The organism is Pontibacter locisalis (assembly GCF_042684605.1).
Lineage (GTDB): Bacteria > Bacteroidota > Bacteroidia > Cytophagales > Hymenobacteraceae > Pontibacter > Pontibacter locisalis.
In genome coordinates this window covers 115,343-161,333 of sequence record NZ_JBHULU010000037.1, presented here as the reverse complement: position 1 = coordinate 161,333, position 45,991 = coordinate 115,343, and the positions used below count along the sequence as shown (strand labels likewise).

Here is a 45,991-nt window from a genome sequence, read left to right as displayed (position 1 = left end):
CCTTGTCCCAAGAGGCGGGTTAAAGGCTTCTGGCTGCCAACAGCGACTTTTACCACGCCGGGTATGTAAGAAAAGTCAGTTTAGCGATTATGTGAGGTATGAGCATCAGCTAAAGGCGCAGTGAATCAGTCATTTTAGAAAACTGAAACTGGAAGTTGTACCGTGGTATACTATTCACTCCATCTTCTAAAGTAGGAGTTAATACCAAAATCAAAGGGGAAGAATTATCGAACCAAAAAAGCCGCTCCATTTAACGTGGAGCGGCTTTTTTACTGTGGTAGACCGAAGGATGGAACTATCGAACCATTTCCACAGGGATTTGGTGGCTGTGGGGAAGTATTTTCAGGTAGGGGAGACATGTCAATATCCTTTACAACAACAGTTAACAGTCGCCTATTTAGCATAGTAACTGTCACCAGAAATAACGAAGAAGGGTTATAGTCAGGTTTGCGTCTTTCTAATTACTCCTATATTTGCTATTATCTAAGGGAGAACATACGTTACCTGTAGTTTATCCCTTCCACCTAATCTTACAGAATGAAATACCTGCTCAAAGGACAAGAGACTGAAAGGCTAAAGTTCCGGCTCCTGCAACAAGATGACTTTGACTCATGGATGAAGTTGTTTAGGGCAAAGAACGTGGCCATTTTCTTAGGGCTCGATCCAACTCTTTCTGAGTATGAGCTATGCAAGCTGTGGTTTGAGAGAGGCTCCCATAGGTATGAGAACGATTTGGGAGGCATGAACGTCCTGATCGAAAAGAGCACCGGCCTTGTTGTTGGACAGTGCGGGCTTTTGGTCCAAACTGTGGAGGATGTTGAGAGGCTGGAGGTCGGCTACTCCATCCTGCCTGAGTTCTGGGGCAGAGGGTTCGCATCTGAGGGTGCCGCAAAATGTAAAAACTACGCTTTTGAAAATGACCTGGCGGATTCGCTGATCTCAATTATTCATGTAGACAATATTGTCTCCGAGAGGGTAGCGCTGAAAAACGGAATGGCATTAGAAAAGAAACTCGACTCTTACAAAGGAAATCCTGTAAACATCTTCCGGATAGATAAGAAGAACTGGAACTGAAAAGCTTGATTGGCATCTCCAAGAGGTGAATGCGCCATTCCCTTAGCAGCGTGTGCACCTGCTGTACTGTCTCAGTGGGGAAGCCACCCTAAATTTAAGTCCCTTCTTTCCCGTTTCGGCTAGGAGTTACGCCTACCTTCCGACTCCTTCTCTCCAGCAACACTGTATCGCGCCACTCACCGTTCAGCTCGGCTATCCGCTCCCGGTGGCCGATCACCCGGAAACCGTGTTTCTTCTGCAGGTTTATGCTGGCCGTGTTTTCCGGGAAGGTGGAGGAATGCAGCGTCCAGATACCGTTGGCTTCGCTCTCCTCAATCAGCGCCTCCAGCAGCAGGCTGCCTACGCCCTTGCCTCGGCTGCCCGAGCCAATATAGATGCTTACCTCTGCTACGCCACGGTAGCAGTGCCTTGCCGAAACAGGGGAGAGGGCTGCCCAACCCAGCACACAGCCGTCTAAGGTTGCCACCAGACGGCTGTGGGGCAGGTGCCCCTTGTCCCACTCCTGCCAGGAAGGTACCTCCGTGTTGAAAGTGGCCTGCCCGGTGGCAAGGCCCTCGGCGTAGACTCTCAGAACTTCCCCGGAATGCCCGGTAAGCATCCTTGTCAACTGAATCTTCATAGGCTAGAGCAGGTAACTTCCTTTATGGCGTTTACCTGCTGTTTCTTGACGGGTAGCACAGTGGTCTACTTTTGCAGGGTGAGGGACTGCCTGTTTCTCACTCTCTCTATCTCGGCCTTCATGGCGGCGTAGTCAGCTCTGAACTTCTTGCTTTTCAACAGCTGTGCCACGAACTGCTCAGCGAGCACCCTTCCGGCCTCTGAGTCGCTTGGGTAGTGCACGCCCCGCACCTCGCGGGAGAAGGCCAGGTCGTAGGCGTTGCGCATGAACTGCTCTTTGTACTCGGGCAGCAGGCTGCTCAACAGGTAAGCGTGCACGTGGGAGGCAGAGGAGTGGCCGCTGGGGTAGGAGGCGTGCCCGGGGGCTTCCAGGTTCTTCAGGCGCGGCTCCAGCTGATAGGGCCTGGCCCGATTAAACTGTGCTTTCAAGGAGAAGAAGTAGAAGGTGGCGTCCTGAATCACGTTCTGCAGTACCTGGCTTGTGAAGGGGAGCTGCTCGGGATTGAACCACGGGCCCAGATCCCGGCCGACGAAAAAGAGGCTGTTCATGTTGCGGGTGTAGTCAGGATCCAAGGGGTTCGTAGAAAGCGGGTCATGGTACACGATGGCCAGAGTGTCCGTCAGGGCCTCATCACCGGCTGCCCGCCTCTCCTGCAGCTCCAGCAGGTAATCCAGCTCGCCCCTTGTTTGGTCGGAGCTGTTGGCCGGGAAGGTTTTTAACTTGAAGAAGGCCGCAGGCACGTCCACGTATACCGTGCGCATCTTCAGGTAAGCTCCTCTGCTGAAGTCCTTCTCCGGGAAGGTGATGGCTTCCATTTCACCGCCCCTAGCCGTGGCGTCTGCCGCGCTTAAGGTTTTATAGTGATCGGAGGCTGGAGAGATGGCTCTGAAGACTATGCTCTTCTCCTGGCTGCTTTGAGCAAAGGAAGTAAGAGCAGTGAGTAATGAAACAAGTAACAGGTAAACTGTTGTATGATTGCTCTTACGCAGCGATTGCTTCGTCTCTTTATGGCAGACGCAGCTTGTGTGCAGGTCCTGCTGGTTCAACGTGTGCTGTGTGTTGTGTTTATTCTTCTGGTCTTGCTGCCACTGAGCTATCTGGCGGGGAGTGGCATAGATGTACATCGGTTCCATTGTTTATTTGTTTTGGCTGTTACTATTCTTTTTACAACCTGATGACGAAGAGCAGATCCAAAAGACGCAGGATGGACCAAATATTTATCCTTCGGTGGAGGCCAGGTATATTTGGTTGAACTACAATGGTACTGTGGGTGGTGAAACCACAACTCTCGGTGAGTAGTTCTGAGGTTTCTTTAGTTACCAGATATGCTGGAATTTATGCTTATAAACTGAAAAGGATAAGGCCTGGGAGGAGTGAATATACCTGCCGTCGGTAAGAAGGGTTAACCCCTATAGTTGTTCATTGTCATAGAACACCTTGTTCTTTACAGGAGAGGAGAGGATGACGGAGGTGGTGGGCTCTCCATATTCCAAAAGCTTGTTGATGAGCCGCTCAAGGTGTAGGGGGTTCTTCATGGCGCATTTCATCACCAGGCATTCGTTGCCTGTTACGCGGTGGCACTCCAGCACCTGAGGCAGATCGGGCACAAGGGCAAGAAAGGCATTCAGCTTCCCGGAGTATACTTTCAGCGTGACAAAGGCGGTGAGCGGTAATCCAATCTCTGTCAGGTTTAGCTCTGCCCTGTAACGCTCGATCAGTCCCCGCTCTTCCATGCGGCTGATGCGCTCGGCCACGGCGGGGGCAGAGAGTCCCACATCACGCCCGATCTCAACATAACTCAGCCTGGCGTTCTGCTGAAGCAGCTTTAAAATAGACCAGTTTAGCTTATCCATTGCAATCTTAACAGTAGTGCCGTAATTTCCTTTCTTTACAAGGCCAAAGCTACAAAGATCAAAATATTCCAAGGAAAGTTCAAGCAGCCAGCGCCGTAATTTTGTTCAAACAATAAACTAAGAACATGAAGGCAAGAATCTTAGCATCCGAAACAGGCGGCACGCCGTTCCAGCGCCTGTTGGGCCACAACCCGTCCTTGCTCCAGGGCTGGACAGCCTTGGAGGAGTCTTTATACCAGCGAACAGCGCTTGGCGCAGAGCTGCTCGAGCAGGTACGCAGGGTACTGGCCCACGGTAACACATGCGCGTATTGCATGGCCAAGGGAAAACCAGGGCAGGAGGACCTAGACATGCGGGAGTCGCTGGCTACCGCCTTTGCCGAGTTGTTCCTGCTTGACCACCTGAGCATCAACGAAGGGCATTTTGAGGTACTGCGGGAGGCTTTCTCGGAGAAAGAAATACTCGAGCTCTGCGCCTTCATTTGCTTTACCACGGGCTCGCAGCGGCTGGGGGCAGTTTTGAATCTGACGCCAGAGGCATAGGACGCTTTGGTTTGATGAAGTATTTAGGATGAGCTATTTTTAATGCTAACATAAGGCAGTTTCATATGTTGAAGCCAATTATGATAGCCCAGAGGAGTGCCTGCTAATTTAAACTTGTAGTTCTGCGTCTTTCAATCCAGATCTGCGTCTTCTTGATAAGCAATCAAACGAAGGATCAAATGAGCGAAACTACACAGTCTTTTGTCTTTGGCATCACGCTGGCCATCTCTGTTGGGCCGATAGCCATGCTCATCATTAACAGGAGCATCAACTGCGGGTTGCTTACTGGTGTAGTCACCGGAACCGCTGCCGCTTTTGCTGATCTCACTTATGGCGTAATCTCTTTTGCGGCGGGTTCACTCATTTATGCGCTGCTGGCGGAGCACGAGTTTTGGCTCCGGACAGGTGCATCTGCAGTTCTGATCCTGTTCGGGGGCTGGATGCTTTGGGGTGCCACCAGGAATAGAAACCGCCACATTTCTTACCCCAGCTCTACCTGTAAGGGAGTGTTTGCTTCAACATATGCACTAACCATAGCGAATCCGTTAACAATTGTAGCTTTTTCAGGATTTGCAGCACAGCACGCTACCAAAGAACTTAGTTTAGTAATTGTTAGCTCAGTTACTCTGTTTGCAGGAAGCCTTGTCGTTCAGCTTGCCCTGGCCTACTTCGGGAGCACCTTAAGGCGTCACATCAGTAACCCTTCAGTTATCTTTTATCTGAATATGCTCAGTGGTCTTTCCATCATTGGCATGGGCCTGGCGAAAGTACTCTAGTCCCAGGCTCTACTGAACTACGTGGAAGGAGCAGCAGCTGCTTCAGAGTGCTCACAATCAACTGCATTCTTTATCCCTTTTGTACCAACTTCTGTGCTAGAAGTGGTCCATCAATTATTAATTTGGTATGCATAAGTAATTATTTAGCTGCTAATATAGGCTTAAAAGGTCCATACTTATGTTGTTGCTCAGGAAAACTATCTGTGTAAGGTCCAAAGGGGTTATCAAAGGGCTTCTTTGAAATATCTGGCCAGTCTTTGCTGATGTCTTTCTTTGGTCTTGGGTGCGTGTTTATGTAAGCAGCCACATCCCATGCTTGTTCATCAGTTAACTGAGGCTTGTCATACGTAGCTCCTAAAGGCATATTGGCTTTAACATACTTTGCAAAGTTTGAGATGCGATACAAACCGGCGCCGTCGTTGTAGCTGTGCTCTCCCCATAGCGGAGGGTATGTGTATTCGGAGCTATCTGCAGATTTAATACCCTGCCCATCTTCGCCGTGGCATACCTGGCATTTCTGTATATATACGGCCTTGCCTAATTCCGGACTAGCCGCACGGTCCAGCATCTCTATATCCATCAAACCGGAGCCCTTTACTTTTTCTCCCTTTTTTACATCTTTTCCAACCCATTGGATGTAAGCAACCATTGCCTGCATTTCTTTAGAGTCTTTATCAGGTGCGGTTCCGTTCAAGCTACGTTCAAAGCAATCGGCTACACGCCTCGTCACATCCTCTTCCACCCCTGACCGCGCCCGAACCTTAGGATAAGTAGAGGCAACTAACGAATAGTTATTCCCAAAGGGCTTGGTACCTGCATCCAGGTGGCAGTTCTGGCAATTCATTCCGTTTGATATATGCAATACACTTCCTTCAGGACCAAGGTATTGAGCTGTATTTTTAACCAGTTCGTTACCATATCTTATCTGATCACCTTCAGGTGTTGCAGGTAGCGATGCCAGATCCGGGGCCTTCCATATCTCATCGTCTTCAATAATCTTAGGAACTTCATCTGAGGCATCATTCTGAAATACCTGGCTCAAATCCGGTAAGTAAGTATTGGCCGATGTTAAATGGAAGATTACAACAATAATTAGCAGTAGAAATGTAGTAAGAGCACTTAAGCCTATTAAATTAGAAAGCTTGATTAGCAGTCTTCCAAACTCTTTGTCATGATCTCTTCTCATAATGGTAGTATACAATGAATAGCAATACAAGCTAAACTATACATATGACCATGTATGTGACTTTTGTCACACGATAAATAGATTTAGAAGTACGCTAAAGGTTGATCATAAAAAAGAGCAGGAAGTATAAACTCCCTGCTCTAACAAACACACTCAACTAAATGCTTATCTGAATTCGTAATCTACGTTTGGCAGCTGCGAAAGTACCGGTGACTCCAGGTCCAGCACTTTGGCTCTTCCGTCAATTTTAGGAGATACCGTGCCATTCTTCTTCAGGTACTCTTCCATCACATCGTGAACTGTATAATCCAGCACTTTCGGGTTTTTGGCGTTCGGCATGCGGCACAGCACATGGTCTGGCTCACCGGTTCTACGGCAGGCAGCCATGGTGTATTCCTTCTTCAGGTCGAGTGGCTTGCCACCCACCGTAATAGACTGCACACGCTCTCCTTTAGGTGCATTAGCTTTGAAGGTTAACTCCATACCTGAAAAACGGATTACCCAGCCGCCAAATCGCTCCAGCGGCTTCTCGGCAAACACGTTGTGCAGCTCCTGTTCCATCCAATCTTTTATCTGCTGGCCAGTAGCCTTGCCTGTTTTCACATTCTCGTTCACAGGCAGCATGTTCCAGATGTCGCTGTAGGTGATAGGCGCCCTGCCTGAGGCATCCGGTACGATCGGAGTACCAAAACGGAAACCGTTTGAAATGGCAATGTCAGCGCCGGTCTTCCAGCGAACCGCGTCGGTGATCATGTTGTCCAAGGCATTCTCCACCACCAGGTAACGGTAGAGTGGTTCCGTGGTATAGCCCAGCACTCTTTCCATCTGCTGCTTGTATGGAGCTATCTGCTCGTCAACTATTTTTTGCACGATTGGGTCTGCCGGATATTTCTTTGGGTCTACATCAATCAGCTCATAGTTCTGGTTTACTATTTTACCATCTTTCACCTGCAGGTCCAGGCGACCAACAAAGGAACCGAATCCGCCCGGCTCTACTACCTGTGCATACTTGCGCTTCAGCGGCTTTCTGATTCTCTCATGCGTATCGTTGCCCAACACAAAGTCCACGCCTTCAATTTCAGGTTGATCAGCCAGGTAAATCTGTTTGGAAATGCCTAGGTGCGTTACCAGGAACAGGATGTCGACGCCTTTTTCTTCTTTCAGCTCTTTGATAAGCGGTTGCAGGTTGTCCTCTAGCCCTTTAAAAATAAGGCCTTTACTGAAGACTGGGTTTTGGCGAACAGGCACTTCGGGGTCGTTGTAGGAGATAAAGCCCAGCTTTACACCTTTCATATCTTTAATGATGTACGGTGGGTAAAGCATGGCTGAAGTAGACTCATCGTAGATGTTAGCGCATACTACCGGCTTGCCATACGAGGCTAGTATACTGCGCATCTTCTGGCTGCCGAAAATTACTTCCCAGTTGCCCGGAATCAGGAAGTCATAGTCCATCGCTTTGATGACAGGAGCAATAGCATCACCTTCCGACATGGCGGCCACAGCGCTTCCCTGTATCAGGTCACCACCATCCACAATCACAGTGCCTTCAGGATTTTCTTCCTTTACCTGTTTGAAGAGGGTCTGGATGTTGGCCATACCGCCGCGCTCTTTAAACACAAATTCGCTGTTCTCGATAAACATCTCTTGATGTGGCATCAGCTGCCCATGGATGTCTGCAGTCTGTAAAATGGTGATGGTTTCAATGCCATCGTTGCTGGCTGTTGTTTCTCCCTGCTCCGTTGTCTGGCAGGAGGTCATCCACAGACCTGCAAGCGGAAGAGCAGTAAGTAGTGTCTTTTTAAATAGGTTAATCATTTTCATGTTGTTAAGGGTGGATAACGAGGTATTTCTTTGCCTGCAGCTGGTATAACCGGATATAACCGTTAGAAATCACGGCGGCAGCTGTTGGCAGGCTTTTCTTATCTATCTGGTGTCTGTCCAGCGCAATTTGGCAAACAGTCACGCTGAAGGCCCCATCTGACTTTTCCTGGATGAACTTTCCTAACTCCTGTTCTGCGGTAATGCTCTTTACCGCATTTCCGATGGCAATCACTTCGAAGTGCTGCACCGGTACTCCGGAGTTTTTAAGCTGCTGATAGGTCTCCCAGGCACCTTTTATATGTTTATCTTCTTTGGCTAAAAAGGCATAGGTTCTGTGGTGTTGTAAGTCAGCCCTTTCTGTAGCAGTAAGCGGGGGAAGACTTTGGGCAAAGCTTGTACTGCTCGTTAGCCACATAAGCAAAAGCACAAGGGGCGAAAGTGCGGATAGTTGATTCAACTTCATATCATTTGAATATAGTGGGACAATAGTATCGTATGGCGGAAAGCCTGCTGTTTAGCTTTATCTCGCAATAGCATCCTCTATGGAGGCGGATGGTTGTGTCATGCAGATACAAGGCATGCGCAGATCCTCTCGAGCAGGTATGTTTTCTGAATAAAGGAAGGAAACGACCTGCCATAGAGTTGACTCCCCGAAAGGAACGGGGCAGTAATCCAATAGGAAAAATCTAGCTATGCCGGGGCGGGTCAGGCTCCAAAAATTTACTGGGGGAGTAGTAGTTTATCTGATTGAACCCGGATTTCTGGTATGCCAGGTATAGGGGTATAAACACAAAGGTATTAGCGGCTGCCGTGCTAATCAGCTTTACAGAACAATGAATTTCAACAGCCCCATCTTTCTGCCCGTTTTTGGTATCTGGTGCTTTGTTTAGCAGTTGCTTTAAATAGATGGCTTTCTCAGCCGATGCCGCTAACTGCTTTTGAGCTTCTTTCCTCAGACAAACCTTCTTAATAGACACTCCCGCACGCTCTCCTGGCACGAAGCTGATGATGGTCAGCGTCGAAAGATGTAGGATTAACATCAAAAGGGCCCATATGTGCAGGTAGTGCTTCAAGTACAGGTTTTAAGTTTTATAACGCAGTGCTGCTGTGATATTTTACAAAACAAGCGAAAGCGCATGAGCTTCACTGTGACATTTGTCACATAGTTTCAGAATGCAATGTTTGTACTTGCAAGCTATAGCATGTTTAAAAGCTTAAACTGATACAATAACTATGAACTATGTAGTAAAACTAATTGCCTTCGTGCTGCTTTTTGGATTTAGCAGTTGTCAGCAGGAAACAGGTAGTACAAACGTAAACTTAAATGCAACTGAAGTAAAGCAGCTTGTTGAATCTGATCAGGAAGTGGTGGTGCTGGATGTACGTACACCCTCCGAATTTCAGGGTGGCCATCTGGAAGGCGCGGTGAACATAGACTATACTTCACCGGATTTTGAACAGGAAATAGCAAAACTGGATACAGCCGCCACCTACCTGCTATACTGTAAATCCGGGAACAGAAGTAGTCGTGCAACAGCAGTCATGAAGCGCCATAATTTCAATAACATTTACAACGCAACTGTAGGGTTTGACGCACTCAAATCAGCAGGGATACAAACAAACTAAACGGTGGAGATTACAAGTAAAAGATACACTCAGCTAGGCATTTTCTGGCTCATATTGTTGCTGATCGTAGCAACCGATCTGATCAGTGCACCGCTCGCTTTGTTCTCAGGTATCGTATTAGGCCTAGTTTTCGATAATCCTTATCCTACAAAGCTGAGCAAGGTGACCAAGTACGCGCTGCAAGCTTCGGTAGTAGGATTGGGTTTCGGCATTAACCTGTACCAGGTGGCGGAAACCGGCTTAACAGGCTTCTTCTATACGGCCATCTCGCTTATTGCCACCATGGTGGTAGGTTTACTATTGGCGAAGCTTTTTGGCGTGGAGAAAAAGCTCAATCACCTTATATCGGCGGGTACGGCTATTTGTGGAGGAAGCGCGATTGCAGCCGTTGCCCCGGCTATCAAAGCATCTGAAAAGGAAATCTCCGTAGCGCTGGGCGTTGTGTTCATACTAAATGCGCTGGCTTTGTTTGTTTTCCCATTCATTGGCAATCAGCTGCAATTATCGCAGGAGCAATTCGGTATTTGGGCCGCTATTGCCATACATGATACCAGTTCCGTCGTGGGGGCAGCCACGGAGTTCGGTGAAAAGGCACTCGAAATTGCCACTACGCTTAAACTCACGCGGGCGCTTTGGATACTCCCGATGGTCCTGATCACGGGCTTTCTGTTTAAGTCTGAAGGCAAAGCAAGCTTCCCAAAGTTCATACTCTTCTTCCTGGTCGCATCCCTGTTCAGCACATTTCTGAGTGGCCTGAGCGAAGTGTATAGCTGGCTGACCCTGCTGGCCCGAAAAGGCTTGATTGTCAGCTTGTTTTTAACAGGTGCAGGCATCAGCATGTCGCTGCTCAGAACCATCAGTATCAGGCCATTCCTGCAAGGAGTAGTACTTTGGCTGGTTGTGGCCACAGGTTCTCTGCTGGCTGTCTACTATGTAGTTTAACAGGTTAGCAGGATTATTTAATCCCGTCTATCTTAAAACACTAAACTCAAGGGCGACACAGCTAGTTAAACCTAGTTGAATAGCCTTACCTCCTCAACTATGGAAAAACAAATGAACCTCACCATTCTTCAGCTCAACGATACCCATGCCTACCTGGAGCCACACCAGGAGATGTTCTGGGAGGGTGGTATAACGAAATACCGTGGGGCAGGCGGCTTCGCTAAAATAGCAGGGTACTTAAAGCAACTCCGCCATGAAAAGCAGGATGCGGTGCTGGCACTGGATTGTGGCGACACGTTTCATGGCACCTATCCAGCTGTAGCTTCGAAAGGGGAAGTGATGGTACCTGTGCTGAACGAACTTGGCCTGGCAGCCATGACGGCCCATTGGGAATTTGCCTATGGGCCAGAGCAGTTTAAGAAGATCACAGCGCAGCTGAACTACCCTATGCTAGCCATCAACATCTACGATAAGCAAACCGAGGAGCTGGTATACAAGCCCTATGTGGTACAGGAGGTGAACGGGGTAAGAGTAGGCGTGATTGGGATAGCCTGTAACATCGTCGATAAGACCATGCCACCCCATTTCAGTGAAGGCATTTACTTTACACTGGGTAACAAAGAGCTTCCGGGCTACATTCAAAAGCTAAGGCAGGAAGAAAAGGTTGATTTAATTGTTCTGATTTCTCACCTCGGCTTCCCGCAAAACATGAAGCTGCTTTCCGAAGTGGAAGGTATAGATGTCTGTCTGAGTAGCCACACCCATTACCGAACCTCTAAAGCCATAAAACGAGGGCAGACGATTGTAATTGAGTCTGGCTGCCATGGTTCCTTCCTGGGGCGGCTGGATCTGATCATTGAGAAAGGCAGGATTACCAACTATAAACATGAGCTGGTAGAAGTCTCAGCCCAATTACCTGTTGATGGCAGGATGCAGGAGCTGGTTCAGCAAGCTGTTCAGCCTTACCAAAAAGAGCTAAGCAAGACAGTGGGGGAGACGGCTACGGTGCTGGACCGGAACAACATCCTGGAATCTACCATGGATAATTTCCTGCTGCAAAGTATGCTACACGCAACAGGAGCAGAGCTGGCTTTTTCGAATGGCTGGCGTTACGGAGCGCCTATTGTGCCTGGGTCTGTTACCCTGAACGACCTTTACAACATCATTCCCATGAATCCGCCTATACAAACGGTGGAACTGACAGGGCAGGAACTGCAAGACATGCTGGAAGAGAATCTGGAGAAAACGTTTTCGCCGGACCCCTACGCACAGCAAGGTGGCTTTGTAAAACGGTGTATGGGATTAAGGGCCTTTATAAAAATAGAAGCACCCAAGGGTACCCGTATCCAAAAGCTTTTTGTGAACGACGAAGAACTGGACTTACAGCGAACCTATAAGGCTTCTTTCGTGACGGTGCAGGGCGTGCCTTCAGCGTATGGTACCAACCGCGCCGACGCAGGTATAAAGGCTATCGAAGCTATGAAGCAATACCTGGATAATCACTCACCTGTCCGTGCTGACCTGCTTGGCACTTTCATGGCTGTATAAAACTCACCAATCAAACTATAATACTATGAAGTTAAGTATGCGATTCGGCATCCCATTTATGATGGCGCCACTTATACTTGCCGGCGCCTGTACAAATTCAAAACCGGCAGCAACTGCTGCAAGCGAAATGACAGGAAAAGAACAGAAATCGATCAGCATTTTGCACACCAATGACATGCACGGCTCTTACATGCCTTTCCTGACGACAACTGGTAATGCGACGGCACAAACAGGCGATGCTGGTCGTGACACGCTTGTCACATTCGATAAAGCAGCCAGGATAGGTGGCTTTGCTTACCTAGCCAGCGCTGTGAAAAAAGTGCGAAAGGAGAAAGGTGCAGATAATGTGTTGCTGGTTGATGGGGGCGATACCTTTAGTGACGACCAGCTGGGCAACCTGACCAAAGGAGAAGCCATGATCCGCTTCATGAATGCAATAAATTATGATTTGATGGCGCTCGGAAACCATGATTTTGATTATGGTTTGCAGCGCACGCGCGAACTGCAGCAAATGGCAACCTTCCCGATGCGGGCAGCCAATATCACGGATGACAACACACAGCAACCTATTTTCGGAGAACCTTATGTCATTAAAGAAAAGAATGGGGTAAAGGTGGCGATTCTGGCGCTTGGCTACCGCAACACACCTATAACCGGCAACCCGGAGAACGTGAAAGGACTCAGATTTAAGGTGGGGCAGGAAGTCGCGCAAACCTATGTGCCTGAGCTCCGAAAGAAAGCCGATATTGTGGTGGTGCTTTCGCATGAAGGGACGGCTGTGGATTACAAAATGGCCCGCGAAGTAGCAGGTATAGATTTGATTATAGGTGCACATAGCCACGACATACTCGAGCCAAGAAAGAAGATAGGGCAGACCTATGTGGTGCAGGCGATGTCAGACGCGGCGGTATTGGGCGAAACAGAACTGATAGTCAGGGACCAACAACTGGTTGATGTAATAACACATCATCATTGGCTCTGGAACGAGCCCTTGCAGCCTGATGCAGCCATGCAGGCTATGATAGACCAGCAGCGGAAACCACACCTAGATAAGCTGCAAGAGCACGTGGTGGAAAGCAAGGCAACGATCGGCAGACAGTATAAATCTGAAAGCCCGTTTGATAAGCTGGTAGGTAATCTGCTGCTTGAAGGATTCAAAGGGGATGTAGCCATCATGCCGGGAGTGGGTTATGGTATCTCTATCAAGACAGGTCCCGTGACAAGTGAAGATGTATACAAACTGTTGCCACACCCCTCCAGGATTGTGACCTTAACTATGACAGGGCAGCAACTAAAGCAGACACTGGAGCAAGCGGCCAAAAACCTAAAGCCGGCTAACAAACTGGAAGCGGTGGGTGGTCTTATTCAGATAGCTGGTATTCGCTACGAAATGGACCTTACCAAGCCAATCGGAGAACGAATCAGCAATATCCAACTAAATAACCAGCCTATAAATGATACTCAAAACTATAAGATTGTCACACACAACGGCTTACTCACCGGATTGCACAACTTCGATGAGATAGGCAAGGGGCAAAAAATCAACAGAACAGAGCAGCCATTAACCGACTTCATCATTCAGAAGTTAAAGGAATTGAAGGCAGTAGACATGCCAGCTAATATGGGCGAAGTGACTATAAAGCGTTAAGTATTATCTACTTCCCAAATAAAAGCCCCGTGGTAAAACTTTACCACGGGGCTTTTATTTAACCAGAAAGCTTAACCTGTTATACTTTCTCCAAGTGTTTTACTTCTTCCGATACACTTAATTTAACGCTTGAGCGATTATTCAGGAATGGTTGTAACTGCTGATCTACAAACGACTCCGGATATTGCTCTACATCATCAAAGCCTAGTGCAATATCCCTGCCATCTGAAGGCATATAAGCAGTACGAAACAGGTAATCCCAAACACTTAAGCTAATGCCATAGTTTGCCCCATAGCGACGCGGCATATGCTTGGCGTGGTGCCAGATGTGCATCTGGGGATTGTTAAACAAGTAGCGCAACGGACCTAACGGAACATGGATGTTGGCATGGTTAAAGTGCCCGATAGAAGTCGCAAAAATGTGCACTAGAAAGAAATCCTGAATACCAAAGCCTATCATGGCCAGGGGTAGGTACTCTATAGTTCTATAAACTATCGTCTCGCCCCAATGAAAGCGCAAGTGAGCTGCAAAGCCCATTTGTTGCACCGAATGATGAACCTTGTGAAAGCGCCACAGAAATTCGGAGCGGTGCAGCAGCCGGTGTATATTCCATTGTATAAAATCACGGACTACAAACAAAGTGAGCAGCTGCCCCCAAACAGGCCACGACTGCACTTCAAAAGCTACCAGGTTGGTAATGCCAAACAGCGACAGGAAATCATTGAATGCTTCTACACCTATGTTGGAAATGGCATTGAACCCGATAAGTGAAAACAGGAAGAAGTTGAAGAACATGTAAAAGCCATCCAGCCTGAAATCCTTTCGGAGTATAGCCTGTTGGGTACGCCAGGGTTTAACTATTTCTAAAAGCCAAAAGAAAAGCGATAAGCCAATCAGCCAGTAGAAATAGTTACCCCAACTCGGATTCAGAACTTCCTGCAAAAGGTAATTCCCATAATCCTTAAAAGAAGAGACGAAGATCTGCCAGTATTTTGCCAATAGCTATGCTTTTATAGTTTCTAAAACTTAATGTAACTCCAGCCTTCTTCCTGTTTGGTTACTATTTCACCTATGCCCATTGGTACGGTTGGTATATTTGGCAGAAGCTGACTCTTTTCTACTTTAGCTCTTTTCATCGTGTTCTCACAAGCAGCAAAAACTACTCCTTTGCCTTGTAGTTCTTTTATGGAATTGGCTTGGGTAGATTTTCCTGTAATCAATAGGTTGAGCGCTTTGCCGTGGACCACCACTTCGATCTGTGCATCTGGCCAGCCGCGTTTGATGTTATTTAACTGGCGCATCAAGCTTGCATGCATGGTGGTGTCAGCTACAGATAGATCGTAAACAATCTTGCGCTGCGACGGTGTTTCCGTTTTTTTAGCTTTCGACTTAGTTTGCGCCTGGGTCATGGAAATAGGCGCTACCAGCGTAGCCACCAGCACCATCATAATCAGTTTCAATTTCATAATTTGTTTGATTAAGTATGTGATTAGCTAAATCCTTATGTTTTGAAGTATAGCTTCAATAATTTAATTGGTTGTAAGCCATATGTATAGTTCACTTCTCGCAAACTATGCATATGGATAGATATTACTTTTTCACCATTCCCTGCAGGAACTCGACAACTTCCGGTGTGTTATAATCGGCCATACCTTCCTGCTTGGCTACGATCTTACCTTCCGGCGAAATGATAAATGTGGTAGGTATAGCATTCGAGTAAAACTCTTGCGGGAACTGGCTAGCCGGCAAGTACACCGGGAATGAATAGCCTTTCTTGTCGATGTACTTTTTTACCTTTTTCATACCATCTTCATCTACCGACAGCATCACAAAGGCAATTTTATCGGAGCCTACCTTGTCGTATAGCTTCTGGATGTTGGGCATTTCCGCTATACACGGCGGACACCAGGTAGCCCAGATGTTCAGGAATACTACTTTGCCTTTCAGGCTTTCAAATGCTACCTGCTTGCCTTGCAGGTCTACCATCTTAAAACCAGCTCCGGCCATTTCAGTATTGGCAACTACAGCGGCATCTACAACTGCTGTAGCATCAGGATTTTGTAATGTTTCCGGCACATCTGCGTTTTTAATGCCCGTAGCCAGTAATAAGCGCTGCACCTGGCCTATGGCCTCTGTATGCAAACCAGTTAAGTATAAAATTCCAAAAACGCCAAGCATCACGGCCCAACCCGGTATATCCTTTATAGAAAATTTCTTCTTATTCATGCTGTTGATTTGTTAATGAAGCTAAATTAGCTGAATCTTTTAAGGTGTTATGTGACTAAAGTTCCACAGTCGTATAGCCTTTTTGCTTAAGGTCAAACATGTAAGTAAGGCCGTTTGGCGTGATTTCTACTCCATCCACCAAATCGGCAGCAATTATGTTGAACTGCTTCAGTGACATTCCGCAAAGCATGTATGTAACGCCGGAAGCCCTGCCTTTCGCAATTTCTGCAGCCATACCACCGTCTTTTTTGAAGGCTTCAACCGACTTCCCGCAGGCCATTACCACAAACGAATCACGGTTATATTTGCTGTCTTTGGTGATCGTCTCAGCAGTATTTACGGCGGCTTTCAGGTGGTTTGGCTGGCTGATGAGTACGGCATAGTTCGTGTTTACAGCAGGTGCGGTTGTAACCTGATGTGTGGTATTCTGAGCGCTTGTCGTGGCGCAGGAACCAAGCAATACCATCAGCCCGATAGCTACTATAGTTACATAACCCTTATTTCGTGCCGGTATAGGAATGATTCTCTTTTTCTGTTCCAGGAGCGTGTCTATACTATAGTATACAGCGCCATTTATGATAAAGAAAATGAGCAGACCAAGCAGCGCCACATTTTTAAATAAAGGGCCATAGTCTCCGCTGCCTACCTGTACGGTCAGCGTGATCGGTATCAGGATAGCCAGTAATCCGACAGAAGCCAGTTTGGTTTTAAAACCAGCTAACAGCATAAAGCCACCTACAAGCAGACCAACACCTGATAGTAGAATAAGTGTTTCGGCTGGTGCTATCCAGGTGGCAAGGTGCGCAAACGGAGCTTTTTCTAGACGGGCAGCTGCACCGGTAGTTTTTAAGAAATGACTTACACCAGCCATAATAAAGATTAGACTGCCCAGGCTACGCAGCACCAGGAATGATATTTTTTGTTTTGGAGTAGATTCCATACGTTTTGATTTTTCTTAAAATAACTTGTTAGATAAAGTATAAGCATACCTATAGCAATCACCTATTGGGGAAGTTGTGGTATGGCAGCACCAACTGTAACTGTGAATAGACAAGCTGATGCATTTAAAATCTGGTGTATTTTAAGAAAGCCGGGGCGGCTCAGGGTCATACTCCAATACAGGAGCAAAATGCTTCCGGATGTGTGGAAGTATAAATTTGTATGGTGATACAAAAGAGATAAAATGCTCTGAAGGCAGCTCATTAACGATGGCATATACCTGTTGGCTGCAATCCCAGGCTACACCTGCTGTATTGTTCTGTTGATTAGAGTGTGTCTGGTGTTTCAGGCACTTCTTTTCACAAGACTGTTCGCCTAAATGCTTGCTGTATTTGCAGCCTTTTTTTAGGGCTGCCTGCTGGGCAAAGCTACGCATACTGCTGCTCTTCGGCATCGTGAAAAGCAGTAGCATAAGGCTTACAAATAACAGCAGGTAGTATTTCATATGTTTTTATGCGCTATAGTATCTTTTTAGTAAGCTTATAGCCAGAAACTATAGTTGATAATATGATTAGGTAGCTTTAACAAAAGTAGTGCTACATTCTTTACTGTGCCACAGCAGCTTTTTAGTACAGCACATCCTGTATTCTGAGAGTAGTCCGGCACCCACAGTAAGTATAGCGGTACCAAGTATAACAGCCTGCAACCCAAACAGGTCGCCGAATACACCGGCAGCTACTGCTCCGGCTACATAGCCGAAGTCGCGCCAGAACCGGAAGATGCCCAGGCTCTGCGGCCTTTGGCTTGGGTGCGTGTTCTCGGCCACCACCGCCAGAAAGTTGGGGTAGACAAGCGCAGTACCTGCACCAAGTATAATGAGCGCTGCCACCAGAACAGGGTAGGAGCCAGCAAACAAAAGCATTGCAATCGCAACACCCTGTATCATCATACCTATACTCAGCAGCTGCTTTTTACAGAGCATATCGCCCAGCTTCCCTGTTACCAATTGCCCCAGCCCCCACACAACGGGGTAAATGCCCGCCAGTAAACCTATCTCAGTTAGAGAGTAACCTTTTGTACTGAGCAGTACCGGCAGCAGGCCCCACAGTATACCATCGTTCAGGTTATTTACAAAGCCGTTCAGGGTAACAGAACCGAGATTAGCGTGGCGCCAGGTGGTATCTTTCCAAGTGTTGCGCAGCAGCGGGAGTGTAGTTGTAGCTGTTTCCGTTTGCACGTGTGCATGCGTGTCGCGCACCAGGAAATGGGTAAGCAGTAAACCAATGATAGAGAAAGCAATACCCGGAACAAAAGCCATGGTTACATCGCCGGTAGCAGAGGCAATATATCCAGCAAGGAAGGCAACCAGTCCCACAGCCAGAACTGCCCTGCGTTTTCCTGTAAGCCAAGTTTAGTATCAGTTGGTTGCGTCATGTTGCTATACTTTTAAGTGGTGGGTTAACATGCCTGAAAGCCACCGCTAAAACAGCAAATGGCCTTCAAAACATAGTCAACTTCTAGCCAAGTTATACTTAATGGGGCAGTTTGTCGCGGAGCACCCCGTACATGTAAGTGCCAGCCAGCGCACCGGCTATAGCCACAAATATGGCCCAGTAGCTAAAACCAATGTTCACGAACATCGGTCCCGGACATGCACCTGTCAGCGCCCATCCCAATCCGAAAATGGTGCCGCCTATTATATAGCGCGGAACAGACATTTCTTTGGGTGTGAACACGATCGGGTTGCCCTGAAAATCGCGCAGCTTGTACTTCTTGATCAGGAACACAGCGATCGCACCCAGCACTACGGCCGTGCCGATGATGCCATACATATGGAAGGCCTGGAAGCGAAACATCTCCTGGATACGGAACCAGGAAATGGCCTCCGACTTGCTCATCACGATACCGAACAATATGCCGGCCAATATAAATTTTATTCCTTTCACGTCGCTTTCAAATTATGGATTAGAAATTATACATTATGAATGATGCACGAGCAGTGTCTTCAGTCCTCTGGCGCTCATAATTCATACTTTGCTGCCCTTGTTAAAATATCAGCGGCAGCAGGATAAAGGTGCTGATCAGGCCACCGATGAAGAAGCCTATCACCGCGATAAGCGAAGGCAGCTGCAGGTTCGAGAGTCCGCTGATGGCGTGGCCTGAGGTACAGCCTCCGGCGTAGCGGGAGCCGAAACCGATGGCAAAGCCTCCCAGCAGCATCACCAGGAATCCCTTAATTGAAAAGATCGCCTCCAGGCTGAATAGTTCTTCCGGTTGCAGGTCGTCGGGAGCAGAGAAGCCCAGCTCCCGCAGGTCCTGAACAGTTGCCTGCGAAATCTGCAGGGGGGTGTCCCCGGCCAGAAACTCCGCCGAGATAAAGCCGCCCAGTACGGCGCCTACCAGGAACAGCAGGTTCCAGGTTTGGGAGCGCCAGTCAAAGTCAAAGAACTTGACGTTCTTGCCAGCCCCGCAGGCCGTGCAGATGGTGCGCAGGTTAGACGAAAAGCCAAACGACTTCCCGAAGAAGAGCAGCAGCACCATCACAAAGGCGATCAGGGCGCCCGACGTGTACCACGGCCACGGTTGCCTCAATAATTCTAACATCTCTTAGTAGTTTAGTTAATGGTAGCGAGCAGGGGAGGAGCCAAGTCGCGGGCTCCCCTGTTTGCCTGCTCATGTTTTGTAATTAAATTATCTTGGCCAGGCACCAACGCCTCCTGCCAGGTTATGCGCTTTGAAACCCTCTTTGCTCATCATGTCGCAGGCCGAGCCGCTGCGGTTGCCACTGCGGCAGAACACGAAGTACTCCTTGTCCTTGTCCATTGTTTTCAGCGCCTGCTGGAACTGAGCAGATGTCACGTCCAGGTTTTTGGCGCCTTTGATGGAGCCTGAGGCAAACTCGCCGGCTGTCCTTACGTCCAGCAGCTCCGCCTTGGGAGAGTTCTGGTATTTGGTTCTGAATGTGGTACCGTCCAGATCTTCATAGTTCTTGGGAGCGGATTTAAATATATTGAACATGGCTTTACTTGTCTTTTAAATTTTACTGTGATTTAATTGCAATACAAAGGTCGGAATTTGTGGGGCCTTCGTCAGTGACTTAGGTCACGCAGGGAAGAGAAGTTCTCTAAAACTCAAAGGCTGGCGCAGCATCACACCACGCCAGCACTTCAAGCGTCTTTAACTATAAGAAATTATTTCAGCGTGCTCGGGCAAACAAAAGCTGTTTTTGGTATACTGGTTTCAGCAATCGCCTTAAAGCCACCCTCCACGTTTACCACATACTCATAGCCCCTGGCTTTGAGTATAGAAGCTGCGATCATAGAGCGGTAACCACCAGCGCAATGCAGGTACATGATCTCTTCTTTCGGCAGCTCAGCCAAGTGCTCGTTCAGGTAATCCAATGGGGCGCTTTGTGCCGTCTCAACATGCTCTGCTTGGAACTCGCCTGGCTTGCGTACGTCTACCACTTTAATGGTATTGTCTTGCTCAAAGTCATTGGCAAACTCTTCTGCAGAGATAGAATTGATAGTGTCTACTTCTTTGCCAGCCTGCTTCCATGCATCCACTCCGCCTTTCAGGTAACCAATGGTATAGTCGTAGCCTACGCGTGCTAAACGGGTCACTACTTCTTCTTCACGGCCTTCGTCTGTTACCAGCAGGATCTGCTGCTTGATGTCCGGAATCAGCGTGCCTACCCACGGAGCAAAGTTACCGTCGATGCCGATGTTGACAGCGTTAGGTATAAAGCCGGCTGCAAATGTCTCTGGCTTACGTGTATCAAGTACCAGGGCGCCCGTTTCGTTGGCAGCTGCTTCAAAAGCTTCCGGTGTTAGGGCCTGCAGACCTTGCTCCAGCACACTATCAAAGTTATCGTAGCCTTCCTTGTTCATCTTCACGTTCAGCGGGAAATAGCTTGGAGGCGGTGTTAAGCCATCTGTCACTTCCTTGATGAACTCTTCTTTTGTCATATCGGCACGAAGGGCGTAGTTCGTGTTTTTCTGGTTACCCAGTGTATCGCTGGTCTCTTTGCTCATGTTCTTACCACAGGCGGATCCCGCCCCGTGTGCCGGGTATACTATGATGTCATCCGCCAACGTCACAATCTTGTTGCGCAGCGAGTCATACAGGTGGCCTGCCAGCTGGTCTTGCGTTAAGTCAGATTTTGCAGCCAGATCCGGACGTCCCACATCTCCGATAAATAACGTGTCGCCAGAGAACAGCGCATAGTCTTTACCATTCTCATCTAACAACAGATACGTGGTGGATTCCATCGTATGGCCGGGTGTGTGCAGTACTCTTATAGTTACATCACCCAATTTAAATTCTTCACCGTCTTTCGCAATGTAAGCGTCATATGTAGTCTTTGCATTTGGTCCGAAAACTATAGTGGCACCCGATGCCTTAGCTAGATCCACGTGCCCCGACACGAAGTCGGCGTGGAAGTGCGTCTCCAGCACATACTTGATAGTGGCATTGTCTTTCTCTGCTTTTTCCAGGTATGGTTTAACTTCGCGCAATGGGTCAATGATAGCTGCTTCGCCGTTGCTTTCGATGTAGTATGCGCCTTGTGCCAGGCAACCGGTATAGATCTGTTCTACTTTCATGGTAGCTGATTTTATGGTTATTAATTTTTTAGCTTTTAAGTCTTGCTGTCACCCCTCTTACCTTAATGACATCACAAATTTCGGAATAAGATTGGCCTGTGTCTGTGACTTATATCACGCTAAAAGGCTTATGCGAAAAATATTTCTTTGATGATGATGTAGATACCCATTACCAGCACAAACCAGCCAAAAGAAGTCTTCAGTTTATCAGCGTGGATCTTAGTAGATAAGTAGGTGCCAATGAAGATACCAGCGATGGAAATGGCTGAGAAAATACCCAGAAACAACCAATCAATCTCGTAGTTAAACACGTCTCCGATAAATCCAAACAGCGATTTTACAGCAATGATAAGCAAGGATGTACCCACAGCCATCTTCATGTCCAGTTTACTGAAAAGTACCAGCGCTGGGATGATCAGGAAGCCACCGCCTGCACCAACCAGTCCGGTAAGTGTACCCACCACCAGTCCTTCAGCCAGAATGCCGCCATAGTTGAACTTTGGTTTCGGGTGCACTTCTTTTGGATCTGTGTGTTCTACATCCAGTTCGGTGTCAATGTTCTCATCTACCACATCAGCTGGTTCTGCCGGTACTTCCTTTTTCTTTTTGATCATGGAGATGGAAGCAAACACCATCAGCCCGGCAAACAAGAGCATCAGGAGCACGCCTTTGGTTACTGCCAGATCACCAACTGTGAATAAATTTTCGGGTATAGCAGGCACCAGGTAACGCCGCGTCAGGTATACTGCCACGATGGAAGGCAAGCCAAATACGACAGCCGTTTTCATGCTGACCAAGCCTTTCTGGTAGAATTTATAAGAACCTACTAAACTAGTAAGGCCAACTATAAACAAAGAGTAAGCCGTTGAAATGACCGGACTCAGACCCAGCAAGTATACCAGAACCGGTACGGTAAGTATAGAACCGCCACCACCTATCAGGCCAAGTGATAAACCAATGAGTAAAGCAGCGATGTATCCAAGTATTTCCATTTTCTTTAAGAGTTTTAACTTAATGTCTGATACAAAAGTAGGGCAGCATTAATGGGAGTACAGTGACTGTTGTCACACATGTAAAGTTTGTTTAGAGTTTTAAAAGTAAAAGGCGGCCTGATAATTTATCAGGCCGCCTTTTACTTTTGGTTTACTACCTAAACTATATCCAGGTCATGTACTTCTATGTAATTTCGGTGTAGCGTGATGGCGCCGGTTTGCTCTAGTTTTTTCAGCAGCCTGGATATTACTTCGCGGGAGCTGCTGAGTTCATTGGCAATCTGTTGGTGCGATAGTTTTACTTCGTTTCCGCTTACTTTTACATGGCGTCGCAAGTAAAATATAAGACGCTCGTCCAAGGCTTTAAATGCGATGCTATCCAGGGTCTGCAGGAGCTCTTCAAAGCGTTGGCGATACGAAGCGATCACGAAGTTGTGCCAGGTTTTATACTTGGCCAGCCACAGCTCTGACAGGTGTGATGGGATCAGGATGATCTCGGATTCATCCATTGCTTTTACCATGATCTGGCTCTGTTCATCACGTGCGGTACACATCATGGAAAGGGCGCAGGCATTCCCCGGCTCCAGATAATACATCAAAAACTCATTACCATCTTCGTCTTCGCGATACACTTTCAGCAGACCTTTAGAAAGCAGCACAGTAGATTTAATATATTGGCCGGTACGCAAGGCTTCTTCACCCTCTTCAAGGTGCTTAATGGTGCTCTGCGCCAGTATCTCTTCCTGCAGGGGCTGCTCTAACTGTGAGAAGTTTTTCAGTAGTTCTTCTTTATTTACACTTTCCATATTTTATCCTTTACGTCTTTCCTATTTAATAGGTCCGGTAGTATCTTTTGTGTGTTGTTTAGTTTCTGACACGCTGCAGCCCGAAGGCCCGCAACAGCCTGTATTCATAAAAGCTTGCCCTAAAAGCAGAATGGCAAATGCACCAACCAATACATCGCTTGCCGCGATAGCCTGTACCAAAAGCGCTAAACCTAGCACCAGACGAATCCAGCGGGCCAGGTGCCACCCAGTCAATAGCTGATATTTCAAGGTCTTTATCATGTCTTTTCAGTTAAGCTAAACGTTGCATCCTGCTCATGTTCCATTGCATGTTCCGATTCCAGAGACGCCAGGTAACGCTCCGCATCCAGGGCTGCCATACAACCTGAGCCTGCTGCTGTCACCGCCTGGCGATACGTGAAGTCCTGCACATCGCCACAGGCAAAAATGCCATCTATATTTGTCTTGGATGTACCCGGTATGGTTCGGATATAGCCGTTCTCTTCCAGGTTCAGGTAATCAGCAAATATGTCGGAGTTTGGCTTATGGCCAATGGCTACAAAGAAACCTTTTACTGGTATCTCCCGCAATTCATTGGTGACTGTGTTCTTTACCCTGATGCCTTCCACAGCCTGATCACCCAGAATTTCGTCAGTTACGGTGTTCCAAAGGATTTCTATGTTTTTAGTTCTCTTCACCCGATCCTGCATAATGGTGGAAGCGCGCATTTCGTCGCGGCGAACAATCATGTATACTTTGTTCGTCAGGTTAGCCAGGTAAGTAGCTTCTTCTGCAGCCGTATCGCCGGCACCAACTATAGCTACATCCTGCCCACGATAGAAGAAGCCATCGCAAACCGCGCAGGCAGAAACGCCACTACCATTCAGGCGCGCTTCGGATTCCAGTCCCAGCCATTTGGCTGATGCCCCGGTAGAAATGATGACAGTATGTGCTTCTATTACTTTCTGGTCGTCTATAGTTACTTTGTGTGGTTTAGATGAGAAATCTACTGAAGTAGCAATACCATAACGCACATCGGTACCAAAACGCTCGGCCTGCTTTTTAAAGTCTTCCATCATCTGCGGACCATTGATGCCATCCGGGTAACCTGGGTAGTTCTCTACATCGTTGGTAATCGTTAACTGGCCACCTGGTTGAAGACCCTGATATAATACCGGGTTAAGTCCGGCTCTGGATGCATATATCGCAGCTGTGTAGCCTGCTGGACCAGAACCAATGATCAGAACTTTTACTTTTTCGGTTTCCATAAGAAATATATTTATGTCATAAGACCGACTCTTTCAGGTCTTAAGCAATTGTGGCAAATGTAATGTATGATAACAGCTTAACTATAAGAGCTGTTAGAACTATACAAAGGAAATATTTTAAGTTATAGTTGTATGTGATTTTAGTCACAAAAAAGTAAGGTGATACAATGTTGAAAGCTGTTGGCATTCTTGTAAAATAGCAACTGCCTGTACCAACATAGTACAGGCAGTTGCTTATAGTCTTTTACTTCTTAGCTATAAATCTTCTGGAAAAGATAGCACCTGCTACTGTTCCGTAAATCGTGCTGTTAAGTGGGCTGGAAGTAATCAGGCAGCTACCGTTACAACCATAAAAAGCATAAATCAGATAACCTATTATGGCCCCGATAGTCATGCTCAACACCAGCTTTGTGCCGGCATTAAGGGAAAGCTTATTCAGTTTCATAAGGCCAGTTACCAATGCCACCACTCAGGTTATAGAGTTTTGTAAATCCTTGTCCCGCCATATAGTTGCAAGCCTGGGCACTTCTGTTACCCGATCGGCAGTATAGCACATAGGGTTTGTCTTTATCCAGTGCATCCACCTTTTGTGGAAACTGAGCATCCATCAGGTCTATTACCTGTGCGCCTGGTATTTTACCCTGGCTTACTTCCATTGGGGTACGAACGTCCACCACAACGGCATCAGGCTGTTCTTCCTTTAGCTTTTTCAGCTCTTCTCCGGATATGTCTTTATAGTTCATGGTCGTTATAGTTAAAGTAAGCAGGAGACCCGTGTGGGCAGGGTCTCCTGTTTGTTTTTATTTATTTTTAAGTTCTGTAACAGCTTCGCTCATGTCCAGCACCTTCACCTCTGGCAGGGCGGATTCTACAATGCTGCTTCCCGCTGCGGAACGGTAACCGCCGGCACAATGCACTACCACAGGTTTATCAGTTGGAATCTCCTTCACGCGTTCGCGCAGTTCCGGCAGTGGAATGTTGATGGCCTTTTCAAAGAATTTACCCGACTTTACTTCTGAAGTGTTGCGGATGTCCACGATGGTATAGTCTTCTTTGTTGGCTTCAAAAGCTGATCTGTCAAAGCTATCGCTCGTTTCGCCGTCCTGCTTGTCGTATACAAAAGCCCCTTTTATCAGCAGCTCATACCCGATCTTGGAAGCTTTGGCAATTAGTTCGTTCAGTTGTTCGTCGCTTTCGCCTATCAGGTAATAGCTCTCGTTCGGGCTAACGATACTTCCCAGCCATGTTTCAAACTTACCACCGTTCTGAATGTTGATCGCACCTTTGTAGTGACCTTTCTTAAACACGCTTTCCGGTCGGGCATCAACTATAACAGCACCGGCTTCTGGCTTAAAGTTCTTCTCTAATTTTGCTACGCCTTCCACACTTGGTTTATAGTCTGGCGCGCCCTGTTTGTTCAGGCCTACATCGTAGCCAAAGTATTTTGGTACAAAAGGCTGATCTTCGGTCAGCACCTTTACGAACTCGTCTTCGCTCATCGGCTTCAGGGCGTAGTTACCCAGCTTTTCATCACCAATGGTGCTGCTGTTGGCATCACTCAGGCCTTTACCGCAAAGCGAGCCAGCACCGTGCGCCGGGTACACTACCACATCGTCGGCCAGCTTCATCAGTTTTTCGCGCGTACTTTTATACATCTGGCGAGCCAGTTCTTTGCGTTTGGCCGTAACGTTACCGGCACTCTCTCTCAAATCCGGACGACCTACATCACCTATAAACAAGGTATCTCCAGTGAACACGGCCTTGTCTTTTCCTTCATGCTCAAGCACAATGCTGATGCCGTCAGGGGAGTGGCCTGGTGTGTGCAGCGACTTCAGTTTAACTTCTCCCAACTGCAGTTCTGCACCTTCATCAAAAGCCTGGTGCGGATAATCGGCACCGACCATACTATGCATGTAAATAGTGGCGCCGGTTTTCTGGTGTATCTCCAGGTGCGAGCTCACAAAATCAGCATGTGGGTGCGTTTCGATAACAGCTGTAATCTTAGCGTTGTTCTCTTGGGCGTAATCATAGTATGGCTGCGGATCGCGGGCCGGGTCAATCAGTATTACTTCCTTTGAGCTTTCGCTCAGGATAGCATATGCATAGTGAGCTAAGCCCTTGTCTTCAAACTGTTTAATTTTCATAGATTTTTGCTGTTTTATAGTTGATTGAACTTTCTGATACAAAATTAAAGTATATGAAAGCCATGTTCAGTGATGTTTGTCACACAACTAATTGTACTGTATAAGCTTATGATTTGATATGCCTGGTAGGGTAAGCGCAATGCCCAAATTGTGAAGCTGATGCCCATGCAAAAAAGCTTAGAAGTTAAGCTGCGTTACAAAGTTTACATTGTGAAAGTTGGTAGTGTAGTACATTGCTTCGATTGGCAAGTCTGTACCAGGTGATGTTCTTCCCACATAGAGCAATCGAAAGTTCAGCCCTTTCAGCACTGGTTTTGCAGGGCTATAGTTTATGTCGGCTAACCAGCCAATGTAAGAGACGGCTCCATACTTGTTGTGCGTATAGTTTTCCCGACCCGGCATCCAGGTTTTGGAAGCAGCGGCTTCTATAGTTAGCCTGTCTGACCAGTGCTTTTTAACTTTCGCTACAAGTAGGTCTGATTTGCCTGTGCCTTCCATTCTACCCCTGGAGATTGTTGCGAAGAACTGCTCACGGCCCCATTCACGCGGAAACAGAAAGCGCCCGTCCCCATCAATATGCAGGTAATTAAGTGACATGTTCCAGCTATTTGGTTCATATGCTATTTGCCCACCTACCAGCCACTGTTGTTGGTCTGGGAAATAGGCATGCGATTCTTCCGGATTGCCCCCTTTACCAACCTGTACCTGGTATAGACCTTCTATACCAGCTTTTACTCGCGGTATAATTTCTATAGTTGTCCGGCCGTAGCTGGTATTAGATACATTCTCTATCCAGTAGTTCCATACTTCAGCAGTGATGCTATACTGAACCGCCCCTGTATTTACTTGTAAGCCTGTTACGGCAACACCTTTGGTTTCAGTATGGTGTGCATAATTTGAACGATTGCCCTGTGCATCAACACCTACAGGAAAAGTACCTATTGACTCACCCGCTTTAAACCACTCTACTGTACTTCTGGGTGAGAAATGATCAAACCAGGCAAGTGTCAGGCGTGCTTTGTCTTTTATTGGAAGCTGAATACTGATACCCTGAAAGGAGTAAGGCTTCATGCGGGTATCCTGCGGGTTCATCAGGGGAGAAGTGAAGCTAAAACGGCCAGCTTTCGCGTGCAGCCAATCTACTTTATACTCCAGGTATAGTTCATCCAGGCGGTCCAGGTCGGCTTTGTTTTCCGGGTCTTCCACATCAAAAAGCTCCAGCTCCAGCTTAGGGTGTTTACCTGTTACAGGATCCTGATGTTCCATGCCGGATGAGATCAGGTTATAGGTAAACAACCCGGCAAACCCCACTCTGAAGCCATGGAGCGGAGCTGTTTTATAGGCTATCTCTGCACCGATGGCATTGGCATAGTTATCAGATAGATCGCGGTGGTTCCAGGTAGCCATAAAGTAATTCCGTACATGCCCATGCACAGTGCCTTTTGTAAAAAGCTCCTGCACGCTGTTTACCTGTACAGTGTCCGGTTGGTGTGCCTCGTGATGTTTTTGGGCAGAAGCCGTACCCCAGCCAATACTGGCAGCCAGCATAGCCACCAGGGTAAATCTATTACGCATTTTGTTTGTTGTAAAAAATATGTGCAGCCTGAGCTGCACATAGAAGAAAGGATTTTAGTTAAGATGATAGGTCATCAAAGGGCGAATACAGTGGTTCACCAGTGTTTCAGCGACACTGCCATAAAACAGGTGGCTGATGCCTTTTCTGCCATGCGTACCGATCAGCACCAGGTCCATTTCGGATACTTCGTTAAAGCTGCGCACACCGGCCGGTACTTTATAGTTGTGATGCAGGTGCAGATCATAGTTCTGTAAATTCAGCTGCTCCGCAAAATCCTGCATGTTGTGTTTCATTTGCTGGATTTTAGTTTTATCTTCTTTGTCTACGATCTGCAACAGGTGAAGCTTTGCGTTAAATAGCTGCTGTAGTATTTTTATAGTGGCTACACTTTGCTCTGGTTGCTTTTCAGCTTCAAAGTCTGCCACCCACAATAAGTTTTGAATAGGGGTGATGGCTGCATCTTTGTGTATGGTGATAACCGGGATGTTGGTGTACCTGACCACATGCTGCGCTTCTGAGCCTGATACTTTTTCGAGCCATCCATCAGCGCCGTCTGTACCCATGATCACCAGATCAATGCTTTTAGTGTTGGCATAGGTAGCGAGGGTTGTGGTTAAACCGCCAAATAGCACTTCACTGGTAAAGCTGAAATCAACGTGCTGTTTCAGCTCTGCAAATTTTTGTCCAGCCAGCTGCTGCTTTTGCTTTAGTTCGCCTTTGTTCAGCGTTTCCGATGCATCAACAGAGCCAGCCCATTCAGCGGAATTTACTTCTATCACATGCACCAGGTGTGTATTGATGGGCGTCTTATCCATCAGGAAAGCCAGGAATTCAATTGCTCTGTAAGATACCGGAGTAAAGTCTACCGGCACCATGACGTTCAATTTATCTTTCATTTGAGTAGTGGCTGTCAGCCTTTGTGTTATTGTTTTTTTATATTCTCTTAATTTTCTACCTTCTTTTGAGCTACCATTCTGGTCACAAAGCCAGCACCGCTGTGATAGGCTCCTTCATTCAGCTGTATGTCTACTTCATCGAGTTGTTGAATCTTTAGTAGGTTGAAATCATCCTGCAGCATTTCGGCCTTATAAAGCATAACCTTATCTTTTGGTCCGCCGGAACTATAGCTCAGCTGGTTTGGGTGGAAAGCTTCCAGTATAACAGTGCCACCAGGTTTTAGCCACCTGATGACCTTCTGATGCAGTTGCAGGCGCAGCGCAGGCGGGAAATGGGCATAGATCAGTGCCACCGCATCTACGCTCTCAGGTTCACAGTCAAAGTTCATCGCATCTGTTACCTGATAGTTTATAATTACACCACGCTGTTCTGCCAGTGCCATGGCTTTTTTATAACCTGCTTCGCTGAAATCAAATGCTGCAACTTGCCAGCCTTTCAGGGCTGCATACACTGCATTCCTTCCTTCCCCTTCGGCAGGCAGCAACAACTTTCCGGGCTGCAGGTGCTGTAGATGCTCCCTGAAAAATACATTAGGCTCAGCGCCGTATATCATTTGTTCCTGGCTGTAGCGGTCGTTCCAAAAGTCTTTCATAGTCATACTTTTTAAGTTTGTTGATACAAAGATGGGGTATGGCTTGCTCCGGTTCAGTGACATTGGTTACAAACCATTTATATTTGAATCACTAGCTAGCAGACAAAAAGAAAGCTGCACTTTTCAGCACAGCCTTCTTTTAGTTATTAGTTGATTTTGGCGCTATAGTTTGTCGATCGCGGTTTTGAGCTTCTGGCTTACTTCTTCTGCCAAGGAAGAAAGGTTCGGGTTGTCTACGGCAGCCATTGTTTCCATCGGGTTGATAGCGGTTACTTCCACTTCGCCATTTTCGTGTTCCTGCAGCAACACATTGCAAGGCAGCATAACGCCGATATTAGGCTCCTGCTGTATAGCCTGGTGCGCCAGTTTCGGGTTGCAGGCACCCAGTATCTTATAGTTCCTGAAGTCTACCTGCAGCTTCTCTTTAAACTTCTCTTTCAGATCTATCTCACTGATCACGCCGAAGCCTTCCTGTTGCAGTGCTTCTTTTACTTTGGTGGTAGCATCGTCAAAAGAGCCAATTATTTTCTTACTTACGTGGTAACTCATAGCTTAATTTGGTTTAGTGGCTTGGATTTGCGTTTAGTACTCTAATGTGTCTATATCGGCCACATCATAAGCCGGACAATGCCCTACAGAGCTTGTAAGCACAAATATGGTTGCCAAACCGCCTAAGGCAATGGCTGCAGGTCCTTTTACTGTTTTGGTGGCAATGAGGGCTGCCGCGCCCGCTGCCAGTGCCGATCGTACAATACGATCAGTTGTTCCCATGTTCTTTGTCATAGCTTTCTAAGTTTAGTGGTTCTGATTATCAACTATAGGTAGTTAACGCAAGCCTTTTGAGAGTGTTCTAAGCTAGCTAAATCAATGCTATGATGTTAAATGCCAACGTTCTATGCTTTGAGAAGGGGGTAAGTGAGTTGAATCACAAATTTTACCCCGCGTAGTACAGTAACTTGCTAAATTTAACATCGCCTTTGCCGAGCTGCTGAAGATTGCACCAACCGTCGGCAGCGTAGACAGCCTGCCAAGTGAAGAAGAAGAGCTGGAGTTTGTAAAAGCTTTCCGCGAATTGATGCGCCTGAAAAACGTGCTCACCACCTTCGCCGACTTCAGCTTTGCTAACCTGGCCATGTCTGAGCAAAGCTTCGAAGACTACAAGAGCAAGTACCTGGACCTGTACGACAAGGTAAAGACAGACACCGCCAAAGAGAAAGAATCTATACTCGATGACGTGGACTTCGAGCTGGAGCTGATACACCGCGACGAGATCAACGTGGCCTACATCCTGAAGCTACTTGCCAGGTTCAACACCGCCAGTCCGGAAGATCAGGAACGTCAGAAAAAAGCCATCCTTGATACGCTTACCGGCGAAGCCACCCTTCGTAGCAAACGCGAGCTGATTCGCAAGTTCATAGAAGAGAACCTGCCGCACATAGAAGACATAGACGACATTACAGAAGCCTTTGAAAACTTCTGGGCTAAAGAGCAAATGGCTGCTTTTGAGAAGATGAGCAAAGAAGAACAACTGGACCCGGTAAAGCTGCAAGCTGTGATGGGTAACTACCTGTTTACCGAACGCACACCTTTAAGAGATGAAGTGCTGGACATGCTACCCGCCAAGCCAAAACTACTCGAGCGCAAGCCCATTGCCGAGCGGATCACAGCCAAAATGTTGAGCTTTGTAGAAACGTTTATCAGTGGGATGGGAGCGAGGTTGTAGGGGGCGCAACCTACTTATAAACACGTGCCGGACTATACCCGGTGGCAGCTAGCAGGTAAGTAAGCGTGCTCAGTATAGTCCTACTTGGAGAGGCGAAGAAAGGAGGGATAATGAGAAAAGTCGTTGAATTTGTTTTACTAAAGTCGGTTTTGGTATATTTCAGTGAAGCGGGTTTGTTAGTACATCCTGTGTTAGGCGTGCGCCAATTAGACCCGGAAACAGGCCTACAACGGCCGTGAAAGTCACTTGTTTTCCGGCCCGTACTTTTGGTGCGGAAGACATAGCAGTTTTGCGGCCCCGGAAAGCCGCTTTTTCCGGTGTGTTTTGCGCCCGCCCACGGATGCCGGAAAAACGCCGTAGAACCTGCACGCAACAACGCGTAACAGCGGGTAACTATTTGTTCCGGCGGAAAAGCAAACGTGATCCTGCTCCGTTGCAAGCCATGTAATTCCGGGTCCGCGCCACCTGTTTTTCCGCATGCCGGAATTTACCGTTTCTGCGGTCCGGCGAGAGGCGTTTTCACGGTCCGTTTTCCGGCCTTTTTTCCGCTGGCTTGTCCGGTGAGGTTTCCGGCCCTTTTCATCGCGTTCAAAACCTTGCACTTTTCCGATATGTTAGCATTTGTGGTCGTATAGGCTGTGTTACGAAAAAACAACCCCTTCGCCTTGCGCGCGGCGGACGCGCGCAAAAGCCGTGAATTGATAGGTTTGCCGCGCAAATTTTTAGACTGTAACTATTTGATAACATCGTTCTTAGCTAACTTTATTCCGGGCTTGTTTTACCGGTCCGTGGAGCAATTCTTTGCGCGTGCAATTTCTGCCTTTTCCGGCCTCTTTCACCGCACCTGTCCTTCACTCTTTTTTCCGGCGCTTTCTAAGCGCCGGAAACAGCGCTTTTCTCGCCCGCCTGCACGTTGTTTCCGGCCTAGTCGACTGTGGGTGTAATGCCACGAGCGATAAGTTATTATGTTGTTTTATCCTGGCCGGACTGAGTCCGCCGCGCGGCCCCCGGCACTACAGGTGTATTTTAGTCCGCACTACTCCGTTTTCCGGCTTTTTTTGCCAGTCCGGCTTTTTGGCAAAGGCTATATAGTTGCGCCCGCCCGCGCATGTGCGCCCACGTGTGCGAGGCAGCTGTTTTTTCCGCTCTACTTTCCGGAGGTTTGTTGTGCCACCCTCGCTATCGCCACTACTTTCCAGCTTTGCGTCCATCTTTTTCCAGGTGCGGCAATAAAAATTACAAAAACGTTGTATAGTTATTATTAAATATTACCTTTGGGTAATATTATGCAGAAGATGCACACAGAACACATCACACAACCCGCGGACGGGGCTACGGCCCAGCCGGCGGAAATGACGGAGGAAGGGGCGGAGTCAACAACTGAGCCCTTCGGCCTTGGCCTGGACGCGCAGGATTTGCAGCAGCTGCCGCGGCTTTACCAGAAGCTGCGCGAGCCGCTGTTTTCTTTGAGGCAGGCCGGCATTGCCTCCAAGCTCTACGTGGACTGGAAGAAGGCCGGACTGGCCCCCGCCACCGAGGAGCAGGGCTGGACCCGGCTCAGTTTTCTGGAGTACCTCTGGCTGCGCATGGCCCGCGAGCTGCGCGAGTTGGGGTTGCCGCTGGCAAGGGCAAAGGCGCTGCGCGAGTACCTCTTCCACGAGTTCCGCCTTACGCCGGAGGTTTTCACGCCGCAACTGCTGGAGAGGGTGGAGGCTGAGCTCCGAAAAACGGCCATGCCCCTGGCGCAGGTGGCAGAAGTATTGGCGCTGGCAAAAAGCGGTCAGCTGGATGAGCTGCTCGGGCAGTTCGGCGTCAGCTTCACTCTGCTCGAGGCGATGGTCTACGGCGCCCTTTACCGCAAGCAGGAGGCCGGCCTGCTGCTGTTTGCCTCGGGCGAGCAGGTGCCCTGGCTCGATGAGATGCTGGGCATGGGGCCGGAAGGCCAGCGGCTGCTAGAAAGAACCCACGTGTTCCTCTCCGTCACCGAGCACCTGGCGGAGTTCATCCTCGATGAGGAGAAGGCCGACTACATCCCGCGCCTCTCGCTGCTTTCGGAGGAGGAGCTGCAGGTGGTAAGGGCCGTGCGCAACAAAAGCTTCCGGCAGGTAACCGTCACGTTCGGTGAAAAGCGGCAGATCACCTTGCGCACCACCTCAGATGGTATGCTGGATGAGGCCTTGTCGAAAGAGCTGATTGAAACGCTGGCACTTAAGAACTACCAGTCGGTGGAGCTCGAAAACCGTGGCGGTTCTAAGCTGAGGTTTACCAAGGAGCACCGCCGCAGGATTTAGTGCCGAGGGCTTACAGGCTTTTGACACACGTTACGCTTTAGCTTACTCCTGCCGGACGCTGATCCGTCGGGGGAAAGGGTAGCGGTAGCCCCGCACCCAACCAATAAGCCCGCCCTTGTACCGGTGGCCCCGGACTTGTGGCACTGGCAAACTCTAAAAGTGAAAACGCTAACAAAAAAACAACAAAGGAAAAACAAACAGCTACAACAAAGACAAACCAGTAAAAACAAACCAGTACAGCCTGAGGGCAAAGCAAGTGCTGCTCCTGCAGTAGAACTGGAAGAAGCGCCGGGAGAGCTCAGCGGCTATGAAAGCTGCTACAGGCAGCTGACTGAAGAAGCAGAGACCGTGGAGCGCCACGCGCGGGAGCTTCGGCAAACGCCGGGGCTGGAGCACTTAACCGACAAAGAAGCCCAGGCACAGGTGGACTTCATGCTGCGCTTCTCGGCCTGGGTGTTCAACCAGCACCTGGCGGAGCAGCAGGCAGCTTCAACCATGGCTGATGAAGAAAGCTTAGATGAAATAATGCCTGAGCCACCAAAAGTTTCTAAAGTACCGAAGCCGAAATACCAGAGTAACAAAAAAGTAACAGAATCCCTTTCCCGTTAATCCAGATAGAACATGAAAAAGCAAACCAAAGCAGCGGTGCTTGATGTATCAGAAGCTGCACCTAAAACAAAGAAGTCAGCTAAAGCAACGAAGGTAACGACTGCAAAATCTTCTTCGAAAGCTAAAGCCAAGGCTGCTACAACTAAGCCTGCGCCAGCTAAAAAGCCTGCTTCACTTAGAGTTGCTTCAGGGAAAGGGAATGAGCTGAGCATCTTTGCCCGGCCCCTGCAGAAAGGCAGCAAGAAAGCTGCCCCACGTGGCAAGGTAGCCATCATCTACACCCGCGTCTCTACCAAGGAGCAGGCCGAGACCAACCAAAGCCTCTCCACTCAGATGGAGCGCTGCCAGGCCTATGCCGATCGCCACGGCTACCAGGTGGTGGGCACCTTCGGGGGCACCTATGAGAGCGCCAAGTCCGACGAAAGGAAGGAATTCCAGAAGATGCTCGAGTTTGTGAAGAAAAGTAAGCTCCGGGTAGGCTATATCATTGTCTATTCCCACGACCGCTTTTCCCGTACCGGCTCTTCGGCCATTGGCATCGTGGATGAATTAGGTCGTATGGGTATCTCGGTGGTGGCCGTGACCCAGCCGGTCGATACACAGACAGCCGCTGGCAAACTGCAGCAGGGCATTCAGTTCCTCTTCTCGCAGTTCGACAACGACCAGCGACGTGAAAAATGTATGACCGGTATGGAAGCCCGTGTGCGGCGAGGTCTATGGGTGGGTAAAGTACCGATGGGCTATGACAAAGTGATTGTGGGTAAGGACGTGGTCTTAAAGCCTAACAAAACCGGTAAACTCATCCGCCTGGCCTTCCAACTCAAAGCAGAGCAGGGACTGAGCAACACCGACATCATCAAGCGCCTGAAAGCACAGGGATTGGTGTTATATAATCAAACCATCACCAAGCTCTTTAAAAACCCTTTCTATTGCGGTCTGATCTCGCATGGCCTGCTCGAGGACGGGGAGGTGGTGGAAGGCCAGCACGAGCCGCTGGTCACGCGCCAGATGTTTCTGAAGGTGAACGGGCTGCAGGCCCAGAACGCGCACGGCTATACGCAGGTCAAAGAAGACGAGGAACTGCCGTTAAGGCATCACATCAAGTGCGGCTCGTGTAGAAAGCCCCTCACCGGCTATGAGATGAAGAAAAAGCAGATCCACTACTACAAGTGCAACACCATCGGCTGTAAGCTCAATCGTAATGCAGGCAAAATGCATAACCTCTACGAGGGCTTTTTGTCGGAATTGGAGGTGGACCCGAGGTATCTGCCCAAGCTGGCTGAGATCATGGAGGAGACCTACCACAAGCTAAGCGAGGAAAGCAGGGGCGAGGAGAAGCGCCTGCAGACCCAGCACACGGAGCTGAAAAAGAAACTGGATACGCTGGAGCGAAGGTATGCCTTCGGTGAGATCGAGAAAGAACTCTTTACCAAATTCAGCGCAGAGCTGAAGGCAGAGCTGTTGGAAATCGAGCGAAATCTGGAAAAGTGCGCACCAGCCTTATCGAACCCAAAAGAGTTCATGAAAATGGGTCTGGAAAAAGCGGTAACTATCTCATCTTCATGGTCTAAAGCAAATGTGCAGTCAAGAAAACAGCTGCAAGCGATGATGTTTCCAGAGGGGGTGTATTATGACCGGGAAATGGAGGGTTATCGAACCCAAAGGGTGAACGGCTTTTTCGCCCTTTCCAGCGAGATAAGCAACTATTTAGCTGAAAAAGAAAAAGGGAAAAGCGAACAAAATACTCACTTTTCCCTTTCAGTAGCCCGTAGGGGAATCGAACCCCTGTTACCAGAATGAAAATCTGGCGTCCTAACCCCTAGACGAACGGGCCGTTCTGTCTAATTGTGGTGCAAATATAACGGGTGTTTTTTTATCCGCAATAGGCAGAGAGAAATTTATTTAATTACTTTTTGCTTGAGGCCTTTGGTTTAGCAGTTTTAGCAGTCTTTTTACTTTTAGCAGGCGCTTTCTTAGCAGTGGTCTTTTTTTCCGGCTTTGATTCAGCATCGGTTTTCTTCTTGAATCCTCCGCGGCCCTTTTTCTCCGGCGTTGCTTCTGCTAAGTCTAAACACTCTTGCAGCGTTAAATCATTCGGCTCTTTTCCTTTAGGTATTTTTACATTTTTCTTTCCAACTACTATATAAGGACCATAGCGGCCATTTAGCACCTGTACATCAGGATTCTCATCAAAAGTTTTAATGGTCTTTTCTGCATCTGCTTTCCTCTTTGCTTCTATGAGTTCTACAGCTTCCTGGGCGGTTACCTGTAGTGGGTCTATTGACTTTGGCAGAGAATAAAACTTGCTGTTGTGTCTTATATAAGGACCGAAGCGGCCGATAGCTGCAGTCATCTCTTTGTCTTCGTAAGTTCCAACAATGCGGGGGAGCTTGAATAGCTCCAGAGCATCCTCCAATGTGATCGTCTCTAAAAACTGGCCTTTGCGAAGACTGGCATAAGTAGGTTTTTCTCCTGTTTCAGGGTTTTCTTCTCCTAATTGCACGTATGGACCGAAACGACCAAGTTTTGCAAAAATAGTTTTACCGGTAGCGGGATCCGTGCCTACTTCCCGTGTAGCAGAAACATCAGCTCTGGATATGTTTTCACTTGATTCAATGCGCTGATGGAACTTCTGGTAGAATTGATCCAGCATTTTTTCCCACCCTTTCTGGCCTTGCGCGATTTCATCAAATTCAGCCTCAACGCGGGCAGTAAAAGAGTAATCAATCACATTGGGAAAATGCTCTACCAGAAAATCATTTACAACCATGGCCATGTCAGTAGGGAAAAGCTTTGCTTTTTCAGCCCCTGTGATTTCTGTTTTATTTTGAGATGAAATCTGGCTATCCTTTAATGTTAGGACCTGGTAATTGCGCTCTTTACCCTCTCTGCTGTCTTTTTCAACGTAACCGCGCTTTTGTATAGTAGAAATAGTTGGAGCATAGGTAGATGGTCTGCCAATACCCATTTCTTCCAGTTTTTTTACCAGGCTGGCTTCTGTATAGCGGGCAGCAGGGCGGGTAAAACGTTGGGTGGCCAGCATCTGGCGCAGATCAAGATTTTGGCCAATGCTTAAAGGTGGCAACATTCCTTTTACATCCTCATCAGATTCATCTTCATCCACTGATTCAATGTAGACCTTCAGGAAGCCTTCAAACTTTATCACCTCACCGGAAGCTTGAAGCTTTTGGTCTGGCTGAGTGGAGATTCCAATAGTAGCTGTGGTCTTTTCGATCTCAGCGTCCGCCATCTGGGAGGCAATGGCACGTTTCCATATTAACTCATAGAGTCGCTGCTCATTCCGATCAGTGCTGGCTTCCATTACTGAGAAGTCAGTGGGACGTATGGCTTCGTGCGCTTCCTGAGCCGATGCTGATTTTGTTTTGAAATGACGAACCTTAACGAATTTTTCTCCAAATGAACGATTTATCTCTCTGGTAGCTCCCTGTATGGCTTCTTCTGATAAATTTAAAGAGTCGGTACGCATGTAGGATATTTTACCCGATTCATATAGGCGCTGAGCGACGGTCATGGTTTGGGCAACAGAGAAGTATAATTTACGGCTAGCCTCTTGTTGAAGGGTAGATGTTGTAAAAGGAGGAGCTGGACTACGTTTCAGTGGCTTCTTCTCCAGGTTCTCGATCTTATAGTCTGCTCCAACACACTTTTGTAAAAATGCCTGAGCCTCTTCTTCAGTTTTGAATTTCTTTGGTAACTCAGCCTCCAGTGTTTTTCCTTCAACATTGAAAGATGCCGTAATACGGAAAGAGGATTCTGCTTTGAAACGCTCTATTTCCCTTTCCCGCTCAACAACCAGCCGAACGGCAACAGATTGCACCCGGCCTGCTGAAAGTCCGGTTTTAATTTTTTTCCAAAGCACTGGAGACAACTCAAAGCCAACCAGCCTGTCCAGTATACGCCGCGCCTGCTGAGCATTGACCAGGTCCATGTCAATGCCTCTAGGTGAATTGATGGCATTGACGATGGCGTTCTTTGTAATCTCGCGGAAAACAATGCGACGGGTTTTAGAATCGTTCAGGTTCAGTGCCTCTGTGAGGTGCCATGAAATAGCTTCTCCTTCACGGTCATCATCTGATGCAAGCCAGACAGTTTCTGCTTCCTTTGCCAGTTTCCGTAGCTGTGATACAACCTCTTTTTTGTCGCTTGATACAACATAGGTTGGTTTAAAGCCATGCTCAATATCAATGGCATTATTACCTTTTGGCAGATCGCGTACGTGGCCGAAACTGGATTTCACCACATAATCTTTTCCTAAATATCCCTCGATTGTTTTGGCCTTGGCAGGCGACTCTACTATAATTAAGTTTTTTATCATGCGTATATTTAAAGGCAGGCTTAGCCGAAATTTGCCCAAAGTTCAACTATTTTTTTCAACATTTACAACCTCTTTCGTATAACATAGGTTTAACACCTGAATAATTTAAGGTTATTAAACAGCTTAAGCAGCCATTTAGCATCTATACGGGCACACTTTAGATTTATATGCAAAGAAGAATACTCATCTGCCGGCACGCAGAAACAAACGAACCTCATCCTTTCCAATCTGACTTTGAACGAGAGTTAACCATTAAGGGTACAAAACAGGCGCGGGAAACAGGCTCCTGGCTGCGGGAAAAATTCACTAAAGTTGATTGTATCCTTGCAAGCCCAGCCAAAAGAGCACAGGCTACTGTGCGTATAATTGCTGGGCGATTATACTTCCCCGAAGATGAGATAAAATATGATCCCGATCTTTATAATGCCAGGGAGCAGCAGCTGCTTCAATGCCTCAGCACACTTCCTGCTGAGGCTAATACTGTCTTACTTGTGGGGCACAACCCAGGTATCACACGGCTTGCAAGGGAGCTTACTGATAAATTGGTCGCTTACCTGGAGCCAGCGGATGTAGTTGCTGTGGAAATTGAGCTTCCGGAGTGGAATGATATTCATTACACAACCGGCACATTATCAATTAATAAAATGCAGCAGGCATAGCAGGTCCTGCCGGCTCCTACATATATGAATTTTTTATCATAAGTTAATTTCTTTAGCTTTATATCCTTCAAAGCATTCTTTTGGTTTTAAAGATCGCATTTTAGCATCTCCTGTATGAAGACAACAACTGTTGCTGTCATTAACCAGAAAGGCGGCACTGGTAAAACAACCACTACCATTAATTTGGGAAGCGCCCTAAGCAAGCAAGGCAAAAAAGTGTTACTTGTCGACCTTGATCCCCAAAGCAACTTATCTTACTCTTTAGCTGTTGCCAATCCAGAGGCAACTCTGGCTGATGTTTTCCTCGGCAACAGGAAACTAGTTGAAATTATTGTTGAAAAAGATGGGCTTTGGATAGCTCCGGGTTCAAATGAGCTAGTAGATATTGAAATATCACTGGTTTCGGAGAAAGAGCGGGAAACTTTTTTAAAAACTATACTTGCCGAAGCAAAGGGCTTTGATATCATTCTGATTGATTGTCCTCCGTCCCTGTCTGTTCTTACCCTTAATGCACTAACGGCTGCTCAGGAAGTTCTTATTCCCTTACAAATGGAAGTACTTACGCTACAGGGGCTTGATCAGATAACCAATACGGTGGCACGTGTGCGAAAAGCTTTCAATCCTAAACTAAAAATAAAAGGTATCGTAGTGGTCATGTTTGATGTTCGCAGAAAACTGAGCCAGGAGGTGCTGGAATACCTGCATGAAAATGTGAAAGAGAAAATATTTAAGAGCCAGATTCGCCTGAATGTAAAGTTGGCAGAAGCCCCATCTTTTGGTAAAAGTATTTTGGACTATGATACATCCTCTAACGGAGCCAAAGATTATAAAGCGCTGGCCGAAGAATTTCTGAAGAGCTAAAACACATGTACCGCGTAGGTAAACATTAAATATAAAAGTGTAAATTGCATTAATGCTGTGCAATTTTTTTAGATAGCATTTTCTTTATTAAAAGACACCCTTTCCAATCAAATAGAAGTCATGGCCTTAGGTAAAAATTTGAAGTTGAGCAAAGACAAGCTCATAAGTGAAGTAGAAGCAAATCCTAACAAACCTGCTGCCACAAAAGCCAAGGATGAAAATAAGGCTCCTGTTGCTCAGGTGAAAGAGAACAATGCAAAGTCTGGTGGCGCAACTACCGCTGCCACTGCTGATAAAAAAGCGACTCCACCTGCTACCTTGAATGCAAAGGGACCAGACAGAAGCAGGGGTGGGAAAAAGCAAGTGCTTCCAAGTGATCCGGAATATATCAGCGAGCAGCTAAACAAGGTGCTGTATGCCCTGGATGCCTTTAAAAAGGGCGATATATCGGTTCGACTCACGAAACAAAATGATGACATCTTTGCTGAAATAGCCGAAGCCTATAACTCCATGGTGGAGATGATTGGTGGTGTAGGTGGAGAGGTGTCACGTATCTCTAAAGTTGCCGGTGTTGAAGGTAACCTTAAAGCCAGGGCTTCTGCAGAGAGCGCATCCGGTTTCTGGAAAGACATGATCAATAATATCAATGGTCTTGTTGATTCGATTGCGGTTCCGGTATTGGAAGTGGGGAAAGTACTTAAGAACATTTCGCGGGGTAACCTGGATGAAACCTTCCAAATTCCTGTGTCAGGTGACTTTAAAGTGATGGCGGAGACCATCAACCGTACCATCGATAACCTGAATCTTTTCGCTGGTGAGGTAACCCGCGTGGCGCTAGAGGTGGGTACAGAGGGTAAACTGGGCGGACAGGCATCAGTACCAAACGTAGCTGGTATCTGGAAAGACCTTACCGATAATGTAAATACCATGGCCTCGAACCTAACGGCACAGGTGCGGGACATTGCCAACGTGGCAACAGCCGTGGCCAAGGGCGACCTGACGCAGAAAGTGTCTGTTGATGTGAAGGGTGAGATCGCTCAGCTAAAGGATAACGTGAACCAGATGGTGGACTCGCTCAACATCTTTGCTGACGAGGTAACCCGTGTGGCGCGCGAGGTAGGTACCGAAGGTAAACTGGGCGGCCAGGCTAAAGTGCCAAATATTGGTGGTGTTTGGAAAGATTTAACTGACAATGTGAACACCATGGCTTCGAACCTAACGAGCCAGGTGCGGGATATAGCGAATGTTGCAACTGCCGTGGCAAAGGGTGACCTGACGCAGAAGGTAACGGTAAATGTAAAAGGAGAGATTGCCGAGTTGAAAGACATCATCAACCAGATGGTGGACTCCCTAAACGTATTCGCAGGTGAGGTAACCCGCGTGGCGCGTGAAGTGGGTACGGAGGGTAAACTGGGTGGACAGGCCAATGTGCCTAGAGTAGAAGGTACCTGGAAAGAGTTGACGGACAACGTAAACTACATGGCCTCTAACCTGACCAGCCAGGTACGTGACATTGCCAACGTGGCGACAGCCGTGGCGAAGGGCGACCTGACACAGAAAGTAACGGTGGATGTGAAGGGTGAGATCGCTGAACTGAAGAGCATCCTAAACGACATGGTGGACCGCTTGAACGTGTTTGGCGCAGAAGTAACCCGCGTGGCGCGTGAAGTGGGAACCGAGGGTATACTAGGAGGTCAGGCAAATGTACCGAACGTAGCAGGTATCTGGAAAGACCTGACAGATAACGTGAACTACATGGCCTCTAACCTGACCAGCCAGGTGCGTGACATTGCCAACGTAGCGACAGCCGTGGCGAAGGGCGACCTGAGCCAGAAGGTGACGGTGGATGTGAAGGGCGAGATAGCGGAGCTGAAGGTGAACGTAAACCAGATGGTGGACTCGCTCAACATCTTTGCCGGTGAGGTTACCCGTGTGGCACGTGAAGTGGGCACGGAAGGTAAACTGGGCGGACAGGCCAATGTGCCAATGGTTGCCGGTGTATGGAAGGATCTGACGGACAATGTGAACACCATGGCGAGTAACCTGACGCAACAAGTGCGGGATATTGCGAATGTAGCAACCGCCGTGGCGAAAGGTGACCTGACGCAGAAAGTTACTGTAAATGTGCAAGGTGAGATTGCTGAGTTGAAGGAAAACATCAACCAGATGGTGGACTCGCTCAACATCTTTGCCGGTGAGGTTACCCGTGTGGCTCTTGAGGTGGGTACCGAAGGAAAACTGGGTGGACAGGCCAACGTGCCAATGGTTGCCGGTGTATGGAAGGATCTAACAGACAATGTAAATACCATGGCCTCAAACCTGACTGTTCAGGTGCGGGACATTGCCAACGTGGCAACAGCTGTTGCGAAGGGAGACCTGACGCAGAAAGTAACGGTTGATGTTAAAGGTGAGATCGCTGAACTGAAGGAGAACATCAATCGAATGGTGGATTCCCTGAACGTATTCGGTGATGAGGTGACCCGCGTGGCACGTGAAGTGGGCACGGAGGGTAAACTGGGCGGTCAGGCCAACGTGCCGAATGTAGGAGGAACCTGGAAAGAACTTACCGATAATGTAAATATCATGGCTTCTAACCTGACACTTCAGGTTAGGGATATTGCAAAAGTTGCTACCGCGGTGGCAAAAGGAGACTTAACACAGAAAGTAGCGGTAGAGGTTCGTGGGGAAATACTTGATCTGAAAGAGAACCTGAACCAGATGGTGGACTCCCTGAACGTATTTGCTGACGAAGTTACCCGAGTGGCACGTGAGGTGGGTACCGAAGGTAAACTAGGTGGTCAGGCAAATGTTCCAAAAGTTCGCGGAACCTGGAAGGAACTAACAGACAATGTGAACACCATGGCTAGTAATCTTACAAGCCAGGTGCGTGACATTGCAAAGGTTGCTACTGCCGTGGCGAAGGGTGATCTGACGCAGAAAGTGTCTGTGGATGTGAAGGGTGAGATAGCGGAGCTGAAGGAAAACATTAACCGAATGGTGGACTCGCTCAACATCTTTGCCGGTGAGGTTACCCGTGTGGCCCTTGAGGTGGGCACGGAGGGTAAACTGGGCGGTCAGGCCAACGTGCCTAACGTTGCCGGTATCTGGAAGGATTTAACAGACAATGTAAATACCATGGCCTCCAACCTGACAACTCAGGTAAGGGGAATAGTTAAAGTAGTTACAGCGGTATCAAAAGGAGACCTTACACAGAAGCTGACGCTCGAAGCTAGAGGCGAGGTAGCTGATCTTGCTGACACCATTAACACGATGGTTGTTGACCTGAACAGGCTGGCAGGTGAAGTTAGCCGTGTGGCAAGAGTAGCGGGTGTGGAAGGTAAACTTACTGAGCGAGCAACACTGCAAGGCGTTGGAGGAAGCTGGAAAGAATTAGTAGATACGCTGAACGACCTGCTGGAGTCTATTGTAACCCCGGTACTGGAGGTATCAAGAGTAGTGCGTGGCATTTCTGAAGGTGACCTTACACAGCGGGTAGAAACACAGACAGCAGGTGACATCCAGGACATGGCTACAGCCCTGAATCTGGCAGTTGAGAACCTGAATGCTTTACTCGGTGAGATCAATGACTCTTCATTAGTGGTAGGAAGCTCCTCGGAGGAAATGGCCGCTAAAGGACTGGAAATGAATAAGGTAACTCTTGATGTGGCCCTGGCAATGCAACAAATGGCAGAAGGTGCACAAAATCAGGCCCTTAAAACAGACCAAGCCTTTAAACTGATTGAAGAGATCATGAAAGCCACCAAAGAAACAGCCAATCGTGCTGAGGTGGTGAACAAATCTGCCAAAGTTGGTGAGGAGACCTCTCAGCATGGTTTGAAAACGGTGGCAGAAGTGGTGAAGAACATGGAGGAAATCTCTACCTCTGCATCCCTCACTTCTAAAACCATTGAAGTACTTAGCACACGTTCCCAGGAAATATCTAAGTCACTTGGTGTAATTACAGACATTGCAGCTCAGACTAACCTTCTGGCGCTGAATGCTGCCATTGAGGCGGCACGGGCCGGCGATGCAGGTCGTGGTTTTGCCGTGGTTGCCGAGGAAATCAGGAAGCTGGCAGAAGGATCACGTAAATCAGCAAGCGAAATTGCTACGCTCGTTGATGACGTTAAGAAAGATACGGCTTCTGCGGCAACGGCTATTTCAACAATGGAGGGAAGGGTATTGAAAGGAAAGAATGCTACCTTCGAAGCTTCTGGTGCCTTTAAGAACATTGCTGCTTCAAGTGGCGAGACGCTTAGAACTGCACAGGATATTCTTACGGCAACTGAGGTTCAGAAATCTTCAATCGGTGACGTAGTGAAATATGTGGAAGAAGTGGTAGCGATTGCAGAACAAACTGCATCTGGTACACAGCAAGTGGCCAGTACAGCAAAACAACTTTCGGCTTCCATGCAAGTGCTTACTTCTTCATCGCAGAACCTGAATGACATTGCAGCAGACCTGCAAATCAGTATTTCTGCCTTCAAACTGATTGATGGAAACCTGATTTTTAACGGCAACAAAAACCGTAGAATGTTAGCCATTCCTACCATTTCTAAATCAGAAAGAGCAACAACGGGTAATACAAGAATTGCCACCAGCTCAAAAAGTTCTAATGGATCTGCTAAAGCAGGAGAAATCAGCAAGAAGTAATGGTAAAGCAAGTGAAGAAGGATGGCGCAGCCGATAAGCCGGCTAACGGTACAACTACATCAGGGCAACAGGAGGTTGTAGGCGAATTGTTAAATGGTGAAACACCTGCAAACGGTGCTCCCATAAAAGAAGAGAAGGTTGTGCACCTGATTGTTTTTAAACTGGGCAGCGAACACTATGCTATAAAAATTGACCAGGTAAAAGAGGTAACAATTACTCCTGACATCACCAGGATGCCCCGTACACCTGACTTTGTAAAAGGTGTTGCTAATATACGTGGTGATATTATCGCTATTGTTGACCTGGAGAAGCGTTTTTCCATACGACCGGCACCCGTTACTGAAAATTTTAACTCTAACCTTACTTATACCTTAGTTATTGAAGCAAAGGATTATAGTATAGGAGTTGTAGTAAAGGAAATGCCACAGTCCTTAAACCTTGCTATGTCTAAAATAGATAAAGCACCTTCCTTTTTACAAGACACAAGTATAAAGGAGTCCTATATCGAAGGAATAGCAAAGGTTGATGGCCGGCTTATCATTGTTCTGGACATGTACCGGATCTTAACAAGTGATGAGATAAAGCAGCTTACAAACTGATAATTAATAAGGTATCATAAAGTACTTAGAAAAGTATGAAAAGAATATTGATTGTAGATGATTCTTTCTACATGCGCACCATGTTAAAAAACATGTTGACAGACGCTGGTTATGAGGTAGTGGGCGAAGCTCCTAATGGACAAACTGCTCTGGAACTGGCGAAGGAAACAAATCCTGACCTGATTACCCTGGATGTTATATTGCCAGATAATACCGGCCTGGATGTGCTGAAGGGCATTAAAAAAGATCAGCCGGATATGAAGGTAATCATAGTGAGTGCTGTAGGTCAGGAAGTCATTGTAAATGAAGCATTAGATTATGGTGCTCTTTCTTACATCGTAAAGCCTTTTTCGGAGGAAAAGGTGTTGGAAGCGGTAAGTAAGGCTCTGGAAGAGGAACCAAAAAGCTAGAGAACACAGAGGGGGCTTAGTCCAAATACTATGCAGCAGAGCAGGTTGCTCCTTTCACCCGGGCACCTGAGGGTTTACTATGAAGTCGAGAGAACAGGAGTACAAGGAGATATTTATAGCTGAGGCTTTAG

General features: G+C 47.6%; 50 protein-coding genes, 1 tRNA gene and 1 pseudogene (1 of these 52 only partly in view). 17 read left to right on the top strand and 35 right to left on the bottom strand.

The features are described from left to right. Window positions 1-537: 537 nt before the first annotated feature. Window positions 538-1,074 (top strand): GNAT family N-acetyltransferase, encoded by a 537-nt coding sequence (locus tag ACFSRY_RS19945; protein WP_377512403.1) that lies wholly within the window; start codon window positions 538-540, stop codon window positions 1,072-1,074. 94 nt (window positions 1,075-1,168) lie between these two features. On the opposite strand, the gene ACFSRY_RS19940 is transcribed toward ACFSRY_RS19945, so the two are convergent. The 3 genes from ACFSRY_RS19940 to ACFSRY_RS19930 form a co-directional block, all read right to left on the bottom strand. Next, complete coding sequence (locus tag ACFSRY_RS19940) at window positions 1,169-1,693, bottom strand: GNAT family N-acetyltransferase (protein ID WP_377512400.1); 525 nt, start codon at window positions 1,691-1,693, stop codon at window positions 1,169-1,171. A gap of 65 nt (window positions 1,694-1,758) precedes the next feature. Continuing rightward, complete coding sequence (locus ACFSRY_RS19935; RefSeq protein WP_377512397.1) at window positions 1,759-2,826, bottom strand: phosphatase PAP2 family protein; 1,068 nt, start codon at window positions 2,824-2,826, stop codon at window positions 1,759-1,761. A 276-nt stretch (window positions 2,827-3,102) separates the two neighbouring features. Then, complete coding sequence (locus tag ACFSRY_RS19930; RefSeq protein ID WP_377512394.1) at window positions 3,103-3,618, bottom strand: Lrp/AsnC family transcriptional regulator; 516 nt, start codon at window positions 3,616-3,618, stop codon at window positions 3,103-3,105. A 53-nt stretch (window positions 3,619-3,671) separates the two neighbouring features. Here ACFSRY_RS19930 and ACFSRY_RS19925 point away from each other — a divergent pair, with 53 nt between their 5' ends. Further along, window positions 3,672-4,088, top strand: coding sequence for a carboxymuconolactone decarboxylase family protein (locus tag ACFSRY_RS19925; protein WP_377512391.1), 417 nt, complete (start codon window positions 3,672-3,674; stop codon window positions 4,086-4,088). A 179-nt stretch (window positions 4,089-4,267) separates the two neighbouring features. Further along, entirely contained in the window at window positions 4,268-4,864 is a 597-nt protein-coding gene (locus ACFSRY_RS19920) for a LysE family translocator (protein ID WP_377512388.1), read from the top strand. Between the two features lie 139 nt (window positions 4,865-5,003). Here ACFSRY_RS19920 and ACFSRY_RS19915 read toward each other — a convergent pair whose 3' ends face one another. The 4 genes from ACFSRY_RS19915 to ACFSRY_RS19900 form a co-directional block, all read right to left on the bottom strand. Beyond that, complete coding sequence (locus tag ACFSRY_RS19915; RefSeq protein ID WP_377512385.1) at window positions 5,004-6,050, bottom strand: c-type cytochrome; 1,047 nt, start codon at window positions 6,048-6,050, stop codon at window positions 5,004-5,006. Window positions 6,051-6,215: 165 nt separating this feature from the next. Next, window positions 6,216-7,871 carry a bifunctional metallophosphatase/5'-nucleotidase gene (locus tag ACFSRY_RS19910; RefSeq protein ID WP_377512382.1) on the bottom strand — a complete coding sequence of 552 codons (1,656 nt, stop codon included), beginning with the start codon at window positions 7,869-7,871 and terminating at the stop codon, window positions 6,216-6,218. Between the two features lie 4 nt (window positions 7,872-7,875). Beyond that, window positions 7,876-8,334: a hypothetical protein gene (locus ACFSRY_RS19905; RefSeq protein ID WP_377512379.1), complete on the bottom strand. Its 459-nt coding sequence runs from the start codon at window positions 8,332-8,334 to the stop codon at window positions 7,876-7,878. 223 nt (window positions 8,335-8,557) lie between these two features. Further along, a complete protein-coding gene (locus ACFSRY_RS19900; RefSeq protein ID WP_377512376.1) occupies window positions 8,558-8,911 on the bottom strand; it encodes a hypothetical protein in 354 nt (117 codons plus the stop codon). 193 nt (window positions 8,912-9,104) lie between these two features. On the opposite strand from ACFSRY_RS19900, the gene ACFSRY_RS19895 reads away from it, so the two are divergent. The 4 genes from ACFSRY_RS19895 (at window position 9,105) to ACFSRY_RS19880 (ending at window position 13,635) form a co-directional block, all read left to right on the top strand. Further along, window positions 9,105-9,497 (top strand): rhodanese-like domain-containing protein, encoded by a 393-nt coding sequence (locus tag ACFSRY_RS19895; protein ID WP_377512373.1) that lies wholly within the window; start codon window positions 9,105-9,107, stop codon window positions 9,495-9,497. Window positions 9,498-9,500: 3 nt separating this feature from the next. Further along, on the top strand, window positions 9,501-10,439 hold the full coding sequence (locus ACFSRY_RS19890; RefSeq protein WP_377512370.1) for a YeiH family protein: 939 nt from the start codon (window positions 9,501-9,503) through the stop codon (window positions 10,437-10,439). Window positions 10,440-10,538: 99 nt separating this feature from the next. After that, complete coding sequence (locus tag ACFSRY_RS19885; RefSeq protein WP_377512367.1) at window positions 10,539-11,987, top strand: bifunctional metallophosphatase/5'-nucleotidase; 1,449 nt, start codon at window positions 10,539-10,541, stop codon at window positions 11,985-11,987. Between the two features lie 25 nt (window positions 11,988-12,012). After that, the gene (locus ACFSRY_RS19880; protein ID WP_377512364.1) at window positions 12,013-13,635 is read left to right on the top strand and encodes a bifunctional metallophosphatase/5'-nucleotidase; all 1,623 of its coding nucleotides are present in this window, start codon (window positions 12,013-12,015) and stop codon (window positions 13,633-13,635) included. Between the two features lie 79 nt (window positions 13,636-13,714). Here ACFSRY_RS19880 and ACFSRY_RS19875 read toward each other — a convergent pair whose 3' ends face one another. The 22 genes from ACFSRY_RS19875 to ACFSRY_RS19770 form a co-directional block, all read right to left on the bottom strand. Then, complete coding sequence (locus ACFSRY_RS19875) at window positions 13,715-14,635, bottom strand: sterol desaturase family protein (protein WP_377512361.1); 921 nt, start codon at window positions 14,633-14,635, stop codon at window positions 13,715-13,717. A 20-nt stretch (window positions 14,636-14,655) separates the two neighbouring features. Further along, on the bottom strand, window positions 14,656-15,102 hold the full coding sequence (locus ACFSRY_RS19870; protein ID WP_377512357.1) for a DsrE family protein: 447 nt from the start codon (window positions 15,100-15,102) through the stop codon (window positions 14,656-14,658). 124 nt (window positions 15,103-15,226) lie between these two features. Then, window positions 15,227-15,862, bottom strand: coding sequence for a TlpA family protein disulfide reductase (locus ACFSRY_RS19865; RefSeq protein WP_377512354.1), 636 nt, complete (start codon window positions 15,860-15,862; stop codon window positions 15,227-15,229). A 55-nt stretch (window positions 15,863-15,917) separates the two neighbouring features. Next, window positions 15,918-16,802, bottom strand: a complete 885-nt coding sequence (locus ACFSRY_RS19860) for a DoxX family membrane protein (protein ID WP_377512351.1) — start codon at window positions 16,800-16,802, stop codon at window positions 15,918-15,920. 141 nt (window positions 16,803-16,943) lie between these two features. Next, entirely contained in the window at window positions 16,944-17,306 is a 363-nt protein-coding gene (locus ACFSRY_RS19855) for a hypothetical protein (RefSeq protein WP_377512348.1), read from the bottom strand. 66 nt (window positions 17,307-17,372) lie between these two features. Continuing rightward, a complete protein-coding gene (locus tag ACFSRY_RS19850) occupies window positions 17,373-18,119 on the bottom strand; it encodes an MFS transporter (RefSeq protein WP_377512345.1) in 747 nt (248 codons plus the stop codon). A gap of 214 nt (window positions 18,120-18,333) precedes the next feature. Then, window positions 18,334-18,747 carry a YeeE/YedE family protein gene (locus tag ACFSRY_RS19845; protein ID WP_377503791.1) on the bottom strand — a complete coding sequence of 138 codons (414 nt, stop codon included), beginning with the start codon at window positions 18,745-18,747 and terminating at the stop codon, window positions 18,334-18,336. 100 nt (window positions 18,748-18,847) lie between these two features. Continuing rightward, window positions 18,848-19,405 (bottom strand): YeeE/YedE family protein, encoded by a 558-nt coding sequence (locus ACFSRY_RS19840; protein ID WP_377512342.1) that lies wholly within the window; start codon window positions 19,403-19,405, stop codon window positions 18,848-18,850. An 87-nt stretch (window positions 19,406-19,492) separates the two neighbouring features. Continuing rightward, window positions 19,493-19,819, bottom strand: coding sequence for a rhodanese-like domain-containing protein (locus ACFSRY_RS19835; protein WP_377512339.1), 327 nt, complete (start codon window positions 19,817-19,819; stop codon window positions 19,493-19,495). 173 nt (window positions 19,820-19,992) lie between these two features. After that, window positions 19,993-21,405, bottom strand: a complete 1,413-nt coding sequence (locus tag ACFSRY_RS19830; protein WP_377512336.1) for an MBL fold metallo-hydrolase — start codon at window positions 21,403-21,405, stop codon at window positions 19,993-19,995. 128 nt (window positions 21,406-21,533) lie between these two features. Then, entirely contained in the window at window positions 21,534-22,397 is an 864-nt protein-coding gene (locus ACFSRY_RS19825; RefSeq protein WP_377512333.1) for a sulfite exporter TauE/SafE family protein, read from the bottom strand. A 158-nt stretch (window positions 22,398-22,555) separates the two neighbouring features. Further along, complete coding sequence (locus tag ACFSRY_RS19820; RefSeq protein ID WP_377512330.1) at window positions 22,556-23,203, bottom strand: Crp/Fnr family transcriptional regulator; 648 nt, start codon at window positions 23,201-23,203, stop codon at window positions 22,556-22,558. Window positions 23,204-23,224: 21 nt separating this feature from the next. Further along, window positions 23,225-23,464 carry a hypothetical protein gene (locus tag ACFSRY_RS19815; protein WP_377512327.1) on the bottom strand — a complete coding sequence of 80 codons (240 nt, stop codon included), beginning with the start codon at window positions 23,462-23,464 and terminating at the stop codon, window positions 23,225-23,227. Then, window positions 23,461-24,450 carry a thioredoxin-disulfide reductase gene (gene trxB, locus ACFSRY_RS19810; protein WP_377512324.1) on the bottom strand — a complete coding sequence of 330 codons (990 nt, stop codon included), beginning with the start codon at window positions 24,448-24,450 and terminating at the stop codon, window positions 23,461-23,463. Before trxB ends, ACFSRY_RS19815 begins: the two co-directional genes overlap by 4 nt. 244 nt (window positions 24,451-24,694) lie before the next feature. Further along, the gene (locus tag ACFSRY_RS19805) at window positions 24,695-24,895 is read right to left on the bottom strand and encodes a hypothetical protein (RefSeq protein WP_377512321.1); all 201 of its coding nucleotides are present in this window, start codon (window positions 24,893-24,895) and stop codon (window positions 24,695-24,697) included. Then, the gene (locus tag ACFSRY_RS19800; protein ID WP_185196002.1) at window positions 24,882-25,193 is read right to left on the bottom strand and encodes a rhodanese-like domain-containing protein; all 312 of its coding nucleotides are present in this window, start codon (window positions 25,191-25,193) and stop codon (window positions 24,882-24,884) included. The genes ACFSRY_RS19805 and ACFSRY_RS19800 overlap by 14 nt, the downstream gene beginning before the upstream one ends. 57 nt (window positions 25,194-25,250) lie before the next feature. After that, entirely contained in the window at window positions 25,251-26,594 is a 1,344-nt protein-coding gene (locus ACFSRY_RS19795; protein WP_377512318.1) for an MBL fold metallo-hydrolase, read from the bottom strand. 177 nt (window positions 26,595-26,771) lie between these two features. Next, window positions 26,772-28,169, bottom strand: coding sequence for a porin (locus tag ACFSRY_RS19790; RefSeq protein ID WP_377512315.1), 1,398 nt, complete (start codon window positions 28,167-28,169; stop codon window positions 26,772-26,774). Between the two features lie 54 nt (window positions 28,170-28,223). Continuing rightward, window positions 28,224-29,066: a universal stress protein gene (locus tag ACFSRY_RS19785; protein ID WP_377512312.1), complete on the bottom strand. Its 843-nt coding sequence runs from the start codon at window positions 29,064-29,066 to the stop codon at window positions 28,224-28,226. Between the two features lie 47 nt (window positions 29,067-29,113). Beyond that, entirely contained in the window at window positions 29,114-29,725 is a 612-nt protein-coding gene (locus ACFSRY_RS19780; RefSeq protein ID WP_377512309.1) for a class I SAM-dependent methyltransferase, read from the bottom strand. Between the two features lie 156 nt (window positions 29,726-29,881). Beyond that, entirely contained in the window at window positions 29,882-30,268 is a 387-nt protein-coding gene (locus tag ACFSRY_RS19775; protein ID WP_377512306.1) for a DUF302 domain-containing protein, read from the bottom strand. Between the two features lie 33 nt (window positions 30,269-30,301). Beyond that, window positions 30,302-30,502: a YgaP family membrane protein gene (locus ACFSRY_RS19770; protein ID WP_377512304.1), complete on the bottom strand. Its 201-nt coding sequence runs from the start codon at window positions 30,500-30,502 to the stop codon at window positions 30,302-30,304. 187 nt (window positions 30,503-30,689) lie between these two features. Between ACFSRY_RS19770 and ACFSRY_RS19765 the strand changes: the two genes are divergently transcribed. Next, the gene (locus ACFSRY_RS19765) at window positions 30,690-31,442 is read left to right on the top strand and encodes a type I restriction endonuclease subunit R, EcoR124 family (protein WP_377512411.1); all 753 of its coding nucleotides are present in this window, start codon (window positions 30,690-30,692) and stop codon (window positions 31,440-31,442) included. 159 nt (window positions 31,443-31,601) lie between these two features. Here the strand turns inward: ACFSRY_RS19765 and ACFSRY_RS19760 are convergent, their stop codons facing one another. Both ACFSRY_RS19760 and ACFSRY_RS19755 read right to left on the bottom strand, forming a co-directional pair. Then, a complete protein-coding gene (locus ACFSRY_RS19760; RefSeq protein ID WP_377512301.1) occupies window positions 31,602-31,724 on the bottom strand; it encodes a hypothetical protein in 123 nt (40 codons plus the stop codon). 731 nt (window positions 31,725-32,455) lie between these two features. Further along, the gene (locus tag ACFSRY_RS19755) at window positions 32,456-32,653 is read right to left on the bottom strand and encodes a hypothetical protein (RefSeq protein WP_377512298.1); all 198 of its coding nucleotides are present in this window, start codon (window positions 32,651-32,653) and stop codon (window positions 32,456-32,458) included. A 75-nt stretch (window positions 32,654-32,728) separates the two neighbouring features. Between ACFSRY_RS19755 and ACFSRY_RS19750 the strand changes: the two genes are divergently transcribed. Next, window positions 32,729-33,733: a hypothetical protein gene (locus tag ACFSRY_RS19750; protein ID WP_377512295.1), complete on the top strand. Its 1,005-nt coding sequence runs from the start codon at window positions 32,729-32,731 to the stop codon at window positions 33,731-33,733. Window positions 33,734-33,892: 159 nt separating this feature from the next. Beyond that, window positions 33,893-34,342, top strand: coding sequence for a hypothetical protein (locus ACFSRY_RS19745; protein ID WP_377512291.1), 450 nt, complete (start codon window positions 33,893-33,895; stop codon window positions 34,340-34,342). Here ACFSRY_RS19745 and ACFSRY_RS19740 read toward each other — a convergent pair. Next, a complete protein-coding gene (locus ACFSRY_RS19740) occupies window positions 34,339-34,554 on the bottom strand; it encodes a hypothetical protein (RefSeq protein WP_377512288.1) in 216 nt (71 codons plus the stop codon). The two genes, ACFSRY_RS19745 and ACFSRY_RS19740, sit on opposite strands and share 4 nt — an antisense overlap. Between ACFSRY_RS19740 and ACFSRY_RS19735 the strand changes: the two are divergent. Beyond that, window positions 34,547-35,368, top strand: a pseudogene (locus ACFSRY_RS19735) (recombinase family protein); the annotation flags it as partial. The gene ACFSRY_RS19740 and the pseudogene ACFSRY_RS19735 overlap by 8 nt on opposite strands. 60 nt (window positions 35,369-35,428) lie before the next feature. Here the strand turns inward: ACFSRY_RS19735 and ACFSRY_RS19730 are convergent. The 3 genes from ACFSRY_RS19730 to topA form a co-directional block, all read right to left on the bottom strand. After that, window positions 35,429-35,560, bottom strand: coding sequence for a hypothetical protein (locus ACFSRY_RS19730; RefSeq protein ID WP_377512285.1), 132 nt, complete (start codon window positions 35,558-35,560; stop codon window positions 35,429-35,431). A 544-nt stretch (window positions 35,561-36,104) separates the two neighbouring features. Further along, window positions 36,105-36,176 (bottom strand) — tRNA-Glu (locus tag ACFSRY_RS19725). A 72-nt stretch (window positions 36,177-36,248) separates the two neighbouring features. Further along, window positions 36,249-38,678: a type I DNA topoisomerase gene (topA, locus tag ACFSRY_RS19720; RefSeq protein WP_377512282.1), complete on the bottom strand. Its 2,430-nt coding sequence runs from the start codon at window positions 38,676-38,678 to the stop codon at window positions 36,249-36,251. 167 nt (window positions 38,679-38,845) lie between these two features. Between topA and ACFSRY_RS19715 the strand changes: the two genes are divergently transcribed. The 6 genes from ACFSRY_RS19715 to ACFSRY_RS19690 form a co-directional block, all read left to right on the top strand. Continuing rightward, window positions 38,846-39,337, top strand: a complete 492-nt coding sequence (locus tag ACFSRY_RS19715) for a SixA phosphatase family protein (RefSeq protein ID WP_377512279.1) — start codon at window positions 38,846-38,848, stop codon at window positions 39,335-39,337. Window positions 39,338-39,451: 114 nt separating this feature from the next. After that, the gene (locus tag ACFSRY_RS19710) at window positions 39,452-40,198 is read left to right on the top strand and encodes a ParA family protein (protein ID WP_377512275.1); all 747 of its coding nucleotides are present in this window, start codon (window positions 39,452-39,454) and stop codon (window positions 40,196-40,198) included. Window positions 40,199-40,336: 138 nt separating this feature from the next. Further along, entirely contained in the window at window positions 40,337-44,851 is a 4,515-nt protein-coding gene (locus ACFSRY_RS19705) for a HAMP domain-containing protein (protein ID WP_377512271.1), read from the top strand. Continuing rightward, window positions 44,851-45,450: a chemotaxis protein CheW gene (locus ACFSRY_RS19700; protein WP_377512268.1), complete on the top strand. Its 600-nt coding sequence runs from the start codon at window positions 44,851-44,853 to the stop codon at window positions 45,448-45,450. Before ACFSRY_RS19705 ends, ACFSRY_RS19700 begins: the two co-directional genes overlap by 1 nt. 35 nt (window positions 45,451-45,485) lie before the next feature. Then, window positions 45,486-45,860 carry a response regulator gene (locus tag ACFSRY_RS19695; protein ID WP_377512266.1) on the top strand — a complete coding sequence of 125 codons (375 nt, stop codon included), beginning with the start codon at window positions 45,486-45,488 and terminating at the stop codon, window positions 45,858-45,860. 79 nt (window positions 45,861-45,939) lie between these two features. After that, window positions 45,940-45,991: the beginning of a chemotaxis protein CheA gene (locus ACFSRY_RS19690; protein WP_377512263.1), read on the top strand. Its footprint extends 1,583 nt past the window's final position; the window shows 52 of its 1,635 coding nt (coding positions 1-52); the start codon lies at window positions 45,940-45,942; the stop codon falls past the right edge of the window.

Excerpts from the sequence above, each read along its gene's own strand:
- ACFSRY_RS19815 (WP_377512327.1), bottom strand. The coding sequence starts at position 23,464 with ATGATAAAGACCTTGAAATATCAGCTATTGACTGGGTGGCACCTGGCC.
- ACFSRY_RS19900 (WP_377512376.1), bottom strand. The coding sequence starts at position 8,911 with ATGTTAATCCTACATCTTTCGACGCTGACCATCATCAGCTTCGTGCCA.
- ACFSRY_RS19750 (WP_377512295.1), top strand. The coding sequence starts at position 32,729 with ATGCAGAAGATGCACACAGAACACATCACACAACCCGCGGACGGGGCT.
- ACFSRY_RS19715 (WP_377512279.1), top strand. The coding sequence starts at position 38,846 with ATGCAAAGAAGAATACTCATCTGCCGGCACGCAGAAACAAACGAACCT.
- ACFSRY_RS19895 (WP_377512373.1), top strand. The coding sequence starts at position 9,105 with ATGAACTATGTAGTAAAACTAATTGCCTTCGTGCTGCTTTTTGGATTT.
- ACFSRY_RS19730 (WP_377512285.1), bottom strand. The coding sequence starts at position 35,560 with ATGCATTTTGCCTGCATTACGATTGAGCTTACAGCCGATGGTGTTGCA.
- ACFSRY_RS19830 (WP_377512336.1), bottom strand. The coding sequence starts at position 21,405 with ATGAAAGTAGAACAGATCTATACCGGTTGCCTGGCACAAGGCGCATAC.
- ACFSRY_RS19780 (WP_377512309.1), bottom strand. The coding sequence starts at position 29,725 with ATGACTATGAAAGACTTTTGGAACGACCGCTACAGCCAGGAACAAATG.
- ACFSRY_RS19790 (WP_377512315.1), bottom strand. The coding sequence starts at position 28,169 with ATGCGTAATAGATTTACCCTGGTGGCTATGCTGGCTGCCAGTATTGGC.
- ACFSRY_RS19915 (WP_377512385.1), bottom strand. The coding sequence starts at position 6,050 with ATGAGAAGAGATCATGACAAAGAGTTTGGAAGACTGCTAATCAAGCTT.
- ACFSRY_RS19775 (WP_377512306.1), bottom strand. The coding sequence starts at position 30,268 with ATGAGTTACCACGTAAGTAAGAAAATAATTGGCTCTTTTGACGATGCT.
- ACFSRY_RS19740 (WP_377512288.1), bottom strand. The coding sequence starts at position 34,554 with ATGCTCAGCTCATTCCCTTTCCCTGAAGCAACTCTAAGTGAAGCAGGC.
- ACFSRY_RS19820 (WP_377512330.1), bottom strand. The coding sequence starts at position 23,203 with ATGGAAAGTGTAAATAAAGAAGAACTACTGAAAAACTTCTCACAGTTA.
- trxB (WP_377512324.1), bottom strand. The coding sequence starts at position 24,450 with ATGGAAACCGAAAAAGTAAAAGTTCTGATCATTGGTTCTGGTCCAGCA.
- ACFSRY_RS19880 (WP_377512364.1), top strand. The coding sequence starts at position 12,013 with ATGAAGTTAAGTATGCGATTCGGCATCCCATTTATGATGGCGCCACTT.
- ACFSRY_RS19840 (WP_377512342.1), bottom strand. The coding sequence starts at position 19,405 with ATGTTAGAATTATTGAGGCAACCGTGGCCGTGGTACACGTCGGGCGCC.
- ACFSRY_RS19910 (WP_377512382.1), bottom strand. The coding sequence starts at position 7,871 with ATGAAAATGATTAACCTATTTAAAAAGACACTACTTACTGCTCTTCCG.
- ACFSRY_RS19695 (WP_377512266.1), top strand. The coding sequence starts at position 45,486 with ATGAAAAGAATATTGATTGTAGATGATTCTTTCTACATGCGCACCATG.
- ACFSRY_RS19935 (WP_377512397.1), bottom strand. The coding sequence starts at position 2,826 with ATGGAACCGATGTACATCTATGCCACTCCCCGCCAGATAGCTCAGTGG.
- ACFSRY_RS19940 (WP_377512400.1), bottom strand. The coding sequence starts at position 1,693 with ATGAAGATTCAGTTGACAAGGATGCTTACCGGGCATTCCGGGGAAGTT.
- ACFSRY_RS19850 (WP_377512345.1), bottom strand. The coding sequence starts at position 18,119 with ATGGCTTTTGTTCCGGGTATTGCTTTCTCTATCATTGGTTTACTGCTT.
- topA (WP_377512282.1), bottom strand. The coding sequence starts at position 38,678 with ATGATAAAAAACTTAATTATAGTAGAGTCGCCTGCCAAGGCCAAAACA.
- ACFSRY_RS19770 (WP_377512304.1), bottom strand. The coding sequence starts at position 30,502 with ATGACAAAGAACATGGGAACAACTGATCGTATTGTACGATCGGCACTG.
- ACFSRY_RS19825 (WP_377512333.1), bottom strand. The coding sequence starts at position 22,397 with ATGGAAATACTTGGATACATCGCTGCTTTACTCATTGGTTTATCACTT.
- ACFSRY_RS19905 (WP_377512379.1), bottom strand. The coding sequence starts at position 8,334 with ATGAAGTTGAATCAACTATCCGCACTTTCGCCCCTTGTGCTTTTGCTT.
- ACFSRY_RS19860 (WP_377512351.1), bottom strand. The coding sequence starts at position 16,802 with ATGGAATCTACTCCAAAACAAAAAATATCATTCCTGGTGCTGCGTAGC.
- ACFSRY_RS19925 (WP_377512391.1), top strand. The coding sequence starts at position 3,672 with ATGAAGGCAAGAATCTTAGCATCCGAAACAGGCGGCACGCCGTTCCAG.
- ACFSRY_RS19760 (WP_377512301.1), bottom strand. The coding sequence starts at position 31,724 with ATGTCTTCCGCACCAAAAGTACGGGCCGGAAAACAAGTGACTTTCACG.
- ACFSRY_RS19800 (WP_185196002.1), bottom strand. The coding sequence starts at position 25,193 with ATGAACTATAAAGACATATCCGGAGAAGAGCTGAAAAAGCTAAAGGAA.
- ACFSRY_RS19855 (WP_377512348.1), bottom strand. The coding sequence starts at position 17,306 with ATGAAATACTACCTGCTGTTATTTGTAAGCCTTATGCTACTGCTTTTC.
- ACFSRY_RS19870 (WP_377512357.1), bottom strand. The coding sequence starts at position 15,102 with ATGAAATTGAAACTGATTATGATGGTGCTGGTGGCTACGCTGGTAGCG.
- ACFSRY_RS19945 (WP_377512403.1), top strand. The coding sequence starts at position 538 with ATGAAATACCTGCTCAAAGGACAAGAGACTGAAAGGCTAAAGTTCCGG.
- ACFSRY_RS19805 (WP_377512321.1), bottom strand. The coding sequence starts at position 24,895 with ATGAAACTGAATAAGCTTTCCCTTAATGCCGGCACAAAGCTGGTGTTG.
- ACFSRY_RS19755 (WP_377512298.1), bottom strand. The coding sequence starts at position 32,653 with ATGGACGCAAAGCTGGAAAGTAGTGGCGATAGCGAGGGTGGCACAACA.
- ACFSRY_RS19710 (WP_377512275.1), top strand. The coding sequence starts at position 39,452 with ATGAAGACAACAACTGTTGCTGTCATTAACCAGAAAGGCGGCACTGGT.
- ACFSRY_RS19865 (WP_377512354.1), bottom strand. The coding sequence starts at position 15,862 with ATGAATAAGAAGAAATTTTCTATAAAGGATATACCGGGTTGGGCCGTG.
- ACFSRY_RS19785 (WP_377512312.1), bottom strand. The coding sequence starts at position 29,066 with ATGAAAGATAAATTGAACGTCATGGTGCCGGTAGACTTTACTCCGGTA.
- ACFSRY_RS19885 (WP_377512367.1), top strand. The coding sequence starts at position 10,539 with ATGGAAAAACAAATGAACCTCACCATTCTTCAGCTCAACGATACCCAT.
- ACFSRY_RS19920 (WP_377512388.1), top strand. The coding sequence starts at position 4,268 with ATGAGCGAAACTACACAGTCTTTTGTCTTTGGCATCACGCTGGCCATC.
- ACFSRY_RS19700 (WP_377512268.1), top strand. The coding sequence starts at position 44,851 with ATGGTAAAGCAAGTGAAGAAGGATGGCGCAGCCGATAAGCCGGCTAAC.
- ACFSRY_RS19835 (WP_377512339.1), bottom strand. The coding sequence starts at position 19,819 with ATGTTCAATATATTTAAATCCGCTCCCAAGAACTATGAAGATCTGGAC.
- ACFSRY_RS19795 (WP_377512318.1), bottom strand. The coding sequence starts at position 26,594 with ATGAAAATTAAACAGTTTGAAGACAAGGGCTTAGCTCACTATGCATAT.